Here is a 56,573-nt window from a genome sequence, read left to right as displayed (position 1 = left end):
GCGGTCGGGCTTCGGCTCGGTGCTCAGGCAGCCGGTCAGCGTCCCGGCGGCCGCGAGGGCGGCGAGCGCCGGGACGAGGGCCCGTGTCCGTGGCCGTATCGGATGTCTCATGCGCGCGAGACTATCCGGGGGTTGTCGACCTCGTGGCGGCCGGTCAGGAGAGCTTGCCGCCGTAGTCGGGCAGCTTGAAGGCGCGCTCGGCGTGGCCGCCGACGATGTCGGTGGTGTTGTTGCCGATGTTCGCGATGATCGTGTAGCCCTTGGCCTCGATCTCCGCGCGCTTCTCCGTCTTGTACGCGCTGACCTCGTGGAACAGGTCGGGCAGGGAGCGCACGTAGAGACCGTCGACCGGGTAGCCGGCCTGCTTCAGGTTCCAGTGCGTGAGCGAGTAGATGATGCCGGGCCGGGCGGTGACGAAGAAGACCGCGACACCGCGCTCGTGGGCGTCCTCGACGAGGTCGCGCACATCGGCGATGGCCGGGGTCGGCAGCTCCCAGAAGGGGTGGAAGTCCGTCTCCAGCGAGGAGTTGTCGATGTCGAGGACGATCGCCTGCTTCTCACGACCGGCGTTCTTGGAACGCTCCTCGATGTACGGACGCGCCTGCGCGACGACGGCCGCGACATCACGCCGCCAGGTCGTGTAGTCGACGTCGTCGAAGGCGGCGGCCGACGTCGAGTGGGTGTCCGGGTCGGCCGCGGAGGCGGCGGGCGCGGGCACGACGACGAGCAGCGTGGTCAGGGCGAGGGTGGCCGTGGTTCCGGCGGCGGCGCGCCTGACGAGGGGGGTGGAGGGCATGGGGGGCTCCCGAGTGGTCGACCGGCTCAGTGGTTGACATGCTCGCGGCCAATACTGACCAGTAGGAGACGGGAAAGCTACCGGTTGGTAGCGACTTTCTGAGCGGAGATCGACAACGCCCCTCGGTCCGGAGGGACCGAGGGGCGTCGAAGCGGAAGGCCGGCGGGCAGGTCAGCCGAGGCCGGGGCCGCGCACCGGGATGTGCGTGAACGTCGGCTCGGGGGCCGGGTTCTGGAAGAAGTCGTTGCCCTTGTCGTCCACCACGATGAACGCCGGGAAGTCCTCGACCTCGATCTTCCAGACCGCCTCCATGCCGAGCTCCTCGTACTCGACGACCTCGACCTTCTTGATGCAGTCCTGCGCGAGACGCGCCGCCGGGCCGCCGATCGAGCCCAGGTAGAAGCCGCCGTGGCTGCCGCACGCGTCCGTGACCTGCTTCGAGCGGTTGCCCTTGGCCAGCATGACCTTGGAGCCGCCCGCCGCCTGGAACTGCTCGACGTAGGAGTCCATCCGGCCGGCCGTGGTCGGGCCGAAGGAACCGGAGGCGTAACCCTCGGGGGTCTTCGCCGGGCCCGCGTAGTAGACCGGGTGGTCCTTCAGGTACTGCGGCATCTCCTCGCCCGCGTCCAGGCGCTCCTTGATCTTGGCGTGCGCGATGTCGCGGGCCACGACCAGCGGGCCGGTGAGCGAGAGCCGGGTCTTCACCGGGTACTTCGTCAGCTCGGCGAGGATCTCGTCCATCGGCTGGTTCAGGTCGATCTTCACGACGTCGCCCGACTCCTCCAGGTGGGAGTCCTCGGTCTCCGGCAGGAAGCGCGCCGGGTCGGTCTCCAGCTGCTCCAGGAAGACGCCCTCGGCGGTGATCTTCGCGACGGCCTGCCGGTCGGCCGAGCAGGACACGGCGATCGCGACGGGCAGCGAGGCGCCGTGGCGGGGCAGCCGGACGACGCGCACGTCGTGGCAGAAGTACTTGCCGCCGAACTGCGCGCCGATGCCGATCTTCTGCGTCAGCTCGAAGACCTTCTCCTCCAGCTCCTTGTCGCGGAAGCCGTGGCCGGTCTCGGCCGAGCCCTCGGTGGGCAGCTCGTCCAGGTAGTGCGCGGAGGCGTACTTCGCGGTCTTCAGCGCGAACTCGGCGGAGGTGCCGCCGACGACGATCGCCAGGTGGTACGGCGGGCAGGCGGCCGTACCGAGCGAGCGGATCTTCTCCTCCAGGAACTTCATCATGCTCGCCTCGTTGAGCACGGCCTTCGTCTCCTGGTAGAGGAAGGACTTGTTGGCGGAGCCGCCGCCCTTGGCCATGAAGAGGAACTTGTACGCGCCGCCGTCCGTCGCGTACAGCTCGATCTGCGCGGGCAGGTTCGAGCCGGTGTTCTTCTCCTCCCACATGGTGACCGGGGCCATCTGCGAGTACCGCAGGTTGAGCTGGGTGTACGCGTCGTAGATGCCCTTCGACAGGGCCTCCTCGTCGCGGCCCGGGGTCAGCACGTTCTGGCCGCGCTTGCCCATCACGATCGCGGTGCCGGTGTCCTGGCACATGGGCAGGACGCCCGCGGCGGCGATGTTCGCGTTCTTGAGGAGGTCGAGCGCGACGAACTTGTCGTTGCCCGACGCCTCCGGGTCGTCGATGATCCGGCGCAGCTGGGCCAGGTGGGCCGGGCGCAGGAAGTGCTGGATGTCCTTGATCGCCTCGGCGGCGAGGGTACGCAGCGCCTCCGGCTCGACCTTGAGGAACGTACGGCCGTCGGCCTCGAAGGTGGAGACACCTTCGGCGGTCACCAGGCGGTAGGGCGTGGTGTCCTCTCCCAGGGGGAGCAGATCGGAGTACGAAAACTCTGGCATGACGGCAGCCATTCCTCACTCGGCAGACGGCGGCGCCACCTCCGTTGGCGGCGCCACCTCCAGCGTAGAACGGGGGCGCGGCCCCGATCCTGTGAGGTAAGGCTCACTAGGGGGCGGGATCACGCCGAACTGGAGTGGAGCGGCCGGTTCGGGCCGGAATTGCTCGGCTCAGGGGGCCGTTCCGGCCGGAGGCGCTCGGCGCAGGGGCCTGTTCAGGCCAGCGGCGTGCGGTGGAGGGCGATCAGGAGCCGCCAGGTGCGGGCCGCGATCTCCTCCGGGGCCGCCTCGATCAGACCGTGCAGCCAGTCCGCGAGCAGCCCGGCGAAGGCCGCCGCCACCGCGGAGGCGACGAGGCCGGGCTCGGGCGCACCCGCCAGCTCGCGCTCGCGGGCGCTGTACGCGCGCAGCTCGCGGTGGAGCAGCTCGCCGAGCGGACCGCCGCCGCCGGGACGCAGGAGGCTCCGGTAGAGCGGCGCGTGCGGGGCGACCTGGGCGAAGAAGGCGGGCAGGGCGGGCGGCGGGGTGGCCGGATCGGGTGTGCCGCGCCAGGCGTGCAGGGCCTCGACCGCGTCCCGTACGACATCGGCGCAGGCGTCCACGGCGAGGGCCTGGAGGTCGGCGTAGTGCAGGTAGAACGTGGCCCGGCCGATCCCGGCCCGGCGGACGAGCGCGGCGACACCGACCTCGTCGAGGGGGCGCTCGGCGCACTCCTCGAGGAGCGCGGCGCGCAGCTTGGCGCGGGTGCGGGCGGCGCGGGGGTCGGTGGCGCGGGGGTCCGGGGTGGTCGGGCTGGTCACCCCGCCCACAGTACGGCGGCCAGGGCGAGGGCCCCGGGAAGGGCCTGGGCGAGCAGGATCCGGCGGTTGGCGGTGAGCCCGCCGTACACGCCGGCGATCACGACGCAGGACAGGAAGAAGACCTGGACCCGGTGACCGGTGGGGTCGGCGGCGATCAGGCCCCAGACCAGGCCGGCGGCCAGGAAGCCGTTGTACAGCCCCTGGTTGGCGGCGAGCGGCGCGGTCCGGCGCGCCAGGTCGGCGTCGAAGCCGGAGAGTTCACGCCCCGGGCGGCGCTCCCAGAGGAACATCTCGAGGACCAGGATGTAGACGTGCAGGGCGGCGACGAGGGCGACGGCGACGGTCGCGAGAGTATTGGACATCTGTCCAGAATACATGGACAGGTGTCTGGGAGTGGCTGGAGCCGCACCCCGTCGGTCGTGCCCCCTAGTCGCGATCTATCGCGTTTCGCTAGGCTGGCGTCGTGGACCTCGAAAAGCAGCCTCAGAGGCCGGTCGCTCCCGCCGAGCCGGCCCCCGCTCCGGCCGTTCCCGCCGCGGCTCCGGGGGATTCGCTGCGGGCCTCGGACGCCGACCGGGACCGGATCGCGGACATCCTCAGGGACGCGATGGCCGAGGGGCGGATCGATGCCGAGGAGCACTCCGAGCGGATCGACGCGGTCTATCGCGCCAAGACCGTGGGCGAGCTCGAGCCGATCGTCCGGGACCTGCCCGCCGGGCGCGGCCCACGCCCGGAGCCCGAGCCGGCCTACGCGTACGGCCCCGACGACGACTCGGCCCCGGCCGACAGCATGATCGCCGTCTTCTCCAGCTCCACCCGCAAGGGCCGCTGGCGGGTGGGTCGCAGGACGAACGCCTTCGCGCTCTTCGGCAACATCGAGATCGACCTGACCGAGGCGCTCTTCGCGCAGCGGCTGACCACGATCAACGCCACGTCGATCTTCGGCAACGTGGAGGTCCGCGTCCCGGAGAACATCAGCCTGCGCGGCAACGGCACGGGGATCTTCGGCAACTTCGAGGTCGTCACGCTGGAGGCCGCCGACCCGCAGGCCCCGGTCGTCGTGATCAACGGCTACTCGGTCTTCGGCAACGTCGAGGCCAGGCCCAAGCGCGGCAAGTGGATCACCGACCTGCAGAACGTGGTCCAGGACAAGCTGCGCAAGCACCTCGGCCACTGACGTCATCGAGGCCGGGCGGTGGCACGTCGCCCGGCCGCAGGTGTCGGCGTGCCTCCGGACGTCTCCGCGTGCCTCCGCGTGTCTCCGCCCGACTCCGCACGTGTCCGCCCGTCTCTGGGTGTCCCCGTACGTGTCTCCGCACGTCTCCGCCCTGCCTTTGGACGTCCTCGCACGTCCCCGCACGGCCCTGTACGTCTCTGACCAGGGATGACGGAGTGACCGGATTCCGCCCCTGCGAGTCCGCACTCCGGAACTCGGCGGCACCGAGTGCATAGGCGCGCGCACAGCGGGTAGGGCTGCTGCATCGTCTCTCGCTCGCGAAGCCGTCGTCAGGAGTAGACCGTGCTGCCACTGCCGCATCAGCCCCTCCAGGTCGCCGCCGTTCCGCCTCAGCGTGCCCCCGCCCGGGAGGACGAGGCCGGCCCCTGGCACACGGAGGCGGTGTGCCGCCGGGACGAAGCCGGACTCTTCTTCGCCCCCTCCAAGGAGCCGACCGCCTCGCGGCTCGCGCGCGAGGAGGCCGCCAAGCGGGTCTGCGCCCGCTGTCCCGTGATGGTCGACTGCCGGGAGCACGCGCTGCTCCAGCCCGAGCCGTACGGCGTGTGGGGCGGGCTCACCGCCGCCGAGCGCCGCGTCGTGCTGGCCCGGCGCCGCCGCCGCGAGGTGGAGCTCAAGAAGGCCGCGGCCGCGGAGCGGATCGCCGCGGCCGGCTGACCGCCCGAGCGGCGGTTGCGACGTCGGCCGTACGGAGAAGGGGCGCCCCCACCGCACATGGGGCCGCCCCTTCTCCGTTCCGTACGACGGCGTCTTCGCCGTGTCGTTACTTCGCCCGGTCGAAGTCGATCTTGCTGTAGGCGCGCAGCTTGGACAGCCGGTGCTCGGAGTCGATCTGCCGGATCGTGCCGGACTTGGAGCGCATGACCAGCGACGACGTGGTGGCGGTCTCCGAGCGGTAGCGGACACCGCGCAGCAGCTCGCCGTCCGTGATACCGGTCGCGACGAAGAACACGTTCTCGCCGCTGACCAGGTCGTTCGTGGACAGTACCCGGTCCAGGTCGTGGCCCGCGTCGATCGCCTTCTGGCGCTCGGCGTCGTCCTTCGGCCACAGCTTGCCCTGGATGACACCACCGAGGCACTTGATCGCGCAGGCCGAGATGATGCCCTCGGGCGTGCCGCCGATGCCGAGGAGCAGGTCCACGCCCGTGCCCTCGCGGACGGCCATGATCGAACCGGCGACGTCGCCGTCCGTGATGAACTTGATCCGGGCGCCGGTCTCGCGGATCTCCTTGACGATGCCCTCGTGGCGGGGGCGGTCGAGGATGACGACCGTGACGTCCTCGGGGGACATGTTCTTGGCCTTGGCGACCCGGCGGATGTTGACCGAGGCGGGCGCGTTGATGTCGACGAAGTCGGCGGCCTCGGGGCCGGTGACGAGCTTGTCCATGTAGAAGACCGCGGAGGGGTCGAACATCGTGCCGCGGTCGGCGGCGGCGAGCACGGCGATCGCGTTGGGCATGCCCTTGGCGTTCAGCGTGGTGCCGTCGATCGGGTCGACCGCGATGTCCACCTCGGCGCCGGTACCGTCGCCGATCCGCTCCCCGTTGTAGAGCATGGGCGCTTCGTCCTTCTCGCCCTCGCCGATGACGACGACGCCGTTCATCGAGACGGTGGAGACGAGCGTCCGCATGGCGTTGACCGCCGCGCGGTCGGCGCCGATCTTGTCGCCGCGGCCCACCCAGCGGCCGGCGGCCATGGCGGCTGCCTCGGTGACACGGACCAGCTCGAGGGCGAGGTTGCGATCGGGGGCCTCCGGGGAGACCTCGAGCTCGGACGGCAGGGAATGCTCGGTCATCGGAGCGCACCTTTCTGTACGGCGACGGCCGGAATGTAAGAGGGTGCTGCGACTCTATCGGTACGTCGACAAATTGAGCAGAGGGGCCCACGTATGAGCACAACACCATGATGCGACCATGGTGGGCGTGGCAGGTATGCGAGGCAGGCAGACGGTACGCGGGATGTTCCAGTCGCTCGGGGTGATCTTGGTCGCCGCGGGCGTGATGTATCTCTTCATCCCGCACGACGAGAACGCCGATCCGGTGAAGGCCAAGGACTACCGGGTCGAGCTGGTGACGGCACAGCGGGCGGCGCCCTATCCGGTGCTGGCCCCCGAGGGTCTCGGGGAGGGCTGGAAGGCGACCGTCGTCTCGTACAAGCGCGAGCAGGGCGACGCCTGGCAGCTGGGCTTCCTCGACCCGGACACCCAGTACGTGGCGCTCCACCAGTCGACGGCGGAGCCGGAGAAATTCGTGCCCAAGGTCACTCAGCAGGCCAAGGACTCCGGGAAGACCCAGACGGTCGCGGGTCAGGTCTGGCAGCGCTGGGAGGGCGAGAAGTACGACGCCCTGGTGCGCACGGACGGCGGCGCGACGACGGTCGTGACGGGGACGGCCTCGTTCGAGCGGCTGGCCGAGATGGCGGGCGCGCTGCAGTCGAAGAAGGCGTAGCCGGCGGCACAGACACGGTATGCGTATGCGTACGGGAAAGCCCCCGGACTCCTCACTTCTGGAGTCCGGGGGCTTTCCCGTACGCGGGGTGCGGCTCAGACGGTGGTGACGACGTCCTCGTAGGCGAGGCGCGGGGAGCGCGGGAACCAGGCGTCCTCGCCCGGCTTGCCGATGTTGACGACCATCAGCGGGGTGTGGTCGTCGTCCAGGAACTCCTTCTGGAGGCCGGCGAAGTCGAGACCGGTCATCGGGCCCGCGGCCAGGCCGGCGGCGCGGACGCCGACGATGAAGTACGCGGCCTGGAGGGCGGCGTTGACCAGGGCCGAGCCCTCACGGGTCGGGCGCTCGGAGAAGAAGAGGTCCTTGGCCTGCGGGAAGTGCGGCAGCAGGCTCGGGAGCTCCTCGTGGAACTCGTTGTCGGCGGAGAGGATCGCGACCAGCGGGGCGGTGGCGGTCTTCGCCTGGTTGCCCTCGGCCATGTGCTTCACCAGGCGCTCACGGGCCTCGGGGGAGCGGACCAGCGTGATGCGCAGCGGGGTCTGGTTGAAGGCGGTCGGCCCGTACTTGACCAGGTCGTAGATCGCCTGGACCTGCTCGTCGGTCACCGGCTCGTCGGTGAAGGTGTTGGCGGTGCGGGCCTCACGGAAAAGGAGGTCCTGGGCGGTGGGGTCAAGAGCGAGGGACATGCTGCGTACCTTCCGGACTGCAGGGGGTTTCAAGCGATGCCCTCACCGTACGACGGCGTTTGGTGAACTTTCAACTAATCCAAGTGGATAGTGATCCGGTTCACAGGATCATCGTACGGGACCCACCGCATGCCGGTGCACGGGACCCGACGCACGCCGGTGCGCGGGGCTCCGGAGGCGCGGTACGCGGGGCCTCCGGAGGCGCCACGGGGGGTCCTAGGCGTCCTCGGCGGGCGTTCTAGTCGTCCTCGGCGGAGGTCTCCTCGCCGTCGGCGTCATCCGCGGCGGAGGACGTCGCGGCGTCGAGGCGGGCCCGTGCGCCCTCCAGCCAACGTCGGCAGACCTTCGCCAATTCCTCCCCACGCTCCCAGAGCGCGAGCGACTCCTCCAGGGTCGTCCCGCCCGTCTCCAGGCGCCGAACGACCTCGATCAACTCGTCGCGTGCCTGCTCGTATCCGAGCGCCTCTTCCGTGGTGGCTGCCATGCGATCCACCCTATGCGCCGGGGCCGACAACGCGCCGCACCGTGAACTCCCCCGCCAGGACCCGCGCCCGCAGCTCCTCGTCCACGGCGACCTCCTCCGGAGACCGCACGACCGAGCCGTCCGCCCGCTGGAGCACCGCGTACCCGCGCTCCATCGTCGCGGCCGGCGACAGGGCCCGGACCCGGGCCCGGGTGTGCGACAGCTCCGAGTCGGCCCGGTCGAGCAGATGCCCGAGCGTCCGGCGGCTGCGGGCGAGCAGCGCGTCGAGCTCGTCCTCGCGCTGTTCCACCATCCGCTGGGGATGCTCCATGACCGGCCGCGCGAGCGCGTGCGCGAGCCCGCGCTCCTCCCGGTCGAGGAGCCCGCGCACGGTCCGCAGGGCCCGGTCGCGCAGCGCCTGCACGCGGTCCAGCTCCTCGCCGACGTCCGGTACGACCTTCTTCGCGGCGTCGGTCGGCGTGGAGGCGCGCAGGTCGGCGACGAGGTCGAGCAGCGGCGAGTCCGGTTCGTGGCCGATCGCGGAGACCACCGGCGTACGGCACTGGGCGACCGCCCGGATCAGCTGCTCGTCCGAGAACGGCAGCAGGTCCTCGACGCTGCCGCCGCCCCGGGCCACGATGATCACGTCGACGTCCTCGTGCGCGTCCAGCTCCTTCACTGCCTGGACGACCTGGGGCACGGCCTTCACGCCCTGCACGGCCACGTTCCGCACCTCGAAGCGGACGGCGGGCCAGCGGCGCCGCGCGTTCTCGAGCACGTCCCGCTCGGCGGCCGAGGCGCGGCCGCAGACGAGACCGACGAGCTGGGGCAGGAAGGGGAGCGGCTTCTTGCGGTCGAGCGTGAAGAGCCCCTCGGCGCCGAGGCTCCGCTTGAGCTGCTCGAGCCGGGCCAGCAGCTCCCCGATGCCGACCGGCTTGATCTCCACGGCCCGCAGCGAGAGCTGGCCGCGCGGCGCGTACCACTCGGGCTTGGCGTGCACGACGACACGGGCGCCCTCGGAGACGATGTCGGCCACGGCGTCGAAGACCTGGCGGTAGCAGGTGACGCCGATGGAGATGTCGTAGGAGGGATCCCGCAGCGTCAGGAACACGACCCCGGCGCCGGGCCGCCGCGACAGCTGCGTGATCTGACCCTCGACCCAGATGGCACCGAGCCGGTCGATCCACCCCCCGATGAGCCGGGAGACCTCTCCGACGGGCAGCGGCGCTTCGGCGGACGTAGTGAGACCCATGCGCAGAGCGTAGTGAACCGCACCGACAGGCGGGGCGGTGGCCGCGGATCACTCGGCCGGGCCACGGGCTCCGCGGCTCGACCGCGGTGGGGCTACGGGCTCCGCCACGACCGTCGTCCGGTCAGGCGTTCTGCTGCGCGCCCGTCGTCGGGTCACGGGCGCTTCGCCGCGCCCGTCGTGCGGTCAGGCGCTCCGCCGCGACGTCCCCTGCACGCCCAGCACCACGAGCCCCACGGCCAGCCAGATCACGCCCACCACCTGCGCCGCCGCCGACGCCTCGACGATCACCGCGATCAGGATGATCGCGCCGACCACCGGCATCACCACGTGCCGCAGCCAGTGCGGCGGCCCCTCCATCCGGCGTACCGCGAACCACCCCACCACGCTCGCGTGCAGCAGCACGAAGGCCGTCAGCGCGCCGACGTCGACCACCGAGACCAGGTGGTCGAGGCCGTCGTCCCGCTGGGCCGCCCACACGGCCGCGACCATCGTCACCGTGGCCGCGATCAGCAGCGCCACCCGGGGCACCCCCGAGTCCGTGCGGGCCAGCAGGCGGGGCAGCCGCCGTTCCCGCCCCATGGCGAAGAGCAGCCGGCCGGCCGCCGCCTGCCCCGCGAGCGCGGCGAACGCGGCCCCGATCGCCTTGGAGACCGCCACCAGGTCGTGCAGCCAGGTCCCCACCGACACGTCCACGGCGTCGTAGAAGGCGGAGCCCTGCTTCCCGGGATCGGCCGCGAGCTCGCTGGACGACAGGGGTTCGAGGAGCGCGACGAGGTAGGTCTGGGCCACGAAGAGCGCACCGGCCAGCACCAGGCAGAACAGCACCGCCCGGGCCACCTTCTCCGAGCCGCCGGTGACCTCCTCCGCGAAGGAGGCGATGGCGTCGAAGCCGAGGTACGACAGCACGGCCACCGACACCGCGCCCACCACGGCCGCGGTCGAGAAGGTCCCGTCACCGGTCAGCGGCGACCACCAGTCGCGCCGGGCCCCGTCCCGGGCGAGGACGACGATCGCCGACACGACGAAGACCAGCAGCACCACGATCTCCATCGCGAGCACCGCGAAGCCCACGCGCGCCGCGGCCCGTACGCCCCACAGGTTGAGCAGGGTCGTGACGACCACCGCGATCGCCGTCCACACCCACTGGTCCACCTCCGGGACCAGCGCCTCCATCGCGATGCCCGCGAAGAGGTACGCGACGGCCGGGATCAGGAGGTAGTCGAGCATCGCCATCCACCCGGCGATGAACCCCGGCCCCTCGCCGAGCCCCTTCCTGGCGTACGTGAAGACGGAGCCCGCGAACGGGGCGACCCGCACCATCTGGGCGTAACTGAAGGCCGTGAACGCCATCGCGACCGTGGCCACCACGTACACCAGTGCCACCGCGCCGTGCGACTTCGCGTCCAGGGTGCCGTAGACCCCCACGGGGGCCATGGGCGCGATGAAGAGCAGCCCGTAGACGACAAGGTCGCGGAACCCCAGGGTCCGCCGCAGTCCGGTGTGCGCCGCCACCTGTGACTCTGACTCCGCCTGCGCTTCCTCGGCCATGGGCCAAGTCTCGGCCACGGTACGGATCACGTCCCGTACCGACGCGGTCGTACCGGAACGGGAGGCCCTCTTCCCCGGCCGTACGATGGGACGCATGACTGCGACGCCCGCGACCAACCGCCCGAAGCGTGTCCTCCTCGCCGCTCCCCGCGGCTACTGCGCGGGCGTGGACCGTGCCGTGATCGCCGTGGAGAAGGCCCTGGAGCAGTACGGCGCGCCGATCTACGTGCGCCACGAGATCGTGCACAACAAGTACGTCGTCCAGACGCTGGAGCGGAAGGGCGCGATCTTCGTCGACCAGGCGACCGAGGTCCCGGCGGGCAACATCGTGATGTTCTCGGCGCACGGCGTGGCCCCGACCGTGCACGAGGAGGCCCGGCAGGGCCGCCTCAAGACCATCGACGCGACCTGTCCGCTGGTCACCAAGGTGCACAAGGAGGCGGTCCGGTTCGCCAAGGAGGACTTCGACATCCTCCTGATCGGCCACGAGGGCCACGAGGAGGTCATCGGCACCTCCGGCGAGGCCCCGGACCACATCCAGCTGGTGGACGGCCCCGCGGACGTCGCCAAGGTCGAGGTCCGCGACCCGGACCGGGTCGTCTGGCTGTCGCAGACCACGCTCTCCGTCGACGAGACGATGGAGACGGTGGACGCGCTGAAGGAGAAGTTCCCGAACCTCATCTCCCCGCCGTCCGACGACATCTGCTACGCCACGCAGAACCGGCAGCTGGCCATCAAGGAGCTGGCCGGCGAGGCCGAGCTCGTGATCGTCGTCGGCTCGAAGAACTCCTCGAACTCGATCCGTATGGTCGAGGTCGCCAAGCAGGCCGGCGTACCGGCCGCGTACCTGGTGGACTTCGCGAGCGAGATCGACGAGGCCTGGCTGGAGGGCGTCACCTCGGTGGGCCTGTCGTCGGGCGCGTCCGTGCCGGACGTCCTGGTGCAGGAAGTCCTCGAGTGGCTCTCCGAGCGCGGTTACGTGGACGTCGAGATCGTCAAGACGGCCGACGAGTCGCTGACCTTCTCGCTGCCGAAGGAGCTCCGCAACAAGGACCTGCGTGCCGAGGCGGCGGAGCTGATCAAGGAGTAGTACGTCGAGGAGTCACTCCGCGCTCGAGCCCTTACCGTGGGTTCATGAACGTCTTCGGAGTGGACATCGGCGGCTCGGGCATCAAGGGCGCTCCCGTGGACCTGGAGCGCGGCGAGCTGGCCGACCCCCGCCACAAGGTACTGACCCCGCATCCCGCCACGCCCGACGGTGTGGCGGGATGCGTCGTCGAGGTCGTGGAGAACTTCGGCTGGACGGGCCCGGTGGGCGTGACCTTCCCCGGCGTGGTCACCGGCTCGACGATCCGCACGGCGGCCAACGTCGACAAGGGCTGGATCGGCGTCGACGCGGGCAAGCTGCTGAGCGACCGGCTCGGCGGTCTGCCGGTGACGGTCCTGAACGACGCGGACGCGGCCGGGATCGCCGAGCTGACCTTCGGCGCGGGCCGGGGCCGCGAGGGCACGGTGATCCTGCTGACGCTCGGTACGGGCATCGGCTCGGCGCTGTTCGTGGACGGCAGGCTCGTCCCGAACACGGAGCTGGGCCACCTGGAGCTGAAGGGCCACGACGCGGAGAAGCGGGCGTCGACGAAGGCCAAGGAGGACGAGGACCTCAGCTGGGAGCACTGGGCGACGCGACGGCTGCAGAAGTACCTGGCGCACGTGGAGATGCTGTTCTCGCCGGAGCTGTTCATCATCGGCGGCGGAGTGAGCCGGAAGGCGGACAAGTTCCTGCCGCTGATCGAGGGCATCAGGGCGGAGATCGTGCCGGCCGAGCTGCAGAACAACGCGGGGATCGTGGGCGCGGCGATGGCGGCGGCGCCGCGGGGGTAGGGGGGCGGTGGCGGCCCGCTACGGTGCGGGCCGCCGGACGGCCTGGGGCGCGCCGTGCGGAGGGGCGCTCTTGGCCACGACACCGGAACCACCGGAACCACCGGAACGACCGCCGTGCCCGCCAGCCCCACCGGACCCGTTCCTGACCCCGCGGTTGGCGGCGGCGCGCTGGCGGCGCCCCATGTCGCGTACCTTGCGGACGCTGGTGATGAGACCGGCGACGAGGGTGCCGCCGTAGAGCCACCCGGCCTGGACGGCGAGGGCGGTGACGACGGCCATGGCCTGCCCGCCGAAGCCGCCGGAGCCGCCGGCGATGGGCACGACGCCGACGGCGAAGGCGATGGGCACGCTGATCGGGGCCGTCACGAGGTCGGCGGTGCGCACCCAGAGCGCGGTCAGGGCGCTGACCGGCAGGAACAGCAGCCCGTAGACGAGGGGCGAGCCGTCGAGGAGCAGCAGGTCGAGGAAGCCCAGGACCAGCATGGTGGCGGAGGCGAACAGCCCCGCGCCGAGGCCGGTCAGCCGGGGGTTGGGCAACCGGCGGAGGGCGAGGACGAAGGGCGCGACCGGCGCCGCCGGTCGTCGTACGGGAACGGTGACGGGTACGGGCTGCTGCCCGGACGGCGTCGCCCGCTCGACTCGGCCGCGGCCGGGGCGCGCGGCGACGCGATAGACGGCGGCGCCCTCGACGAGCGCGCCGGGCGGCGTGAGGGGGTTTTGCGGCCGCCGGCGGCCTTGAGGCTGACTTGTCCTGTGCTGCTCCACTACACCAACGTAGGTCGGGAGGGGGTGGGGGAGCGGCCCAGGACACGCCCTTTGGGTGACGTTGCCGTCGAGAACGGCCGAAGGTCGGCGTCGCAGGCCGGTTCGAACCCCCCGTAAACTGGGGGATCGCCCCACCCCGCCGCACCGTATCCGTACTCCAGAAGGTCGCCACCGTGTCGCTCACGATCGGAATCGTCGGTCTGCCGAATGTCGGCAAGTCGACCCTGTTCAACGCCCTGACCAAGAACGACGTCCTGGCGGCCAACTACCCGTTCGCCACGATCGAGCCGAACGTCGGCGTGGTGGGCGTTCCGGACGCCCGCCTGACGAAGCTGGCGGAGATCTTCAGCTCGCAGCGGGTCCTGCCGGCGACGGTCGACTTCGTGGACATCGCGGGCATCGTCCGCGGCGCGAGCGAGGGTGAGGGCCTGGGCAACAAGTTCCTGGCGAACATCCGTGAGTCGGACGCGATCTGCCAGGTCATCCGCGCCTTCAAGGACGAGAACGTCGTGCACGTCGACGGCAAGGTCTCGCCGAAGGACGACATCGAGACGATCAACACCGAGCTGATCCTCGCGGACCTCCAGACGATCGAGAAGGTCCTCCCGCGCCTGGCGAAGGAGGCCCGGATCAAGAAGGACGTGGCCCCGAAGGTCGCGGCGGTCGAGGCGGCGAAGGAGATCCTGGAGCGCGGCGACACGCTCTTCTCGCAGGGCATCGTGCAGGGCTCGGACAAGGCGGAGCTCCTCCACGACCTGCACCTGCTCACGACGAAGCCGTTCCTCTACGTCTTCAATGTGGACGAGGACGAGCTGACGGACGACTCGTTCAAGGACGAGCAGCGCGCGCTCGTGGCCCCGGCGGAGGCGATCTTCCTCAACGCCAAGCTGGAGCAGGACCTCGCCGAACTGGACGAGGAGGACGCCATGGAGCTCCTCCAGTCGGTCGGCGCGGAGGAGCCGGGCCTGGCGAGCCTCGCCCGCGTCGGCTTCGACACCCTCGGCCTCCAGACCTACCTGACGGCCGGCCCGAAGGAATCCCGCGCCTGGACGATCAAGAAGGGCGCCACGGCCCCGGAGGCGGCCGGCGTGATCCACACGGACTTCCAGAAGGGCTTCATCAAGGCCGAGGTCATCTCCTTCGCCGACCTCGTCGACACGGGCTCGGTAGCCGAGGCCCGCGCGGCCGGCAAGGCCCGCATGGAGGGCAAGGAGTACGTGATGCAGGACGGCGACGTCGTGGAGTTCCGCTTCAACGTGTAGCGGCTGACGTATCACCACGTCGCTGATCTGGCAAACATGCAGGTCAGAGAGGGTCCGGCTCTTCGGGGTCGGGCCCTTAGCTTTTTCCCGTGCTGGGATGGTGCTGGGATAGCTGACCCCTCGTCACCTGTCGTCATCCCTGGTCATCCGTACCGTGCTGGGATCGTGCTGGGATGGGATGAGGAGCCCGTGCTGGGTTTTGGGCAGCGATCGCCCGATGCGACAGGTAGGCGGGTGGAGCTCTATCCGCACGACTTCTTCACGACTCCGGGGCCCGTGCGGATTCGATCCGTGGCGCTTTTCCTACTCGTTTGACACACTCGGGGCTATGGGTGAGACGACGTACGGCATCGGGGAAGGCCCGGCGACGCGGGTGAGCCTGTCGCTGCCGGAGGGGACGGCGGAGGCGATCCGGGCGCGGGTGGGGAAGCGGGAGTTCTCCGCGTTCATCGCCGAGGCGGTCGAGCGCGAGCTGCGCGGGCAGATCCTGGACGAGTACTTGGCGGACTATGAGAGCCGCAAGGGGCCGGTTTCCGAGCAGGCTCGTCAGCGGGCGCGGCAGGTCTTCGATGAGGTGTTCGCTGAGGAGGGTGAGTGGCCCGCCGCAGGCTGAGTCATGAGGGCACGTTGGTCCTCGACAGCGAAGGGCTCTCGAAGGTGCTCGCCGATGATGAGCAGGTGGTTGCGCTGGTCGCTGAGGCGCGGTCGCGCGGCATGGAGGTCGTGATCAGCGCGCTCACCATCATCGAAGCCGTCCACGCCCGTACGAACAAGTCCCGCCTGAACTGGGTGCTTTCCGGGCTGCGGGTCGTCCCGGTCGGTGACGAGGAGGCGAGGGCGGCCTCGAAGTTGTTGATGAATGCCGGGTTGCACGGACACAAGTACGCGATCGATGCGGCTGTTGCCGAGGCCGCGCTGCGACAGCACCGCCCTGTGGTCATGCTGACTTCCGATATTGACGACATGGCCAAGCTGTGCGGCGAGCGCGTCCGGCTCGTGGCGGTGTGAATTCCCCCTGGTCCCGCTCAGTAGGAGCGAGGCCCGTAGGGGCTCCAGTGGCCGAGGAAGGGCTTGAGGTCGTCGCTGCTGGGCTTCGGCGGCGTGGGCAGTTTCGGCGCTGAGACCGATTCGGTGAGGATTTGGAGGTGCGCGTCCGCGAACGCCAGCCACGCCTCGATCTCGGTTCGTTCCTGCCCGGGCGGCAGTGATGTGACGTGGTTGCGTACTGCTGCGATGTATTCGGTCAGTTGGCTGGCCTGGTGCCAGGCGTCTGCCTGTTCTCCGAGGTGTTTGACGCGGTAGGCGTGGGCGTAAGCGGCGCGGGCTTCCTGCATGGCGGTTTCCCAGCGCTTTTGCTGTAGCTCTCTGGCTTTCTGGTCTGCGAGGCGTTTGCGTTCTGCAGCTTCGCCGCGGAGGCCGATCTCTTGCGCGATCTCGGCGAGTTGTTCTTCCAGAGGCCGGTCGGGGAGGTCGATCCATTCGCTGGCGCGGTGCGGGCTGCCGCCGCGGAGAATGAAGCGCAGGCGGTTGGAGGGGGTGTAGTCGAAGCGGGGGATGCGCATCCATGAGTGCTTCTTGGCGTCGGCGAGTTCTTTGTCCGTGGGGACGTGTTCGCTGCGGTCCTGTTCTTGAAGGACGAGGAAGCCGACACTTTCGCCTTGGGCGGTGATGGTGAAGTGCGGTGGCGCCTTGCGCCGCCGATGGGGCGGGGGTGCGCCTTGTGTGGTTCCGAGCGCTGCCTTGTGGCCTTGTGCTTCGGTGGCGGTGATGAGGGTGTGGATGATGCGCAGGGCTCGGCCCTGGAGGGGTTTGGTCAGGCCCATGGGCTGCGGCTGCTTTTGGAGGGCGGCCACGACGGCATGGGGTTTCGTGAGTCTGGCCGGTACGGGGAGCGGGGTGAGTTCGGCGAGGCGCCAGGCAGGGATGTCGACCAGCTTGATTTCGTAGCCGCGGTGGGTGCGGTAGCCGTGGAGTTCCTGCGTGTGGGGGATCTTGCCGGACTTGCGGGCGGCGTTGACGCGTGACGCCCAATTCACCGCGTGTGGGCCGGATTCGATGGACTTGATGAGGCAGCCATCGTTCGCGGCCAGTTCTTCGAGGAGTTGGTCCGCGTAGTTCGTGCGGGCCTTCGGCACAGCTCTGGGACGCGGCAGTGCCGGCTTTCGGGCGGGGCGTTCCGGCGGACGGGTGCTCTGCTCAACGGGGCGTATGCCGCGTTCGACGAGATGCTGCCGCCCCTTCTCGGTGAGGTGGGCGCTCCAATGGCCGCGGCGTTTGGTGATTTTGATGAGCCCCCGGTTCTGCAGGGCCTGTGCGCTGGTCTTGTACGTGCTGTCCGGCCAGACTCCGTCGGGACACCCCCGGCCTACCCAGGCGAGCACAGCCTGCTGCCGCTCATTGAGAGCCTGGTCCATGTAGCCTCCTGCCGTTCCCTGGGTGCGCTGCCCTGGAACCCAATGCCCGCTGCCCCTGCGGGAATTCGGGGCAGCTGACAGGACCCCCCCTTCGGATGAGAGGTACTGGAAGTCGCGCCAAGGGCGAGGCAAGTTCTCGGTGTTGATCGGAAACGGCTTGGGTTCGGAGTCGTTGATCGGGGCCTGAGTGAACGCACATCGCGATGTGGACCGACAGGCACCTGGGCGATCAGTGCCGGGACCAGGTGACGCTCTCGTCCTTGCTGTCGAGGTGTTGATACAGCGTCGCCGTTCCAGAGTTGAGTGTGTCCGGGAGCAAGCGCGAGCGGGGCGGGATGGGGCAGCCCCAGCAGGGCGTACTAAATGCCTGAATCGATCGTCTAAGGTGCGAACCTGGCGCAAATATGGTTACAGTGTATCCGTAATCAGGTGTGCCGCACGGCGCCCTGTGCTTCGCGCCGAGGAGGTCAGATGAAAGCGGCAGTTGTGCCCCAGGCGGGCGCCGCCCCCCAGTACCAGGATTTCCCTGACCCGGAGTCCGCGCCCGGATTCGAGGTCGTCGAGCTCGTGGCCGCCGCGATCCACCCGGTCGTGCGAGCCAAGGCCGACGGTGTGCACTACAGCAGCGCCGATCAGTACCCGATGGTCCCGGGCGTGGACGCCGTGGCCCGGAAAGCGGACGGCACGCTCGTCTATGCCGGCGAGGCCCGGCTGCCGTGGGGCACCTTCGCCGAGCGGATGGCTGTCCCGATGGCGGCTCCGCTGCCGCCGGGTGCCGACCCGGTCACGGTTGCCGCGGCCATGAACCCCGGGATGTCCTCGTGGATGCCGCTGACCGCACACGTGGACGAGCGTGGCCTGCCCGGCACCGTGCTGATCCTCGGTCCGACCGGCGCCGCCGGCGGACTCGCCGTACAGAATGCCCGTGCCCTGGGCGTGCAGAGGATCATCGGCGTCGGCAGGGGCGCCGCGGACCTGGTGCGAGTCGCCAGCATGGGAGCCGAGCCCGTCGAGCTGACCGGCGACAAGACCCAGGATACGAAGGCGATCGCTGCCGCCTTGGACGGCCGCAGTCCCGAGCTGGTGCTCGACTATTTGTGGGGCACGCCCGCCGAATCGGCCTTCGAGGCCCTGCACAGCATCCCCGGCGCGGCACCCACCGACTATATCGAGATCGGCTCCGTGGCCGGAGAGGGCGCTGCTGTACCCGCGTCCCTTCTGCGCAGCCGCCCGTTCCGGCTGTCCGGCAGCGGCATCGGCTCCTTCCCGATTGACCGCTATCTCGTCCAGGGCATGGCCTACCTCCAGGTCCTCGCGGACGGAAAGATCACCGTGGACGCCACCACCTACCCGCTGGAGCAGTGCACCGACGCCTGGAACGCCGGGCCTGGACCTCGCGCCGTCCTGACCGCCGGCTAACCGGCCGCATCCTGCCCGGTTCGTCTGCCTCCGTCGTGACCGCCCCGGCTGGAGCCGGGGTAGTCGCTCGTTGTGGGCAACCGGTGATTTCCATAGTGGATACGGTGTTGTTGTTATGGTGCTGGCCGAGGAGGTGGACGTTCAGTGGCAGCACATGGTCCTACGCGGGCGACCACGGCATCGGGTCGGGGCCCGGGGCGTCCGCCCGTACCGCTGGAGCGCATCGTCTCCACCGCGCTGCAGATCGTGGACGACGAAGGGGCCGACGCTCTCTCGATGCGGACTCTGGCCCAGCGCTTGGGCTCGGGCACGGCGACCCTGTACCGGCATTTCGACAACCGGGCAGCGCTGGTCGCCCATGTCGTGGACCGCATGTTCGGCGCCGTGGAACTGAAGGGCGACGAACTCCTCGCGATGGGCTGGCAGCAAGCGCTGCGGACGGTCGCGCACACCATGTTCGAGGCCCTGGCCCGGCACCGGAACGCGGCGCGCCTCATGGTCGAAGAGATTCCCCTGGGGCCGAACGCGATGGCGCTGCGGGAGCACTGTGTCGCGGTGCTGCTCGACAGCGGCTTCGCGCCGCGACTGGCCGCGCATGCCTATGCCACCCTCGCCCGCTACGTCCTCGGATTCGCCATACAGGTCAACGGGCATGGCGGTGGGCAACTCGACGACGCGCACGTGTCCGCCGTCTTTGAGAGTGCAGATCCGGCCTTGTTCCCGGCCACGGTCACCGTCGCCGGGTCGTTGCCCGTTCCGCTCGAAGAGGAGTTCTCCTTCGGCCTCGACCTTCTTCTCAACGGGCTTGCCCACCTGCGCGACGACGCCTGACCGGGCAGGACGCTGCGAACCTGAGGCGGCCCGGCTCCGAAGTCATCTCGGTCGGCACGGGGTGTTGCCACCGCTGCTGGTGAGCGCGTGATCTCGCAAGGCCGGCGGCGGCTCAGCCCAGCGCAATAACGGAAACGACGTAACCGTTATGGTGGTTGGTGAAGCGGACCGCATCGCGGTGCCAAGAAGGAGAGCCGGACATGAGCAGTCCCCAGATGCACGTAGTCGCCGCGTTCATGCGATTGGCCCTCAAAGGCAAGGCGGCCCCGGACCCCGTGGCCGCGTCGAAGGAGGCACCTCGTCCGCCCGCCAACCTGGTACAGCGGCACGACGTGAACTCGCGCCGCATCGACGGTTACGAATGCCACACCGTCAGTCCGCGCGGGTGCCGCGCGGAGCGAACGGTCCTCTATCTGCACGGCGGCGCCTACATCAGACACCTCTCGCCCCGGCACTGGCAGTTGATCTCGCAGCTCGTGGACGCCGGTGTACGAGTCGAGGTGGCCCACTACGGGCTGGCGCCGAAGTACACCTACCGTGACGCCTATCCCTTCGTCACTGCCGTCTACCGCGACCTGCTCGGCGACCTGGACGCCGGCCAGGTCACGATCATGGGCGACTCCGCCGGCGCGGGCTTGGCTCTGGGCGTGGCGCAGAGCCTGGTCGGCTCGGGTCTGCCCCAGCCGGCCCGTGTAGTACTGATCTCCCCCTGGCTTGATCTGACTCTGACCAACCCCGCGATTCCCGAGGTCGAAGCCCGAGATCCGTTCCTCACCACCAGCAGCCTGCTCGCGGCTGCACGTGACTGGGCCGGCGGGGACGACCCCGCCCAACCCCGGCTCAGTCCCGTCAATGGCCCGCTCGCCCCCCTGGCACCCATCGACGTCTACATCGGCACGCGCGACTTGTGCTACCCGGACGTCCGGCGCCTGGAGGAACGGGCTGCCGCGGAAGGGGCGTCCGTGAATGTCATCGTGTGCGACGGTGCGGTCCATGCCTACCCGCTCGTTCCCGCTCCCGAGGGGCGTGCTGCGGCCCGCGCCATCGTGCGGTCCGCAGCCTCCTGAGCAGGTTGAGAGGCGATCCTCAGAGGCAGGCGGTCGAGCCGAGCGTCTGCCTCTTCTGCTGTGGCGGGTCAGGTACGGGCGGCAAGCCTGGCTTCGACGCCATCGAGAAGTGACTGCAGTCCGAAGGACACATACGGGCGAGGGGTGCCTGCCAGGGCGGCCCCGATCGCGAACGTGACGACGCTCTGGGCGGCGCGCTCGGCCTCCCGCCTGGTGAGGCCGGACGCCTCGCAGACCGCGAGCAGGTGCTCGTCATGGCGGTCCCTGGCCGGGCCGTCGAGCGGCTGGATGGTCATGGCGGCCAGCAGCCAGGGGTGCCTGAGCAGCATCGAACGCAGGTTGTCGGCCATGACCAGGAGGGCCGGACGCCATTCGAGGCCGTCGAGAGCGGGGAGAGGTGTCTGCCCCCAGACGGTGTCGGCGGCCAGCAGGAGCAGATCGTGTCGGCTCTTGACGTGCCAGTAGAGTGCCGCCGCGGTGATGCCGAGACGGCTGCCGAGTCTTCGCATGATGAGACTCTCGATGCCGCCCTCGTCCAGAAGGGCGATGGCCGCCTGGGTGATCTGCTCCTGGTGCAGGGCGTCGCGGGGCATGCCCGCGGTAGTCGGCATGGGGCTGCTCACGGGACCTTCTTGCTGTGGGAACGAGGCCGCGGTGTGCGGCTCTGGGGGCGCGTGGCCGTCACGCCGACGAGGACGGGGTGTCGTGCGCGTCGGCGCGCGGTTCATGCGTGGGGCCGCCCGCGGTGTGTCAGGCGGGAGAGTCCGCGGGCCTGATGCTGTGCAGCAGCCGTTCTCCGGACTCGCGTAGCTGGTCCTTGACCTCGTCGAGGCCGGATGCGAGCAGGACGTGATCGCGTTTGCGCCAGGTACCGGCGACCATTACGGCTTCGATGTTGGCGATGTCGGCGTGCAGGACCGTGGCGACCGGGTCGTGCGCCGGCCACAGATTGAGCGCCCGGGCGTCGACGGCGACCAGGTCGGCCTGCATGCCCGCCTCGATCCGGCCCACCTTGTCCGCCAGGCCCAGTGCCTTCGCTCCTTCGACCGTGGCCCAGGCAAGCGCCTGTTTGCTGGTGACGGACGGTGTGTCGGCGTGCATGCCGGTCGTGTGCCGGTGGTGGGCGTGGTCCAGGCTGCGCTGGTGGGCCAGGGCGATCCGTGCGGCGGTGAGGACCGATCCGGGTACGGCGGTTTCGATGTCGGTGCCCAGGGAGGGTGCCGCGTGCAGGCTCAGCAGGGATCCGGTGATGGGTGTGCCGTGTCCCTGGCCCAGTTCGTTCTCTGGGGTGGTGGTGAAGGTGACGCCCGCCTCGACCAGTGTCTTCAGCCAGTCCGCGGGCAGGTCAACTCCGTGCGCGACGTTGGTCAGGGGGCTCAACAGTCCGGCGTCGCGCACGGCTTCCCAGCCGGGTGAGGGTTCTCCGCCGCTCTGGTGCATCGAGACGACGAGGCCGCGTTCCGCGCCGGCCTGGAAGTCGGCCACCGCGGTCTCGGCGGAGGAGTACTGCGGCCCCTGGAGGGCCATGCCCAGGGTGAGGAGGGCGTGGCTGCGGACGGGGCCGTCGAGCAGCCGGTCGATCTCGGCGAGCGGGTGGGGTGTGTCCGGGGAGCGGTAGGGCGTGCCGTGCAGGAAGGCGGCCCGGATCCCGGCCTGGGCCAAGCCCTCGACGGCTGCGTCGGCGTGCTCGGGCGACAGGGCGTTGTGGCACCAGTCGCCCACGGTGGTCGTACCGCAGTTGAGCTGGTTCAGGGCGCCGGCGAGATTGCCGATGTGCATGTCGGCCGGGGTGTAGTGCCCGACGCACTTGCCGTGCAGGTGGGTGAGGTACTGCATCAGCGTCCAGTCGGCGCCCGCAGAGCGCAGCGCGGTCTGCCAGGTGTGCAGATGGGCGTTGACCAGGCCGGGGATGAGGATGCGGCCGGAGAAGTCGACGACTTCGGCGTCGGGCGCCTCGATGTCCTCGCCGACGGCGGCGATGGTGTCGCCGTCGACGAGGATGTCGACCTGCTCGGCGTCCGGCCGGTCCGGCGTCATCGTGATGACCTGTGCCCCGCGCAGCAGTGTGCGGCTCATTCAGTGGCCCCCGAACCGGAGGAGGTGTGGCTCGGCTGGGACATGGTGCGGCTCCTTGCCTGCGGCGTCATTGCCTGCACCGCGGCTTGTGTGGTGGTGAGGAAACCCTGAGTGGCGATGTGCCCGATGTAGCCGTCGGGACGGATCAGCAGCAGCGTGTCGCCGGTCAGGCCGTAGGCACTGCGCAGCGTGTTCCTGGGGTCGGAGAAGGCGCGGCCGTCGCCCGCGGCCGATCCAACGGTCAGCCGCTTCAGTTGGGCGCCCGTCGTCGGCCAGTCGAGGAGTTCGAGGTCCCGGGCGGCGCCGGGACCGTAGGCGATGGCGGTGAAGTGCGGTCCCTGGAAGAGGCTGAACAGGCGGATCTCGGCGCCGTCGGCGCCGAGCAGTCGGGCGTCCGGGGCGCGGTCGCCCACGTGCAGCGTGCTGGTGTCGCTACTGTCGCCGTCGGCGGGGGCGAGCGGGCCGCCGTAGTAGGTCAGGGAGAGCTGCTGCTCGTCCTTGCCGCGCTTCATGCTGGAGGGGTCCAGCTTGGCGATGCCGCCCCACTTCTCCGTGGACAGGCCCAGGACCCCGGCGGCGATCGGCTGCCGCTCGGCCTCGTAGGTGGCAAGGAGGGCCGGGTCGGCTCCGGCGAGGACCTGGCCGAGCTTCCAGCCGAGGTTGTAGCCGTCCTGCATACCGGTGTTCAGGCCCTGCGCACCGGCCGGGGTGTGGACGTGCGCCGCGTCGCCGACGAGGAAGACACGTCCGCGGCCGTAGTGCTCCGCAAGACGGATGTTGGGCCGGAACACGGACGTCCAGTGGATCTCGTGCAGCTGGATGCGCCGGTTGCGGGTGTGGGAGTGGATCCGGTCGATGAGGGCGCCGATCTCCTGGGGCGGCTTCTCGTCGGGCGTGAGCCGGATCATCCACTGGAACATGTCGCTGTGGGGCAGCGGGCAGGCGGCGATGAGCTTGCCGCCGAGGCCGGGCCACATGTGCCACCGGTTGCGGGCCAGGCCGCTGACGGAGGCATCCACGATCAGCATGCGGTCGGATTCGTCCGTCGTCCCCACGAAACCGATGTCGAGCTGCTTGCGCACCGCACTGGAGCCGCCGTCGGCTCCCACGGCATAGCGGGTGACGATCTCCTCGATCCCGTCCGGGCCCACCACCGTGGCGACCACCGTGTCCTCGTTCTGCGTCAGCTCGGTCAGTTCCTTGCCGAACTCGACCTCGTGGCCGAGCTCACTGAGCCGGGCGTGCAGGGCGCGGTCCGTGCGGAACTGCGGGATCAGCCAGGTGTTCGGGTACGGGACGTCCGGGGTTACCTCTTTGTGGGGGAACATCTTCCACGGCACACCGATGGGTCCTGCATGCAGCCCGAGCTTGGGATAGTCGCCGCCGCCGGCCAGCACGTCGTCGAGAGCGCCGAGGTCCTCGAGGACTTCGAGGCTGCGGGGCTGGATGCCCTTGGCGCGCGAGCCGTCGAAAGCGTGGGGGGACCTGTCGATGATCCGGACGTCGAGTCCGCGGCGTACGAGGTCGATCGCCAAGGCGGAGCCCGAGGGGCCGGCACCGATGATCAGTACGTCGATGGCCTGCGGGTTGTTCATGAGTCGAGCCTTTCGGTGCGTGCGGACACGAACGGGACGAGCTGATCGGCGACGTCGCGAGGCCGTTCGAATGGGGCCATATGCCCGCATTTGGTAATGACATGATGGTGATGGGGCTTCAGCAGGGCGCGCGCTGTGTCGAAGTGCGTCAGTGGCGTGACGTTGTCCTCGTCGCCCCACAGCAGCAGCGTCGGAATGCCCAGGGCCCCCGCCTGCCGGAAGAGGTCGTCACGGCCGGTGAAAGGAAGGTGCTGCAGGGTGTCGAAGATCGCGTAGAGCGAGCCCTCGAAGCGGAAGGTGTCGAGGACCATCTCGGTCATCTTCGCGCCGAGCTCGGGGTCGCGGACGTTGTGTCCAAGGTGTCCTTGAAGGATCTGCGGGCCGCGCCGCCGGGCGATGAGGCCGGCCAGCCGGTCGTTGCGCAGCAGCCGGTCGGGGGAGGTCAACTGCGGTTTCGCGAGACCGGCGGGCCCGACGATGGTGAGGGTGGAGACGGACGCGGGGTACTGGGCGGCGTACGTCATGCTGACCAGCGCGCCCATGGACGTACCGACCAGGTGCAGGGGCCGCGCCGTCAGGCCGAGCCGGTCCGTCAGCTCGGCCAGCTGCCGCGTGAACAGCGTCTCGTCGTATCGCGCCTGTACCCGGTCGGAGTAGCCGCGGCCGTAGGCACTGCAGGTCAGCGTGCGCAGCCCGCGGGCGTGCAGCTCGCTGACGAGGCCGTCCCAGTAGAACAGCGGGATGGTCAGACCGCCCGCCATCAGGACCACATCCCCGTCCTCGGGCCCCGTCAACTCGTAGTGGGTGACGCCGTCGGACAGCTCGACGAAACTGCCGCGCAGCGCTCCCCGCGAGTCGGCGGTGAGCTTGCGGTCCTCGCCCGAGGCGACGAAGTACTTCATGGAACGGGCCTCCTTGCCCTCAGTGCGTGGGGGTATCGGCGCAGGAGCCGAGGAACTTCGCGATCGCGTCCGCGACCCACTGCGGTTCCTCCTCCGGCAGCAGATGTCCGCCGTGGGGGTGGACGAGTTCCTGGGCGCCGGGGATGTCGCGGGTGAAGTACTGACCGTCGATGCTCGCGCTGCGCAGCACCAGCGTGGGCACCGTGATGCAGGGGATCTGCGCGCTGCGGTCAGGCTGGTCGGTGTTGCAGAAGTCGACGAAGGCCGAGCGGTTACCGGGGCGGCTCATGAGCTGGTAGGCGCGGTCCACCATGGCGTCGTCCACGATCTGCGAATGCGGCCCGACGGCCTCGCGCAGGTTGCGCTCGATCGCCCCGCGCGGCATCACCCGCCTCAGCAGGGGCCGCACCAGCGGGTTGCGGGTCAGGCGCATCCCCGCGGGCACCGTCTTCTCCGGGTAGCCGGTGGCATTGACCAGCACCAGGCCGGTCAGCCGCTCCGGATGATCCAGCGCGACGTTCCAGGCGATGTTGCCGCCCAGGGAATTGCCGGCCAACGCGTAGCGCGGCACGCCCAGCGCCTCCGCGAAGCCCGCCATCGTCGCGGCGTACGCCGGGACGCGGTAGTCGCGGTCCGTGCGCGGGCCCGTCAGCCCGAACGCCGGCAGGTCGGGACGGATGACATCGAACGAATCCGACAGCAGATCCGTCGCGCGGTCGAAGTGCTGCAGGGATGAGGCACTGCCGTGCAGCAGCACGAGTGCCGGGCCGTGCCCAGCACGCTTGTAGTGGATCCGCAGGCCGTCCACCTCGACGAACCGGGAGTCGGGCTGGGGCTCAGACCAGGTACTCATAATGGCTACACTGTTACCGATAAGGGGTCGTGTCAAGAGGAAGCCCCCGCGTGTTACGACCGCGGTGCTCTTGAGCGGAGAGATGGATCAGTTGGTGCGCCGCGCTGCCGGTCGTCCGCCGGGTGTGCGGGATCTGTGGACGCTCGCGCGGGCCCCGAGGTCTGGACGTGCATTTTGGACGGTGGCCAGGCGGCGGAGCTGGCCGTCGGCGGCCTGGAAGGCCGTGAGTGAGCGCGGACGCTGTGCCGCCCTGCGAGGTTCGACGCGGTGGCGCGAGCCCGATGTGGCGTGCGTAGAAGTTCCTCGGACTTCAGGCGCGTGCGGGTGCTGCCGGGTAGGTTGGCGACCTTCGGTCTTCTTGTACTTTGTCGCGCATCCCGTGCTGGGATGGTGCTGGGATGCGCCCATATTTCCGCAGGTCAGAGCGTTGTGGGGTAGTTCCGCTTCAACGTGTAGTCGGCTCGTTGCTTCACGTTGGCTCGTCTCGTCGATTCGTTGAACGTGCAGGCCAGAAGGGGTCGGGCTCCAGTGAGTCCGACCCCTTCTGCATTCACGTGCTGACGTGGTGCCGGCTTTTCAGCTGCTTCGGGGTGGTGTGAGCTTGTCGAGGTCCAGGTTGATGTCGAAGGGCACCGGGCGCTCGAGAGTGCCCCGGAAGATGCCGGCGGGGGCATAGGCGCCGGTGGGTTCGTCGAGTTCGTAGACGTGGACGACGGGTGCTCCGTCCACGTCCTCGATGCACCAGTAGTGCGGGATGCCGGCCTCCGCGTACTTGCGGAGCTTTACGGTGCGATCGCGATGGGCGGACTCGGGGGAGACGACCTCGACGACGAGCTTCACGGCCTCCGGGCCGTACCAGGTGCGGTCGGGGTCATAGGGGAGGTTTGTCAGCAAGAGGTCCGGCTCAGGACGGTTGCGTGCATCCAGGCGGATCGTCATCTCGCGCTCGACCTCGAAGCCGGCCGGCGCCTGCGCCATGAGAGTGGTGGTCAAGGCTGTGACGAGGCGGCCGTGCCAGGCCCGCTGGGGCGACATCATGAAGACGAGGGATCCGTCGATCAACTCGGTGTGGCGGGGTGCCTCGGGGAGGCGGTCGAGGTCCTCCGCGAACCAGCCTTCCGCGCGCGGCGGGCGCATCCAGTCGGGCAGTGCGGTCATGGCTTCACCGTAGCGGCTGCGGTCACCTCGGTCGCCGGATTCAGGGCGGTGGTGATCGCGGGGGTGAGTGGGTGCCCGGCGAGTACGTGGCGGATGGCTTCCAGGGGGATGGAGCGCTCGTAGTAGTCCTCGAAGTGGGCCTGGGCGGCCTCCGGTGAGCGGTCGGTCAGGAGGTGGAAGAGGAAGCCGGAGCCGTCCGGATCCTCGCGGTCGGCGGGGAAGAGGATGGCTGCGCCGGTCTGCCATGCGGTGTCGCCGGGTTCCCGCCACAGGCAGGCCGTGACGCCAGGGACGTCGATTCCCTCGTCGAAGAACGAGGGCTCGTCCAGGAGCGGGCGCAGTGCCTCGGGTACGTCGTCGATGACACCGGGCCAGACCTGCGCGTCGTCCGTCCCGTACGGGCTCATCTCCGACTCGTGGTCGAAGCCGCGTATGAGCACGCCGGCCGGGGTGAAGAGGACGGAGAAATCGTCGCCCGAGCCGTTGTCCATCAGGCCCGCCTCCACGCCCGGACCCCAGTCGGCGTCGTAGGTGTAGGTGCAGAACCGCGGATCACCGGCGATCGTCGAGTCCAGGACCGCCAGTGCGCGCAGATGGGCGCGGAGCCGGTCGGGGTCCGGCAGAAGGGCGGCGGTCTCGCGCACGGTGCTCATGGTGCAAGGGAAGCAGGTCCCACTGACAGTCCGGAGCGCCTGCCCCATGACAGTCGGTCACGCATCGAGCGCCCGCCCACCCACCGTCAGAGCGACTTCAGGGCCGCCAGGAAGTCCAGTTTGGTTTCCAGGCGGGTCAGGTCGCGGCCCGTGATCTCTTCGATGCGGGTGATGCGGTGGCGCAGGGAGTTCACGTGCAGGTGGAGTCGGGCCGCGCAGGTGGTCCAGGAGGCGTCGCAGGCCAGGAAGGTCTCCAGGGTGGTCAGGAGGTCGGTGCGGTGGCGGCGGTCGTGGTCGCGGAGGGGGGTCAGGAGGCGGGAGGCGAAGGCCTGACGGGTCGCGGGCGGGATGAGGGGGAGGAGCGACAGGACGTGCTCGGTGAGGTCGTCGGGGCCGTGCACGGTCACGCGTTCCGGGCCGTCCTGGGCGACGCGTAGCGCCGTACGGGCCTCGTCCAGGGTGCGTTGGGCGTTGCCGGGCTCCGCCACCGGAGTGCCCGCTCCGATCGAGACGCTGTCCGTCGGGCCCAGCCAGCGGGACAGCGCCGTGGCGAGTCGGCGCTGGAGGGCCGGCAGGTCGAGGGAGTCCGTGGGGACCAGGGCGAGCAGGACCGCCTGGTCGGCCTCGGTGGTGGAGGCGATGTCCTGTGGTGTGACCTGGACCGGGCCGTTCGGCTGGAGCAGGGCCTCCTCCAGGAGTACGCGGAGTGCCTCGGCCGGGATGGGCCGGCCCTCGTGCCATGTGCCCTCGGCCACCACGAACTGGCAGCGCGGCCATGTGTCGACCTGGCTGACCACGCCCTGCGCGGTGCTGCGCAGCCGGACCGGGATCTCCTCCGGCGGGATCCGACGGCGCATCAGGTCCAGAAGCCGGACGGCCAGGTCGTGGAGGGCCGCCTTCGACCGCTCGTGCGCCGCCCGCGCGTCGGTGACCAACTCGACTGCTCGGAGGAGGAGTTCGGTGTTCGGTGTGGGCTGGGGTGTCGGGGTCGGAGTCGGCCCGTGTGTCGTGGTTGGAGTCGGTCGGGGTGCCGGGTCTGGGGTCGGCCCGGGTGCCGTGGCCGACGTCGGTCGGGGTGCCGTGGCGGGAGGCGGTCCGGGTGCCGGGGCCGCCGTCGTGACCAGGAGCCAGTCGCCCAGCTCCGAGGCCGGGCTTCCGGCGGCGGAGGAACGTACCGGCGAGAGCAGGTAGCGGCCCTTCCCCACCGTGAACCGGTACGGAGCCTCCTGCCGCGCTCGGCGCGCCGCCAGGTAGCGCGCTGCCAGAGCCGCCGCCGTCCTGCGGCGCAGCGGGGGCTGGACGCCCGCGATCTGGCGGCCCGTCGGCGACAGGACGCGCAGGTCGAGGCCGAGGCCGTGACGCAGGAGCTCGAGGCCCGAGCCAGGGGCGTCCTCGTCGGCGAGGAGCTGCCGGTGGCGTTCGACCAGGGCGGCGAGGCCGTCGAAGTCCTGGCCCCGGAGGCGGCGGAGGCGGCGCAGGACGTACTCGGTGATCGTGGCGAACGAGGTCTCCGGCCGCACGGCGAAGAGCGGGAGGCCGTACCGGCGGCAGGCGCGGACGAGGTCGTCCGGGACGCCCCCGTGCTCGACCTCCCCGGCGGCCAGCGCCGCCACGCCTGCCCCGACCAGGACCCGTACGTACTCGTCCGCGTCTCCGTCCCCGTGCCACCAGGCGAGTCCGGTGAGGACCAGCTCGCCGCCGCTGAGGAACCGGCCGGGGTCGGCCAGGTCGATGGTCGGAACAGCGGTCACGCCGCGGTCGAGCGGCCCGCTGCCGGTGTCGGTGCCATTGCCAGTGCCGCTCGCGGTGTCCGTGCCGGTGCCGGTGCTGGTGCTGGTGTCGACATCCCCCGTGTCCCCGTCCCCCTCCCCGGCCCTTTCCACGCCGCCGGCCCCCACGACCAGGCACAGCCCCAGTTCGTCGACGTCCAGGAGTTCGCGTAGCCGTAGGTGCATGATCAGCAGCTTCGCACGGTCCGTCGTGAGATGGCGGGGAATCAGTGCAGTTCAGCGGCGTGAGACGAGTGGAACGCACTGTTGTCCACAGTCGGCCGCGCAGGCTCTTCTGAGCGATCGGTGACTGCCTCCGGCCCGCCGCCCCGCTGTCTACTTCTGCGCAGCGCGCCGCGCACGGGGGTCGCGTCTCCGCCAGGAACAGCGCGCACGAACAGCGAGACATCAAGAAGAGGCGGTCTGATCATGGCTGGTGTCCCTACCGGTGCTCCCACCGACGTCACCCAGGGTTCCCGGACCAAGGGCGGCATCGGCGAGTCCACGCTCCGCCCCGACGGCACCCTGAAGGTGACCGGTGAGTTCGCGTACTCCTCGGACATGTGGCACGAGGACATGCTCTGGGGCCAGACGCTCCGCTCGACCGTCGCGCACGCCGAGATCCTGTACATCGACACCGCCGAGGCGCTGGCGATGTCGGGCGTGTACGCCGTCCTCACGTACGACGACCTGCCCGCCCCGATGAAGTACTACGGCATGGAGTTCAACGACACCCCGGTCCTCGCCCACGGCAAGGTCCGGCACCACGGCGAGCCGGTCGCCCTGGTGGCCGCCGATCACCCGGAGACCGCGCGCCGGGCCGCCGCGAAGATCAGGATCGAGTACAGGGAGCTGCCCGTCGTCACGGACGAGGCCTCCGCCCTCGCCCCCGACGCGCCGCTCGTCCACGAGAACCGCGACGACCACCACGCCGGCCACGTTCCGCACCCGAACATCGTGCACCGCCAGCCGATCATCCGCGGCAACGTGGAAGAGGCCTGCAAGCGCGCCGACGTGATCGTCGAGGGCGAGTACGTCTTCGGCATGCAGGACCAGGCCTTCCTCGGCCCCGAGTCCGGTCTCGCCGTGCCCACCGAGGACGGCGGTGTCGACCTCTACGTGGCCACGCAGTGGCTGCACTCGGACCTCAAGCAGATCGCCCCCGTCCTCGGGCTGCCCGAGGAGAAGGTCCGGATGACGATGGCGGGCGTCGGCGGCGCGTTCGGCGGCCGCGAGGACATCTCGATGCAGATCCTGGCCTCCGTCCTCGCGCTGCGCACCGGCAAGCCGGTCAAGATGGTCTACAACCGCTACGAGTCCTTCTTCGGCCACGTCCACCGCCACCCCGCGAAGCTCTGGTACGAGCACGGCGCCACCAAGGACGGCAAGCTCACGCACATGAGGTGCAGGATCGTGCTCGACGGCGGCGCGTACGCGTCCTCCACGGCCTCGGTCGTCGGCAACGCGGCCTCCCTCTCGGCCGGCCCGTACGTCGTCGACGACGTCGAGATCGAGGCGGTCGGCCTCTACACGAACAACCCGCCGTGCGGCGCGATGCGCGGCTTCGGCGCGGTCCAGGCGTGCTTCGCGTACGAGGCGCAGATGGACAGGCTCGCGGCCAAGCTCGGCATGGACCCGGTGGAGTTGCGGCAGATCAACGCCATGGAGCAGGGCACGATCATGCCGACCGGCCAGGTCGTGGACTCCCCGGCCCCGGTCGCCGAACTGCTGCGCATGGTCAAGGACCGCCCGCTGCCGCCCGGGCACCAGTGGGAGGTCGCCGACGGCGAGGCCGATGTCCGCGCGCTGCCGGGCGGTCTGTCGAACACCACCCACGGAGAGGGCATCGTCCGCGGTGTCGGCTACGCCGTCGGCGTCAAGAACGTCGGCTTCTCCGAGGGGTTCGACGACTACTCGACCGCGAAGGTACGACTGCAGGTCATCAACGGCGAGCCCGTCGCCATGGTCCACACGGCCATGGCGGAGGTCGGCCAGGGCGGTGTCACCATCCACGCGCAGATCGCCCGCACGGAGCTCGGCGTCCAGCAGGTCACCATCCACCCCGCCGACACCCAGGTGGGATCGGCCGGTTCGACCTCGGCGGCCCGGCAGACGTACATGACCGGCGGGTCCGTCAAGAACTCCTGCGGGCTCGTACGCGAGCGGGTGATCGAGCTCGGCCGGCGCAAGTTCGGCGCCTACGTGCCGGAGTGGGCCGCGGACGGGCTGCTGCTCGAGGGCGGCAAGGTCGTCACCGACCGCGGCGAGGTCCTGGCCACCCTCGCGGACGTCCTGGAGGACGAGGTCGTGGAGATCGAGGCGGAGTGGCGGCACCGCCCCACCCAGCCCTTCGACCTGGTCACCGGGCAGGGCGACGGACACGTCCAGTACTCGTTCGCCGCGCACCGCGCCGTGGTCGAGGTCGACACCGAGCTAGGCCTGGTCAAGGTCGTCGAACTCGCCTGCGCCCAGGACGTCGGCAAGGCGCTCAACCCGCTGTCGGTGGTCGGCCAGATCCAGGGCGGTACGGTCCAGGGCCTGGGCGTCGCGGTGATGGAGGAGATCATCGTGGACCCGAAGACGGCGAAGGTGCGCAACCCTTCGTTCACGGACTACCTGCTTCCGACGATCCTCGACACGCCGACGATCCCGGTCGACTACCTCGAACTGGCCGACCCCAACGCGCCGTACGGAGTCCGCGGCATCGGCGAGGCACCGACCCTGTCGTCCACCCCGGCCGTCGTGGCCGCGATCCGGAACGCGACGGGCCTGGAGCTCACGAAGACACCGGTCAGGCCGGAACACCTGCTGGGGCTCTGAGGCACAGGGGGTCTGAGCCCCAGGGCTCTGAGGCACAGGGGGTCTGAGGCACAGGGGGTCCGCGCTTCCCGCCCCCCGCTGTCGTCGATGATGCTGTCTGTAGGCATCCGATGACAGCGGGGGGACCTTCGTGACGGAGACGCACGTGTCGTGGCGGGCGATGAGGAAGAGCGAGCAGGCCTGGCTCGAGGGCGTCACGCAGTTGAGGATGCGCAACTGGTCCGCCGCCGCCGACGCCTTCAGTACCGCCATCGACTACAACCCCCTGGCCGCCGACGCCTGGCTGGGCCTCCACGCCACCGGCCACAGCCAGGGCCAGGCCCTGGAGGCGATGCACGACAACGCCCGCGCCTTCGGGGCCCTGCGTACGAAGCTGCAGCGGAGGCTGCTGTCCCGGTTCCGGATCGGGCGTTACGTGACCTTCCGGCTGGAGACGTCCCGCGACCTGTGGCTCGCGCGGGCCACGAAGCACCTGGAGGACGGTCAGCTCGACGCGGCCGGGCACATGCTCTCCCACGCCGTCCTCGACTGCGACGAGACCCGCTTCGTCTGCGCGCGGTACGCCCTGCTGGCCAAGCGGTGGTCGGTGCTCCTGTCGTCCGCCGAGGGCATCCGTGACGCGCAACTGCGGGACGAGTCGCAGCTCTACGTCGCGGCCGGGCTCATCGCCCAGGGCGTCTGCCACGAGGCGCTCAACGTCCTGAACCCGCTACCTCGGGCGCTGGGGAACGACGCCGCCTTCCTCGGCGAACTTGCCTACCTGCGGGGGCGGGCGTACGAGGAGCTGGGGCGCGCGGAGGAAGCGCTGAAGCAGTTCCAGACGGCGTTCCGGTACAGCCCCGGCCTGGCCGATGTGGCCGAGCGGGCGAACGCGGCGGTTCCGCGGGGCGAGCGGGTACCGGCCGAGGGCGCCGGCCCCGCGCAGGCGGCGCGGCGCTCGCCCTCCTCCGACGGCGCCTCCGGAGGCGGCGGCCTGAGCGACGAGGAGCGGGCCGCTCTGCTGGACGAGGCGATGGCCGAGCTGGAGGCGATGATCGGCCTCGCGCCCGTGAAGCGCCAGGTGCGGGCGTTGTCGGCGCAGCTGCGGATGGCGGTGGTCCGCAGGGGCCAGGGTCTCGCCGCCTCGCCGGCGCCGTTGCACCTGGTCTTCGCGGGTCCGCCCGGGACGGGCAAGACGACGGTCGCCCGCGTCGTCGGCAAGATCTTCGCCGGCCTGGGCCTGCTGGACCGCGGCCACGTGATCGAGGCCCAGCGCGTCGACCTCGTGGGGCAGCACCTCGGGGAGACGGCGCTCAAGACGTCCGGGGTCATCGACCGGGCCCTGGACGGGGTCCTCTTCATCGACGAGGCGTACGGCCTGTCCAACACCGGCTACACGGGCGGTGACGCCTTCGGCAAGGAGGCGATGCAGGTCCTCCTCAAGCGGGCGGAGGACGACCGGAACCGGCTCATCGTGGTCCTTGCCGGGTACCCGGGCGAGATGAACGACCTGCTCTCCAGCAACCCGGGCCTGGCCTCCCGCTTCAGTACGCGGGTCGATTTCCCGTCGTACTCCGCCGAGGAGCTGGTCCTGATCGCGAAGTCCTTCGTCGCCGGCCAGGGAGACGTACTCACCCAGGACGCGGAGACCGCCCTCCGTACGTCGTGCCACCTCGCTGTCGACCGGGACCTCGTCGACCCCCTCGGCAACGGCCGCTTCGCGCGCGAACTCGCCCGCAAGGCGTCCGTCGCCCGGGACCTGCGCGTCTACGATCTCCACGGCAGCACGGGAACCCCGTCGCCGGAGGAGGTCACGACACTCCTGATGGCCGACATCACGACCGCGTACCGCGAACTCACGGAGAGCCTCCCGCCGTCGACCACCTGACCGGCTGATGGCGCTCAATCACCCATCCCCGGCCCCCTGTTCGGCCCGGGGCGCTGCTGGTCCGGGGGCGCCTGCTGCGGCTGGGTGGGCGCGGTGGCACTCCGCCGGCCGGTCACCTGTACCCCCGGCAAGAACTGCTGCCCGGGTCGGGGGGGCTGGGGGGCGGGGGTGGGCGCCGGGGCGGGGGCTTGCGTGGGTGCCGGGGGTGTGGGCGGCCTCTGCTGCGGGACGGCGGCGGTGGGCTTGGGCTGCGGCGGGGGTGCGGCTCCTTCCTGCGCGGTCCCCTGACGCGCGGTCTGCTGAGGCTGCTGGGGAACTGCTCCCTCCTTCACGGTCTCCTGCCGCTGGGGCGTCACGCCCTGCTCCGTGGTCGCTTCCTGCTGCTGGGTCGGCGTCGCCGGGCTCGGGGAGTTCGAGGGCCCGTCCGCGTCCTTGGTCGGCGCAGAGAGCTCCGGCGGCCGCCATCGGAGCGGGATGTCCTGTATCCGCTGCACGGCGTTCTCGTCTCCGGCCTGCTCCGCGGCCACGGCCCGTGCCCGGAGCGCGCTCTGCCGGGCGATGGGGGAGAACCCGGGCGAGGCGTTGCCGGTCTCGGCGGGCAGGGCGCGGGCGCCCATCGCGTTCAGCCGCTGCTGGATGCCCGACTCGGGCGTGAACACTTCGCGCGGAAGCTGCCAGGAGGCGGCTCCGTCCACGTCGACCCGATGCTCCTTGCCGTCCTCGGTACGGAAGGTCAACCCGTAGCCGATGTACTGGTCGTCCTGGTCGAACATCAGGTCGCCGGTGACCTGCCCGCGGTTGTCCCGCACCTGGTTCGCCAATGTCTGCAGGGCGGGGGGAAGGGGGTTGGTACGGCCGAGGCTGGCGACGTAACCGTCGCCTTCGAGCACCCTCTTCGGATCGCCCTCGTTCTCGCCCGGGTATTCCAGCCTGAACGAAGTCCTGCCATCCTCGCCCTGGAAGGTTTCGATGGCGCCCACGCGCGCGGTGACGAAGTTCAGGCGGCCCTTGAACTCCTCCCGCATCTCCGGGAACTGCACTTGGTGCTCCAGCGCCGGCGGCGGTGCCGCACCAATGATGGTTACCTTCGCGTTGGGGTTCTCCCGCAGGATGATCTCCGCGTTGGCGACCCCCGTCCCGCCGGAACCGGCGACGATCCAGTGCTCGGCGTCCGCCGGGTTGAAGCGGTTCTCGGCCACCTCGTCGCCCATCAGCACGCGCCCAGGGGCTGCCTCCCTCGCCGTCTCCCACTTCTCGGTGGCATCCAGCGTCGTGAAGCAGCCTTGCAGGCGCCGCTTGACGGGCCCATCACCCAGCCCGTCGACCAGGGCCCCACGAAGGTTGGAGGAGTTGACCGCGGCGAGGACCGTCGCGGCGTCGGCTCCGGTCCGCTCGGCATCGGTGAGCTGCCCTCGAAGCTCGCTCGCTCCGGCGACATTCTGCCCTTCGAGTTCCTGGAGCCGCTCGCTGATCAGCCGTACGGCTTCGCTGCGGCTCTCCACACCCGGCCCGAGTTCGCCGTTGTCGCGTGCGATTCCGGGCACCACTTCGGGGGTCAGGCCCGTCGCGACATTGGGAGTACCGTCGACCCGCACCAGCAGAGGTGCCCCACCACGCTCGCTGCCGTCCCTGTTGAAGGCCTGCGCCTCGGCGAGCAGCGTGCCGTTCTCGTCGAGCCTCAGGTGGGCTCGACCGTTCACCACATCGCCCTGGGTGGCCAGCTGGTCCTCCCAGAGGCGTACCGCGTCAATGGAGATACGGTCGCCGGGCTCGTCGACGGCCTGGTACGGATCGACGCCCATCCATTGCGCCAGGTCCCGGTCCTGGTCCGCCGACTGGACGATCCCCTTGCCGGGATCCAGGTGCCAGCGGCCCACGGCGTCGATGAGCAGGGCCTCATCGTCACGCCCGGACAGGCTCGCGCCTCCGCCGATCGTCACCTTGCGCAGCGGGATCTCGCCCGCCGCGTTCTGGTTCTCCACCGTCTGCGCGGCAAGCTCACCCATCTGACCGCGGTAGTCCGCCCACTGCACCGAGGCCGGCCCCACCTGCTCACGGGGGAGCGGCACGCCGTTCTGGTCGTAGCCCGGCATGGGCATGGTGATGTCGCGCCGCCCGATGAACGCCTCGACCTGCCGCTGCGCGACGACGGCCGCCTCTCGTGAGGCTTGGAGGGCTGAGGCGTCGGCGGGGTCGAGTTGCTCGATGGGGAGGGCGAGCTCGCGTACGAGGCGTTCGGATTCGAGCGACAAGAAGTCCTTTGAGGCGAATCGCCGGACTCGGGCCGCTCGTTCTTCGGGGGCATATGTCTCGATATCGGAAACGGCTGCCATGGGTCTGAGGCCGCACTGATCGAGGTATGCGGAGAATTCGAATCGCGCCTCGGACCGCGACTGTTCAGCGAGATTCGCGTCGACCGCGCGGCTCGCCAGCCAGTTCAGCTCTCCGATGCGTCCGTGATCCCGACTGGACAACTCCGGGTGCTCACCGAATTCCGTACCTTGTTCCAGGAGGTTCTCGCGCACCGGCGTCAGGCCTTGGCTGGACCGCTCATGCACGGCCGCGAGTTCACCGACCTCGTGAGCCAGAACCCGCCTCAGGAGTTCCTGCGGCAGACGGTCGGATACCTGGACGATGTACTGGTTTGACGTCGTGTTGGTCGAGGTTGTGGCGATCGTGCCAGTCGGCATCGGAATGGCGTCCAGCCAGAGCGCCGCCGGCTCTACCTGTGCAGCCCGTAGCGCGAGATATTCGCGAGGTGGGGATTCCCCCTTCGTCAGGGCGCGTTCGAGCGATCCGAACCGCTCTCCAAGGACCGCCGACGCGATGCTCTCCATCTCGGCCTCGGCCACTGCGACGAGCGCCGCCTGCCGGACGCTCAGCTGCCTAGCCCTGGTCTCTTCGGCCTCCGATGCCAGAACATCCGCCAGCACGCGGGGATCGGTAAACCTGTCCATGTGATGCTCCCCCGGGACTCTTTCCGCCGCATTGTCGAACAGCCCTTAGAATCATGCCATGTTGACAGCGCGCTCATCGTTCGAAGCACACCTGTACATGGACCTGCACGGCTGCAGCGAGTGCGGTTCCAGCGACTTCGACCGGCAGCACCGGCTGGAGCGGCATGGCGACGCCATCGTGGCGGTGTACGAGGGCGCCTGCCGGCAGTGTGGGACGACTCGTCGTTTCGAGTTCCAGATGGCCGAGGAGATTCCCCCGCCGCCGCCTGCTTTCGGTGGAGCGCAGCCCTCGCAGATCATCGACCCGGGGGAGTTCGCGGAGGTCGCCTTCCGGATCTCCGAGTCCGTCGGTGTCCGGTTGCTCAACACCCCCGAGTCCGAGCACTACAAGTTCCGCGACTCGGTGGCCTACACGGTTGCGGCCTTTGAAGAGATCCTGAAGTTTCTCCCGCCGGGGCAGGATTCCGTGCCGGCGAGTGCCTTCACCTCGGAAGTGGGCAAGGCCCGCTACAGGCGTGCTCCAGGCAAGTTCGACCGCGACATCCTTGAGGGCAATGTCGAGGACGCCCAAGCCGTCCTCGACGACATCGACGAGGTCAGCCGTCCCCCGCGCGCCCCCCAATAGTCGCCAGGGCGGAGCGTTCGAAGCGAACTACTGCTCGCTCCTGATCGGACAGATGATGCGCGGCAGTACGATTGGCAGCCTGGTTCAGTTCGCCGATACGGCCGTGGTCCCGACTCGACAGTTCAAGCCGATGGCTGATGTCGGCCTCACGCCTCAGAAGGCTCTCGCGTACCGGCGTCAAGCTCTGGCTCGACCGCTCCCGTGCGGTGACGAGTTCAGCCACTTCGCAGACGAATAGTCCCGTCATGCGCTCCCGAGGCGACCTTCGGAAACGCAACGATGTACTGGTCGCTCGTCCTGTACATCGCCAACTGGGCGATCAGGGGCGTCGGCATCGGTGCGGCGTCCAGCCAGAGGGCCAAGGCGTTGCCTAGGAGTCCTGGATGGCCAAGTACTCCTGGGGCGTTCGTTCCTCTGTCCAGGCCGGGCCTAGCGGACCGAAACGATCACCGTAGCCCCCGAAGCCCATCACGCAACTTGCTTCGGGTCGCCGCCACCAGTGTTGCCCGATGTGCCCGCCGCGGTCCGCCAGCAGGCGTGGATCGATCGAACCGTCCACGTGATGTCCCTCCCACGGGCTCTTCACGTCAGAATGATCGAACAACCCTTAGAATCTAGCTATGTTGGCTGCTCGTTCATCGTTCGAGGCGCATCTGTACATGGATCTGCACCGCTGTGCGGAGTGCGGTGCCGGCGACTGCGATCGTCAGCACCGGCTGGAGCAGTACGGAGATGACCTGGTGGCCGTGTACGAGGGCGCGTGTCGGCAGTGCGGAGCCCTTCGCCGCTTCGAATTCCGCATGGCTGAGGAGATTCCGCCGCCTCCGCCCGCCTTCGGCGGTCCCGAACCCTCGCAGATCATCGACCCCGGGGAATTCCTCGATGTCGCGTTTCGGATCTCTGAGTCCACAGGACTTCAACTCCTCAACTCTCCTGAGTCCGAACATCACAAGCTGCGCGATTCAATGGTCTACTGCATCGCGGCGTACGAAGAAGTTCTGAAGTTCATTCCGCTTGGTCAGGATGCGGTTCCGGTCACTTCCTTCACCTCGGAGGCGGGGCTGGGCCGATACAGGCAGGACCCGGGGAAGTTCAGCCGCCGGCTGATCGACATCTACCTCAAGAACGCCCGTGCGGTCCTGGCCGACATCGACCACGTCAGCTCACCGTAGGGTTCCCATGTTGACAGCGCGCTCATCGTTCGAAGCACATCTGTACATGGATCTGCATCCCTGCGCCTGCGGTTCCGGCGACTTCGACCGTCAGCACCGGCTGGAGCAGCACGGCGACGACATCGTGGCCGTGTACGAGGGCGCCTGCCGGCAGTGTGGGACGACTCGTCGTTTCGAGTTCAGGATGGCCGAGGAGATTCCTCCGCCACCGCCTGCATTCGGCGGTGCTCAGCCCTCCCAGATCATCGATCCTGGGGAGTTCGCGGAGGTCGCGGGTCGTATTTCCGAGTCGGTCGGGATCCAGCTGCTCAACTCTCCCGAGTCCGAGCACTACAAGCTGCGTGACGCGGTGGCCTATACCGTCGCGGCCTATGAGGAGATGCTGAAGTTTCTGCCGTCGGGCGCTGATTCCATTCCTGCGAGTGCGTTCACTTCAGAGGTCGGCAAGGCGCGGTATCGACGTGAACCGGGGAATTTCGACCGCGACATCCTCGAAGGCAACGTCGAGCTCGCCCGAGCCGTCCTCGACGAGGTCAGCCGTCCCCCGCGCACGCCCCAGCAGTGACCGCGTGTGGGCGGGGCCGTCGGCCCCGCCCACACGGATGTGACGGTCTTGTCAGCGCTTCGCGCCCGGGTCGTACGTGGCCAAGGAGGCCTGGACCGACTGGGCGTAGGGGCCCTCCCACCACGGGATCGTCTCGACCAGGACCGGCTTCGTGCCGGAGGCCAGGACCAGGGCTCGGCCGGGGGGCATGGAGCCCAGGTCCGAGACGTGGAGGACGCGTTCGCGGCGGACGGACTCGTTGACCGTGCGGTTGCCCGACCAGTGGCCGTGCTCCGACTCGCGGGTCGTCGAGTAGTCGCGGTGCTCGTACTCGCCCGCCAGGTCCGAGAGGTCGCCGAGGAAGCGGGTGTCGGAGACACCGCCGCCGTAGACGCGGATGTTCGCGGCCGACCACAGCTTCTCCATGCCGCGGTCGCCCCACACCTCGACGCCCTGTGCCCAGGACTGGAGGATCGTCATGAGGATGATGCCGCGCGAGCCGTAGTGCGAGTACAGGTCGGGCAGGGCCCGCCAGCGGCAGACGTTGGCCGCCTCGTCGAGGACGCCGACCAGGGGCTGCGGGAGACGGCCGCCGCGCTGGGTGGTCGCGTACTCCTCGGCCGCCTCGACCGTCGCCACCGTCAGGGCCGTCACCAGGGGGCCCGCCGAGTCCGTGCCCTCGCGGGACAGGGAGTAGAGGGTGCCCCGGCTGCGCACGAACTCGTGGGGGTTGAACTGCGGGCGCGTGTCCGTCTGGTCGAGCGGCGTGACCCACTTGTTGATCTCGGGGTTGATCAGGCACGAAGCCATCTGCTGGGCCACGCCGTAGATACCGCTGCGCTGCTTGTCGGGCGCGGTGAGGACGCCGTTCAGCGCGTCCGCAGGCATCGTGTGCCCGGCCTTGCGCAGGATGCGCTCCGGGGTGTCGTCCTTGGGGTTGGCCAGCCAGGTGTAGACCTGGGTGATCGGCGCGTTCGCGGTGGCCGCCGAGAGGAGCAGGTTGGCCAGGAGGTCCTGGCCGGCCGGGTCGAAGTACGCGTCCGTGGAGGCGTTCGGGTCGCGCGAGCCGGACGCGAAGTGGTCGGCCAGCTTACGGGCCTTGGCGACATCGGTGACGTACGAGAGCGGGTTCCACCACCACGACGGCGGCTCCGTCGCCACCTGCTGCGGGTCGAACACCCAGACCGGGCCGACCGCCTGGCGCGGGCCGCGCGTGGCGTCGACGATGTCCCGCTTGTTGGACGTCACGAGGACCGCGCCGGGGCCGTCCAGGATCGCCGGGATGGCGCGGCGGGTCGTCTTGCCCGTACGCGGGCCCCAGATGTCCACGTGCATGTCCTCGAAGGAGCCGAACAGCGGCTGCTTGCCCTTGACGGAACGGCCGATGAACACGCCGGGGACCTGGCTCATGACGCCGAGGCGCTCCGCGGTCGCCGCCGCGCCCTTCATCGTCAGCTTGCCGAGCTGCTCGCCCTTCGCCAGGTGCTGGGCGGCCGAGTCGACCCCGGGCTTCCGCTTCGAGCGCTGACGCAGGCGGTACGCCCAGAGGACGAGGACGAGGAGCAGGACCGCCTCGCCCGCGGCCACCGCGCTCGCCGCACTGCCCGGCCAGGCGTAGTCGCCCTTCGCGAGCTCCACCGCGAACGAGAAGGGGTTGCCGGCCGGGGTCGGCGCGTCGTCGAAGGACGCGCCGAGGTACGCGGCGCCCCAGGCGCCGCAGAGCACCACCAGGAGGACGGCGACGAGACCGACGATCTCGTACGTCCAGTCGTCCTCCGCACGTGGTCTCTTCTTCTGCTCAGCGGACATGTCTTGGACCTTTCTTACGCATGCTCGTCGCCGTTGCCGCCGGCCTCGGCCGGGTTGGTGCCGGCCGGGATCGGGACCCGGTAGACGCCGTAGATCTGGCCCTGCACGTCCCAGGTGCTGAACTCGACGTTCTTGCCGGCGCGCGGCGCGTGCAGGACCTTCTTGCCCTTCGGGTCCCAGACGAGCCCGACGTGCTCCGGGCCCCTGGGGCCGGGTCGCCAGAAGATCACGTCGCCGGGCTGTGCCTTGTCGAGATCGACCTTGTACGCCGCGAGCTTGTCCTCCTGGTCGTACGTCACCGCCCCGATGTTGATCTTGCCGCCGCTGGCCTGGTAGTACGCCCACTGCGTGAAGCTGGAGCAGTCGAACGACGTCGGGTTGTTGCCCTGGAGGCGCGGCGCGCCCCACACGTACGGCTTGCCGATGCCGCGCTGCGCCCAGCCGAGCGCCGCCCGGACCACCGGGTCGTCGGAGTCGGGCAGGACGCCCGTGATTCCGGCGCCGTCGGGAGCGACCGGCGTGCCGCCGCCGCCCTCGGCGCAGTTGGCGTACTCGGCGTCACGGCCGTCGCCGCCGCCGGGCGCGGTGCCGTAGTCGGGGTTGGCGGTGATCTTGCCGTTCAGCCAGTCCTCGGGGTCGACCATGCCGGGGCCGTTGTCCTGGCCACCGACGAACGGGTTGTCGACGCCCGGGACGCGGACCTCCCAGTGCAGGTGCGGGCCGCTGGTGTTGCCGGTCATGCCGACGGCGCCGATCTGGTCGCCGCGCTTGACCTGGTCCCCGACCTTGACGTTCCGCGTGGACTGGTGCGCGTACTGCGTGATGACGCCGTTCGCGTGCTCGATGTGCGTCTCGTTGCCGTACGCGCCGCCGGATCCGGCCTTGACGATCTTGCCGTCGGCCGGCGCGTAGATGGCGGTGCCGACGGGAGCGATCAGGTCGAGGCCGGTGTGGTAGCCGAGGCTCCACATGCCGCCGCGCTGCTTGTACTTGGAGCCGATCTGGTACGTGCCCTGCTTCAGCGGCCACTGCCAGTCCTTGCCGCTCGCGGTCGCGTCCGGGTCGGGGGCGGGGGCCGCGGGGACGGCTGCGAGGGACATCGGCACGGCCTCGGTTATGCCGCCCTGGGGCGCGAGTGCCATGGCCTGCGTGGTCGTGGAGCCGTCCCCGTCCAGGGGCGGGGTGGACCAGGAACGGGGCGGCGAGGACGCGACGCTCAGCGCGCTCGACGGGTCGGCGTTGTTGCCGACCGGCTCCGGGATGTCCGACTGCTGGCCGAGCGTCGGGAAGTTCGGGTTCTTCTCGACGGTGCGCTTCAGGTGCGCGTACCAGTCGGTGATGAGGTCCTTCTCGCCGGTCAGGTTGCCGCGGTAGCGGGCGGCCTGGGTCAACACGACGCGCATGTAGATGGTGTTGCTGGGGCGGGAGCCCGAGTACCGCATCAGCGCGTTCCAGGCGTTGGTCTCCGCCTTCATCGCGTGCAGGAAGTTGGCGGCGGCGAAGGCCGCGTCGTCGATGTTGTAGAGGTCCTTCTTGCCGTCGCCGTTGCCGTCGGCGCCGTAGTCGGTCCACGCGGGCGTGCCGAACTGGAGGATGCCCATGTAACCGGCGCTGTTCTTGCCGCCGGGCGCCGCCGACGGGTCCTGCCCGTACTTGGTCTCCTGGTACATCTGCCCCGCGATGAGCGTCCAGTCGAGCCCGTCGTAGCGGGCGGCCGCGCGCATGGCGGCGAGGATCATCTTCGGGGGTATCTCGTTCCGGGCGGTCGCGCTCGGCAGGTACATCTTGCCCGCGGGCACGATGGGGGACGTGGCGGCCGCGTCACCGGTGTTGCCGGCCTCGGCGTTCTCGCCGTAGTCGCCGCAGGCTGCCGCCGCCGTACCGCCGCCGATGCCACCCACAAGGCCGGCGATCATGATGAGGATGACGAAGCCGATGCCACCGATCGGCAACAGACCGCCCGCGCCCAGGAGCAGCCACAGCTTGAGGTTGCCCTTCTTCTGACCGCCGGGGCCGCCCTGTCCTCCTCCGCCGCCTTGGCGTGCGGTCTGGGCGACGTCCTTGGCGGCTTTCGCCGCCTTGGCGACCTTGGCCGCCTTGGCGGCGGCCGCGAGCACGGCAGGAGCCACCATCGGCGCTTACCCTCCCGCCTGGTCGGACGCGCCGACGTTGCCGAGCCCGTAGATCGACACGTTGGACACCAGCCAGGAGCCACCGCGGGTGCCCTGGACGGTCACGAGCCAGGAGTTGGTCTCCGTACCGGTGTTGCGGCCGTCCTCGCTGCGGGTCGCGGTCACTTCGACCAGGCTGGAGAGCGTGATGCCGCTGCCGTTGACGAGATCGTCGGCGACCATCGCGTCGCGGAGAACGGTCGCCTTGCCGCGCGAGGCGCATTTGGCGGCCACGCAGGTGTCCCAGGCCTTGCCGGTGGGGAGCGCGGTGTCCTGCCGCAACTGCCGGTCATCGGTGGTCAACACGAGGAGCGGCGCCGCCCAGGAGGCGTTCTTGTCGGTGTGCGCGTAGGTGTTGAGGCCGACCATGTAGTCGGACATCACCTTGTGCGCGGCGGCGGCCTCGGCCGGCGCGAGGATCGGCTTGACGGCGCCCGCGTCGGAGACACCGCCCTTGTTGTCGGAGGATCCGGACCCGGAACCCCCCTCAGCGGGTGCGGAGGGCGCGGACGAGCCCTCGGACGTCTCGCCGGAGGTGTCTTCGTCTCCGTTGAAGAGGGTCAGCACCACGAGGGCGCCGACCATCAGGAGCCCCAGTACCGCCAGGGCGAGTGCCGCGTTTCGCTTGTTGTCGGCGGGTGACTCCACCGTCCCGGGCCTCCCTCAGTCAGGTTGCCGAGCCACGGTAGGGGGAGAGACGGGGAGGGGACGGCATGTTTTCCCCGCCGGGGAAAGCAGGGGACGGGGTGAGGAAAGAAGGGAAAACGACGGCGTGTGGGGAAGTCGTGGAGGCGGCGGTGACGGATCCTCACGGGTGAGGTGGGGAGCCACCCGCCGGCTCAGGGCGTAGGGCCCGGTTCGCGTCGCCGGACGGGCGGAACCGGTACGGTCGGCGGCTCTCGAGCCCTAAGGGCGCCTCTGTCGGCATCCAGGTTCCCCCACTCGATCCGGCCACCTGCCGCGCCGGCCCGGCGGCCCGCGTCGTCATCGGGCCCGCAGTCCATCAGGGCCTCAGGCCAGGAAGATCCCGAGAATCAGCAGTACCGCCACCACGCCGCCCATGATGTAGCGGGCCCTCGGGTCCTCGCGTTCCCAGAGGTCGTGGACGACCGCCCAGCCTGTCAGGCGGGCGGCGCGGCCGTCGTGGAGGCCGGTGGCGTCGGCGGGCGGTGAGGCCTCGTCCTCGCCGTCGGCGTCAGTTTCCTCGCCGGTCAGGTCGCCCGCGATGCCCTGCTGCTCCTGGGCCACGATGACCAGGCCTTCCAGGAGTTCGGGCATCGTGTTCGGCGTGAGGGGGTACGCGACCGTGCCGAACTCGGTCTGGAGGACGAGGCTCGACTGCCAGGGATTGCCGGGCTCGTAACCGTCGATCCAGGCGTGCTTGGCGTCGTACCTCGGTGCCGCCGGAACCGCCGCGGGCACCGGCTGTTCGGCCGACGCGGCCTCCGCTGCGGGCTGCTGGGGCAGCGCCACTGCCGGAGGGGCGGCAGATGCGGGGTACTCAGGTCCTGCGGTCTGGTCGCTCAACTCTCGTCCTTGGGAAGGTCGGGGACGCTTCGGTGCGCCCTGCGGCGCGTGGGCACCCGCATTGTGCCGAGCCCGCCCGAGGGAAAGGGCGTTCTCGAGTCCCGGAGGGGTCGCACGATCACATCCACTTTCCTCGTCTTTCCTCGCGGGCGCTCCTCCGTTTCCTCGATGGGGAAAACGAGGCGTCGCCGCTCCCTCTGTTTGCCACACTGCCCTCCGCACCTGGCTCACCAGGGCCCGCCGCGCCCGACCGGCGGCCGGGATCAGACGCGGGGGGAGATCGAGCCGATGACGGACCACAACAGCCCTGCCGGCGGTACTGGCGGGACTCAACCACCCGCACAGCCCGGGCAGTTCGGGCCGCCGAGCACGGCCGCCGGACAGCAGCAGCCGCATCAGCAGCAGCCTGCCCCCCAGCAGCCTCAGCAAGCCCAGCAGGTACCTCAGCAGGCCCCCGCGCCCTACGGCTACCCCGCCCCCGCCCAGCAGCAGCCGCAGCCCCAGCCGCCGATGGCCTCCGACGCCGCGCGCGCCCAGGTGGCCGCTGCCTGGACGCGGCGTGCCCCGCAGGCCGCCGTGCCGCCGGGCGAGGCCGCCGTGCCGGCCCTGCCGCCGCGCCAGAACCCGGCCCCGGGCCCTGCCGGACCGAGCAAGAAGGACCGCCGCGAGCAGGCGCGCGCCGAGCGGAAGGCCGCGTACGAGGCGAAGAAGGCCGAGCGGGAGAGCCGCAAGCGCGGTGGCGCCCCGGCGTCCGCCGCCACGCCCGTCGGCGCCCCTGCGGGCGCTCCCACGCCCGTCGGCGCCTCCACCGCGCCCGCCCCGGCAGGTGCCGCCGCGAGCACCGCGGCCGGTACCTCCTTCGTCGTCCCGCGCCCCGGTGGCCGCCTGCCGGCCACGGGCCGTGGCACGCACGTCGCCCTCCGCGCCACCCTGCTCTTCACCGCCTGCGCCTTCGCGCTCGGTTCGTGCGGGGTCGTCGGCCTGGCCATCGGCAAGTCCTCCTCCGCGCCGACGGCCGCGCTCGGCAAGAAGGACCTTCAGAAGTACCGACTCACCGAGTTCCCGACCCGGGCTGCCGCGACCTTCGCGGAGAAGTACGCGACGCTCTGCCTGACGTACGACGCCAAGGCCGCCGAGCAGCGGCGTGACGAACTCGCCCGCTACGCGACCTCCGGCGTCGACCGCGACTGCGGCTGGAACGGCCAGGGCACGCAGAGCGTCACGAGTGCCGTCTGGGACGGCACCATCGAGGACCTGCCCGAGTACGGGAAGAACGGCCGCTACCTCGGCGTCCAGGTCACGCTGTCGACAGGCCGCGTCACCGCCGTCTCCGTACCCGTGTACGTCGCGAACCCGGCGTCCGGCTCAGGGCTGCGGGTGGTCGGTGACGTCGGTGAGATGCCGCTGCCCGGCCGGGGCACCGCGCCGGAGATCGACCGTGACTCCGAGGTCGTGGACAACACGCTCTCCGACCAGCTCAAGGCGCAGGTGCTGCCCGGCTACTTCACGGCCTGGGGCTCCTCCGACACGACTGCCATGTCCCGGTTCACGTCGCCCGACGCCACCGTCGCCGCGACGTCCGGGCTTGCCGGAGCGCTGGCGGCCCCCCTGGTCCAGGAGGTCGTGGCGCTGGCCCCGGCCGGCACGGGCGACAGCGGTGCCGTCACGTACAAGTACGGGCAGTCCGTGCCGGTGCGGGTGACGGTCGTCTGGGGCGGGGCCGGTGCGGAATCCGCACCCGGTCAGGAGACCACCCCGCAGGTCAAGCGCTCCTACCGACTGACGGTCGTGAACACGGCGCAGGGCTGGTTCATCAAGGACATCCGCGGCGCCCTCCTCGACCCGGCAGGCGGACAGGGGGACGCCGACCCCGAGGCTCCGAGCGCCACGCCTTCGCCCGGACAGCAGACCCCGCCGGCCGGCGGTACCGCCACTCCGCCTCCCGCGACCGGCGCGGCCAAGCCGCCGGCCACGAAGCCGGCCACCGGCCAGCCCAAGCCGCCCAAGCCCTGACGGGGCACCGCTCGCCGGTCGATCCGTCCTCTCGGCGCCGGCGCGCCCTTCCCCGATCCCTTCACATCGCTTTCCGCTCTTCACTCACGATCCCCAGAATCGAAAGGACACATCATGTACCTGGCAGCGACCTCGCTGGAGGGCATGTTCGGCGAGATCCAGGAGATCCTCACGACCATCGGAACGATGGTCGCCGTGATCGCCCTGCTCATCCTCGGTATCCGCATGCTGATGTCCATGAAGCGCGGCGACGGCATGCGTGAGGCCTTCCAGGGCTTCGGCATGATCGCCATTGCCGCCCTGATCATCGGTGGCGCCACCGGTCTCGCCGGTGTGCTGATCGACCTCGGCAAGCAGGTCGGCGGCGAAGGCAACTGAGCCACCCGGCCGGGGCCGCGCGGTCCCGGCCCTCGGAGGAGCACCGGCCGTCGAGAGAGAGGGGGATTGACCGATGGCGCAGGAAGTGTCCGGAGAGCCGGAGCCGATGGTCGCGTACGACCATACGGACCTGCTCAACCGGCCCAAGCGCATCTGGAACTGGGGCAACATCCCGCTCCCCGGCCTGCTGCTGCCCGCGCTGGGCGCGGCGTTCGGCTTCGGGGTGGTGTGGATGATCGCTCTCTTCTCGCTCTCCGCTTTCGTGCCCTTCCTGGGCATGTCGATGCTGACGTCGGTGCTCTACTTCGGCCCTCCCTTCGGCGTCTACTTCATCTGGGGCCGGCCGCTGCCCTCCGCCCTCACCCTCAGCCAGCAGCTGGTGGTCTGGGCCGACTACTGGTGGCAGCCGAAGCGGCTGCAGGGCCTGGCCGCCGACCGTGAACCGCAGGAACTGCACTGGCAGGTGATCCTGTGGCAGCCGGGTTCGCCGCGCTGGCAGCAGAGTTACGAGCAGGCGCTCGGCGAGGCCGCGCGCCACGGTTCGTCGTACGGGGGTACCGAACCTCCGATTCCGGCTCCCGGCGCGTCAGCCCGTTCCGCCGCCGCACCCTCCTCCTCCGAGACCGCAGGATGACTCCTCCATGTTCATGATGATCCTTCTGGGCGGGGCGGTCGCCTTCTTCGTGATCGCCATGATCATGGCCGCCTCCTCCTCCAAGACCAAGGGCGCCAACGGCGGTCAGGGCAACGGAAAGTCCGGGAACCAGGGCGGCTCCGGCAACCGCGGGAAGTCGCAGGGCGACCGGGCGCAGGCCCGGCGCGAGGAGATGCGGCTGCCGTACCGCTACGCCGACGACATGATCTTCGTGCACGGCGACTCGGTGTGGACCGGCATCGTCCTGCCGACCTCGATCGACGAGTACCTCAACGCCACCGAGCTGCAGGCCATGGCCGAGGCCCCGGCCCGCGCGCTGCTCAACCTCGCGCGCGGTGACCGGAACGTCGAGTGCCACTACCGCAAGGTGTACCGGCCGATCACCGCCATGGGCTGGGCCGAGGAGCTCAACGCCGTCGCCTGGGACCCGACCGAGAACTACAAGGCGTACAACTTCCGCAAGGCGGAGTACCAGGAGCGCATCGGGGCGATGCGCGAGCGGAACATCCTGCTGGTCAAGCTGGGTTCGCTGAAGCGCGGCTCCGGTGACGGCAGCGGTGTGCTGCCCGGCGGCGACGACCCGGTCGAGGACCTGGCCCTGACCCGGGGCCTGACCGGCGCGGCCGACAAGGCGACGGCCGCCGCCACCGGTGTGCACGGCGAGTACCTGTCGCCGGCGCTGCTGGCCCAGTGGACGCAGGTCGCGCGCGAGGTGCACGAGAGTCTGGAGAGCCTCGGCGGTGCGCCGTTGGCCCGCGAGGAGCTGGTCTGGCTGATCCGCAAGCCGCTCCACGGCGACCTGCCGGTGCCGCCCGAGCCGGTGCTCGGCTCGCGCTCGTGGGGGCCGGACCAGTTCGACCTGGTGGTCGACTTCTCCGGCGAGAACCGCAAGACGCACATCGTGCTGCACCAGTACGACGAGGTCACCGGCGAGCAGCACACCAGCTACACGACGACGCTGGTCGCCGCCAACTGGCCGACGGAGACCCGGTTCCGCCAGTCGACGGCGTGGGCGCGGTACGCGGCCCAGAACGTCGAGTTCCCGGTCGAGATCGACATGCGCTTCACCCTCATCCCGTACATGAGGTTCAAGGACCGCGCCGGAAAGATCAGCGGCAACCTCGTCGACGAGATGAACGACATGGCCAACTCGGGCCGTTCGCCGGACACCAAGCTCGCCCACCAGGTCACCCGCGCCCAGCACCTCGTCGACGACATCGAGGAGCACAAGATGCCGGGCATGGAGGCGCAGATCCGTTTCACGATCTCCGCGGCCGACCCGGCGGAGCTGGAGCGGCGCCGCCGCATCCTGGAGATGCAGTTCAAGCAGGACCTGAAGGTGACGCTGCTGCGTCCGACGCGTCAGCAGTGGCGGCTGCTCCAGTCGCAGCTGCCGGGCAACGCGCCGAAGCTGCCGATCGCACCGTACCTGCGGCTGCAGGAGGTGGAGCAGCTCGGCGCCGGGCTGCCGACGGCCGGCACCGAGCTGGGCGACAACCCCGAGCAGCGGTCGGGCAAGAAGCTCGGCTGGGTGGGCAACCTGGTCGGCTGGGCCGGCAAGATGCCCGTCCACTACTCCCTCCACGTCGGCCCCGCCCGTAACGACGGCGGTGGCCTGGCCATCGTCGGCGCGTCCGGTGGTGGAAAGTCCTCGCTGGCGCTGCAGAAGTTCTACGAGGAGTCCGAGGCGGGCGTCCGCTGCCTGGTCATCGACCCGAAGACCGACTTCGCGCAGCTCTGCTACTACCTGGGCTACGGCGCCCAGGTGAACGATCCGGAGTTCGCGGCGGACGCGGAGCGCGGTGTGCTCGGCACGCCGGAGAGCCGGTTCCAGCCGGTGAACCCGGAGTTCTGGGCCGAGACCGAGGTCGTCGACCTCCTCAAGGGCCAGGCGGGCGTCCTCGACCCGTGGGTGATCGCGCGCGACGTCCCGTCGGGCCGACTGCTCGCCGAGTCGATGCTGCGCGGCTTCCTCGGCGACGAGGACTACCAGCGCGTACGCCTCCCCGTCATCGAGGCGATGGCGACGGTCGTCGGCTGGTACAACTCGGCGATCCGGCAGGCGACCGAGCAGGGCCTGAGCGCCCGCGACGCGGAGCAGCAGGTGCCGCGCCCGACGTTGTGGCAGGTCGTCGACGAAGTCGTCCGGGCGTACGAGCACGCGCTCGCGACCAACGACCGCGAGGCGGCGAAGGACCTGAAGCTCGCGCAGATGCTGCTGACGGAGCTGCGGACGCTGCCGTACGCGCGACTGGCGTTCGCGGAGAAGCCGCAGACCCTGTCGGCGATGCGCAAGCGCCGCACGGTGATCACACTCCGCGGCTTCCAGTCGCCGGCGGCCTCCGACCCGCGCAACTGGAACCCGGCCGAGCGGCTCGCGGCGACCGCGCTGATGGCGGTCGTCGAGCTCGGCAGCCAGATGCTCGACGTCGGCTACGAGAAGAATCCGGTGACGGGCGAGATCGGCCTGCGCCCGAAGGCGCTGTTCGTCGACGAGGCGTACGTCGTCACGGCGACGGAGAGCGGCCGTGACCTGATGCGGCGGGCGCTGAAGCAGGGCCGTTCGTACCTGGCGGTGACGGTACTGATCACCCAGCAGGCGATCGACCTGGTCCAGATCGAGGACTCCGAGGCGCGCAGCGGTGGCGCGAACCAGATCCACACGGTGTTCGCGTTCAAGCAGAAGTCCGCGCAGGAGGCCTCGCTGGTGGCGCCGCTGCTCGGCCGCCCGGAGACGGACGCGAAGGTCGTCTCCGCACTGCAGGAACTCCGCACGGGTGTCTGCCTCCAGCGGGACGCGGACAAGCGGGTCGGGACGGTGGCGGTGGACCTGGTCTTCAGGGAGATCCTCGCGGCCACGGACACGAACGGCACGACCCGCCCGTCGCGCCAGGGCGTGAACCCTCCGCTGAGCGTCTGGGACTGGACGTTCCTCCAGGAGACCAACGACCTGGACCCGACCCCCACGTCCCCGCAGGAAACCGCGGCCGCGGTCTGACCCGCCCCGGCCCACCCCGAACCGACCAAGGAGAAACCCATGCGCCTGACCAGGACTCTTGCCACCGGCGCGGTCGCGCTGGCCGCTCTCGTGACGCTGACGGGGTGCGGGAGCGACGAGAGCGGCGGCGGGAGTGGCGGCAGCGGCAGCTCGGCGGGCGCGGAAGGTCCGCTGAGCAAGCTTCCCCAGGCGAACACGATGGCCGAGGTGCAGAAGGCCCTCGTGGAGCGCGGCATCGAGTGCAACGAGCTCAGCGCGAGCCGCGAGGGAATGACCTACATGGCGAGCGAGGCCAAGGACCCCGCCTGGGGCATCAAGGAGCGCGCCGCCTGCCATGACGGCGGCGGCAGTCCCGTCACCCTGCTCCTCATCGGTGACATGGCCAAGTTCCAGACGTCGCTGGCCAACACCAGCGACACCTTCACGATCGGCCAGAACTTCGCCGTCGCCGCCGAGAGTGACTCCACGGACCAGAGCCTGGTGCAGAACGGTCTGCTCGTCCTGTCCTGCGACCAGAGCATCCGTGACAGCGTGCCCAGCGGCTTCGAGACCCACGAGGGTCTGGTCAAGGGCTGCTTCACCACGAACCACAAGGCGTAGTCACGCCCCCGTCCCGGCACCCCGGACCCCGGAAGGAAATCGATACCCGTGCGCCCTAGGGCCATGTCACGCGGAACCCGTACAGTTCCCCGTTCGCCGGGCAACCTGGTGCGCGGTGCCGGGCGGATCGTCAGAGCAGGCCTGTTCCTGGTTCTCGCGCTGGTCGCGCTGACGTTGTCCGTCCCGAACACGGCGCAAGCCATCGACCTGAATCTCAGCTGCAAGGTCACCGGCGACGACATGTACAGCCATGACAACCCGGGCGCGAACGGCGAGTCCATCATCCCCGCGGTCAACCAGTGGGAGGACACGGGCCAGAAGGGTGAGGACGTCAACGACACCCGGGGGCTGATCACCGGCGCCGTCGACATGCCCGGCGGCCCCGCCGAGTACACGTTCTACGAGATCAACGGCATGCGGGGGCTGAACTGGACGGGGACGTTCAAGGGGCGTGGTGACGCCTCGCGCAACAACGGTCCGTCCGGTACCGGCGCCGACAGCTGCTCGGTGATGGACTTCGTCAACAACGGCGTGGCCAACATGGTCTTCAACGGGACGAAGATCCTCTCGCGTACGGCGATCTCCATCAAGGAGCTCGCCTCCAACCCGAGCCCTCTCCGGGGCCTGTACACCGGTCGCGACAATGCCGTGACGACGTTGAAGGACCACGTCCTCACTCCGGCTGTGCCCGTCATGATCGCGCTGACCGGCCTCTGGGTGTTCACCAGGTGGCGTCAGCAGCAGATGCGCGAGGTCTGGTCCGGTGTCGCGTGGGCCTCTCTGACGACCATCGCCGTCATCGCCCTTCTCGCCGGTGGCGGTCAGAACAGCAACTACCACAAGGTCATCGAAACAGCCGATGCCGGCATCGCCGAGTTCAACGCGGCGGTGGCCGAGGTCGCCTTGGCGGGCGTGTCCGGGAAGCCGCAGTCGCCCTGCGACATGGAGGGCGGCAACAACCGCAACCGTGGGCTCCGCGCGTCGAGTTGCGCCATGTACGACACCCTGGTCTTCCGGCCCTGGGCTCTGGGGCAGTTCGGCGTGGGCGGCACGAACTGCATATTCCGGAAGGACAGCGGCGGCAAGATCGAGAACGGTGCCTGTGTGGTGCCGGGCGCCGGCGAGTGCGAGTTCGGCAAGGGGCCACGTTGCGTGGACCTTCGGGTCAAGCAAGCCGTGTCCCAGTCGACGACCAACTTCGACCGGTATCCGGCCGACGGGAAGAAGCCGCAGGACATCGACAAGGAGAACGCGCAGTGGGTGCCCATCCGCAAGGACATCGCCGGGGGTGAGGGGAGGGGCTACCCGGACCGGTCCAACTCCGTTCCTGACCAGGAGATCTACCCGGTCGCCTTCAACGAGTGGGCGGGTCACAACGCCGGCGGACGAGTTGGCCTCGCGTTCTACTCGCTGGTGGCCGGACTCATCGTCGGCATCATGGTCATCGTGCTCAGCGCCCTCACCCTGCTCTGGCACGCCGTGACACTGATCCTGATCATCCTGCTGCCGCTGGTTGCCACGCTCGGCATCCATCCGTCTCAGCAGAAGTTGCTCAAGGGCTGGCTGCAGACGTTCATCCACAGTTTCGTCCTGAGGGCAGGCTTCGGCGTCATCCTGACCATCCTGCTCGTGCTGTACCAGATGATCCTGCCCGCCCGGATTCCCCTGGGCATGCAGCTCCTCATGCTCCTCCTGGTCACCGTCGCCGTCGTGATGATGCTGAAGAAGCTCATCGCGGGGAACTTCAGCCCCCAGATCGCCGGCGCGGCAGATCTGGGTGTGGGCGACATGCCGGGGGCCGTCGCGGGGAAGGCCGTACCCGTGCTGGGAGCGGCCGGCCGCATGGGCGTCGGCGCCACCAAGGCCTCGGGCCGGGTCGCGGGGAAGGCGGCCTCGAAGGGGGCGGGGGCCATCGCCCGCGGTGCGGACAGCAAGTGGAACCAGGGCCGCCTCCAGAAGGGCGGCTGGATCGCGGCGAACAACTCCAAGCGCCAGCAGCGGAAGAACGCCCACAAGGCGGCGACGATCCAAGAGGACTCGTACCAGAAGGTCGTGAACGGGCCGAACGGCGGCGACGATTCCGGGGGCGCCGAGAAGACTTCCCGTGGCCGCCGGGTGAGCCAGACCAGTACCACTCCGCCGCCGCCGGCCACGCCGGCACCGGCGCCCGCGCCCCAGCAGCCCGCGCCTCAGCCTGCGCAGCAGCCCGTACCGCAGCAGCGGCCCCGGACCCAGCCGCCGCAGCAGCCCGTGGTGCAGCCGCCCGCTCAGACGCAGCCGCCCCAGCTGCCGCCGGAGCAGCGTAGAAGCAACCGGATGCCCGAGTAGGAGTTCCGCTCATGTCACGATCCCGATCCCGATCCGCGAGTGTCGCCGATCATCTGAAGCGGTTTCTCCGGCAGGACAAGAGTGACGCGTGGGCAGTGAAGCTGCTGCCCCGCGTCGTCCTCGGACTCGCGGGGGCGTACACGCTCTTCATCCTGGCCTCGTCCAGCGCGAGCTCGTTCATCACCATCTGCGCGCTGCTCGCGCTCGGGCTGCTCGTGTTCCTGCTCCGCAGGCGCGGTCAGTTGCTGCTGGCGCTCGGGTCGACGGTCGTGACCGCCGCGTTCGCCGGGTACCTGGCGGCCGTGGGGGACATCGCGAGAGGGACGGCGTCCGGGTTGCTCAGTGGGCAGGCCGTGTTCGGGCACTGGGCGCTCGCCGGGATGGCGCTGCTCGGGGCCTGGATCGTGAAGGAGCATCCCGGGCGGCGTGGGATCACCGTCGTGCTGGCCGATGCCGTGCTGCTGGTGGCGGCCGGGGTGGGCACGGTCCTGCCCGCGGCCGCCGTGCCGCTCGGGTTCGTCGGGATCGTGGCCGTGCTCATGTTCAGGGGCGGCGGGGGCGCCGCCGCGGGGCGGTTCGTGCGGCGCGTGCTGCGGCGGGCCGCGCCGGACACCGAGGCCAAGAGCAAGCGGGCCTGATGTCACGTCAAGAAGTAATGGTGCAACTCGGTTACAGTTTGGAACAGCTTTGCGGTCGCCATTTGCACTGCTCTAGAGTCCCCAGGTATCAAAAATTGCCACGGGGGGCACTTTCATGGTCACAACCGCTCGCAGGACCCTTCCCTCACCACCCATATCCACCGGGGCCGGCACCGCATCCGCATCCCTGCCCTGCCGGCGCCGACCGGACATTTTCCGCCACCCTCTTCTGGAGAACCCGCCCGTCGCAGCCGCCGAGCTGCCCCTGCAGGGCCGTCGCGTCCAGGCCCTCGCGCACGCGGCACGGCAGCTCTGTGCCTCCTGCCCGCTCCGTCAGGAGTGCCTGCGCGACGTCGTACTCCGCCCCGATCCGGGCGGGTACTTCGCCGGGACCACCGAGCAGGACCGGCGGCTCATCCGCCGACAGCTCGGCATCGGTACGCCGCACGGTGACCTGACCGCGCCCGTCGACCTCCGGCACCGGGCAGCCGAACTCGCTGCCGTACTCGACGCTTTCGCACCACTCGGTCACCGGCCCGTGCGCAGGCCCGCCCGGTCAGGCGCCCGGTCCGTGATTCCACCCCAGAAGACCCACCACGTAGCAGAGGTATCCATGGCGGATCCGGCAGACGAACGGATCACCTTCGCTCTCGACGATCCCGTTCTCGCCGTGCAGAAGGCCGTCCTCACGCCCCTGCTGCACGCCGCCCTCCCCGCGGTCGAAGCCACCGAGCAACTCGCCGGGATGCTGGCGCACGCCCCGTCCGCGGGACTGACGCCCGAGCTGGCGGAGGCGTGCCGCCGCGTGCGGCGCTGCCTGGAGGCCTGGCGCGCCGAGTGCGGCGACGACGCGCCCCGTCGGCCGGCGGACACCGGGCTCGTCGGCTCGGTCAGCGTCGAGCTGGCGACGAGCGACCCGATAGCCGCCCTGCGCCAGGACCTCTTCGAGCCCCTGCTGCGACGGGTGTCGGAGTCGATCGTCCGCATCGAGGCGGTCATGTCGGTCCTCGACATCGGCCAGGGCGCGGCGGACACGGTCGGCGGTACGGGCGCGAGCACGAGCGCGAGCACGAATCTGACCGATCTCCGGGCCGCCCTGCGGGAACTCGGCGCGCGCATACAGGCGTACGAGGGTGTGGCGACTGCCGCCGCCTCCGTCACCCGTCCACGCCTGCGCGCCGTCCACACCTCCGACGCGGTGGTACGTCCCTTCCCGGCCACCACGAGCCTGCGCCAGGCCGTCGACCGCGCCGTCGCGGCGTTCCCCGGTCCGTTCACGGCCCGCGACGTGCTGCTGGCGCTGCCCCCCGAGGTCTTCCAGGAATCGGCGAAGTCGATCAGCAACGTCCTGTCCGCCATGGTCAAGTCCGGGCGGCTGCGGCGCGTGTCCCGGGGTACATACACCATGGACCCCGAACACCCCCTCGCCGCGCACTCCTGAGCGCACCACTGAGCACACTCATGAAAGGACCCCTGTCGTGCAGCCCACGCCCCCGGCGGCCGAAGTCCGCATCTTCTCTCCCAACGCGGGCCTGATCGACGGAGTTCCCGTCACCGCGCCGCCGTACGGCGACATCCAGGAGGTCGTCATCTCGATCCTCCAGCAGCGCGCCCAGCAGTTCGGCGCCCCGGCCCCGGCCTCCATCACCGACGACCGGTACGGCGGCGCGATCCGCCTCCTCATCCACCCGGACGGGACGACCGAAGCGTTGGACTGAGCAGCCCGATCACGAGCTGTTTCCGCACCGACCAGGAACAGAG

Annotated in this window: 50 protein-coding genes and 1 pseudogene (1 of these 51 cut by a window edge); 26 read left to right on the top strand and 25 right to left on the bottom strand. The window is 70.0% G+C overall.

Features of this window, described 5'->3' with window-relative positions; translation table 11 throughout:
* From ACF09C_RS23935 to ACF09C_RS23915, 5 genes are all read right to left on the bottom strand, one after another.
* Nucleotides 1-111: the 5' end (the start) of a lipoprotein gene (locus tag ACF09C_RS23935; protein WP_392094089.1), read on the bottom strand. It extends 531 nt beyond the left edge of the window; the window shows 111 of its 642 coding nt (coding positions 1-111); its start codon is at nucleotides 109-111; its stop codon lies beyond the left edge, outside the window.
* Nucleotides 112-154: 43 nt separating this feature from the next.
* Nucleotides 155-796, bottom strand: coding sequence for an HAD family acid phosphatase (locus ACF09C_RS23930; RefSeq protein WP_392094087.1), 642 nt, complete (start codon nucleotides 794-796; stop codon nucleotides 155-157).
* Nucleotides 797-967: 171 nt separating this feature from the next.
* Nucleotides 968-2,638, bottom strand: a complete 1,671-nt coding sequence (locus tag ACF09C_RS23925) for a fumarate hydratase (protein ID WP_392094086.1) — start codon at nucleotides 2,636-2,638, stop codon at nucleotides 968-970.
* A gap of 212 nt (nucleotides 2,639-2,850) precedes the next feature.
* The gene (locus ACF09C_RS23920) at nucleotides 2,851-3,435 is read right to left on the bottom strand and encodes a TetR/AcrR family transcriptional regulator (RefSeq protein ID WP_392094084.1); all 585 of its coding nucleotides are present in this window, start codon (nucleotides 3,433-3,435) and stop codon (nucleotides 2,851-2,853) included.
* Complete coding sequence (locus tag ACF09C_RS23915; protein WP_392094082.1) at nucleotides 3,432-3,797, bottom strand: DUF1304 domain-containing protein; 366 nt, start codon at nucleotides 3,795-3,797, stop codon at nucleotides 3,432-3,434. The genes ACF09C_RS23920 and ACF09C_RS23915 overlap by 4 nt, the downstream gene beginning before the upstream one ends.
* Before the next feature lie 101 nt (nucleotides 3,798-3,898).
* On the opposite strand from ACF09C_RS23915, the gene ACF09C_RS23910 reads away from it, so the two are divergent.
* Together ACF09C_RS23910 and ACF09C_RS23905 are read left to right on the top strand one after the other, a co-directional pair.
* Entirely contained in the window at nucleotides 3,899-4,612 is a 714-nt protein-coding gene (locus ACF09C_RS23910) for a DUF1707 domain-containing protein (protein WP_392094080.1), read from the top strand.
* A gap of 342 nt (nucleotides 4,613-4,954) precedes the next feature.
* Complete coding sequence (locus ACF09C_RS23905; RefSeq protein WP_362417979.1) at nucleotides 4,955-5,326, top strand: WhiB family transcriptional regulator; 372 nt, start codon at nucleotides 4,955-4,957, stop codon at nucleotides 5,324-5,326.
* A 106-nt stretch (nucleotides 5,327-5,432) separates the two neighbouring features.
* Here ACF09C_RS23905 and glpX read toward each other — a convergent pair whose 3' ends face one another.
* Nucleotides 5,433-6,464 carry a class II fructose-bisphosphatase gene (gene glpX, locus ACF09C_RS23900; protein WP_392094077.1) on the bottom strand — a complete coding sequence of 344 codons (1,032 nt, stop codon included), beginning with the start codon at nucleotides 6,462-6,464 and terminating at the stop codon, nucleotides 5,433-5,435.
* A 118-nt stretch (nucleotides 6,465-6,582) separates the two neighbouring features.
* Here glpX and ACF09C_RS23895 point away from each other — a divergent pair, with 118 nt between their 5' ends.
* Nucleotides 6,583-7,116: a DUF4245 domain-containing protein gene (locus tag ACF09C_RS23895; RefSeq protein ID WP_392094076.1), complete on the top strand. Its 534-nt coding sequence runs from the start codon at nucleotides 6,583-6,585 to the stop codon at nucleotides 7,114-7,116.
* Nucleotides 7,117-7,211: 95 nt separating this feature from the next.
* Here the strand turns inward: ACF09C_RS23895 and ACF09C_RS23890 are convergent, their stop codons facing one another.
* From ACF09C_RS23890 to ACF09C_RS23875, 4 genes are all read right to left on the bottom strand, one after another.
* Complete coding sequence (locus ACF09C_RS23890) at nucleotides 7,212-7,802, bottom strand: malonic semialdehyde reductase (protein WP_392094074.1); 591 nt, start codon at nucleotides 7,800-7,802, stop codon at nucleotides 7,212-7,214.
* 238 nt (nucleotides 7,803-8,040) lie between these two features.
* Nucleotides 8,041-8,286 (bottom strand): exodeoxyribonuclease VII small subunit, encoded by a 246-nt coding sequence (locus ACF09C_RS23885; RefSeq protein ID WP_392094073.1) that lies wholly within the window; start codon nucleotides 8,284-8,286, stop codon nucleotides 8,041-8,043.
* A 10-nt stretch (nucleotides 8,287-8,296) separates the two neighbouring features.
* Entirely contained in the window at nucleotides 8,297-9,517 is a 1,221-nt protein-coding gene (gene xseA / locus ACF09C_RS23880; protein ID WP_392094071.1) for an exodeoxyribonuclease VII large subunit, read from the bottom strand.
* A 183-nt stretch (nucleotides 9,518-9,700) separates the two neighbouring features.
* Complete coding sequence (locus tag ACF09C_RS23875) at nucleotides 9,701-11,065, bottom strand: APC family permease (protein WP_392094069.1); 1,365 nt, start codon at nucleotides 11,063-11,065, stop codon at nucleotides 9,701-9,703.
* A gap of 85 nt (nucleotides 11,066-11,150) precedes the next feature.
* On the opposite strand from ACF09C_RS23875, the gene ACF09C_RS23870 reads away from it, so the two are divergent.
* A complete protein-coding gene (locus tag ACF09C_RS23870) occupies nucleotides 11,151-12,155 on the top strand; it encodes a 4-hydroxy-3-methylbut-2-enyl diphosphate reductase (protein ID WP_392094360.1) in 1,005 nt (334 codons plus the stop codon).
* Nucleotides 12,156-12,199: 44 nt separating this feature from the next.
* Nucleotides 12,200-12,946, top strand: coding sequence for a polyphosphate--glucose phosphotransferase (gene ppgK / locus ACF09C_RS23865; protein ID WP_392094067.1), 747 nt, complete (start codon nucleotides 12,200-12,202; stop codon nucleotides 12,944-12,946).
* 18 nt (nucleotides 12,947-12,964) lie between these two features.
* On the opposite strand, the gene ACF09C_RS23860 is transcribed toward ppgK, so the two are convergent.
* On the bottom strand, nucleotides 12,965-13,483 hold the full coding sequence (locus ACF09C_RS23860; RefSeq protein ID WP_392094358.1) for a DUF6542 domain-containing protein: 519 nt from the start codon (nucleotides 13,481-13,483) through the stop codon (nucleotides 12,965-12,967).
* Nucleotides 13,484-13,884: 401 nt separating this feature from the next.
* On the opposite strand from ACF09C_RS23860, the gene ychF reads away from it, so the two are divergent.
* The 3 genes from ychF to ACF09C_RS23845 all read left to right on the top strand — a co-directional run bounded on the left by ychF (nucleotide 13,885) and on the right by ACF09C_RS23845 (nucleotide 15,981).
* Entirely contained in the window at nucleotides 13,885-14,973 is a 1,089-nt protein-coding gene (gene ychF / locus ACF09C_RS23855; protein WP_392094065.1) for a redox-regulated ATPase YchF, read from the top strand.
* 328 nt (nucleotides 14,974-15,301) lie between these two features.
* Complete coding sequence (locus ACF09C_RS23850; RefSeq protein ID WP_392094063.1) at nucleotides 15,302-15,586, top strand: hypothetical protein; 285 nt, start codon at nucleotides 15,302-15,304, stop codon at nucleotides 15,584-15,586.
* Nucleotides 15,568-15,981: a DNA-binding protein gene (locus ACF09C_RS23845; protein WP_392094061.1), complete on the top strand. Its 414-nt coding sequence runs from the start codon at nucleotides 15,568-15,570 to the stop codon at nucleotides 15,979-15,981. The genes ACF09C_RS23850 and ACF09C_RS23845 overlap by 19 nt, the downstream gene beginning before the upstream one ends.
* A 17-nt stretch (nucleotides 15,982-15,998) precedes the next feature.
* Here ACF09C_RS23845 and ACF09C_RS23840 read toward each other — a convergent pair whose 3' ends face one another.
* Nucleotides 15,999-17,387 (bottom strand): hypothetical protein, encoded by a 1,389-nt coding sequence (locus ACF09C_RS23840; RefSeq protein ID WP_392094059.1) that lies wholly within the window; start codon nucleotides 17,385-17,387, stop codon nucleotides 15,999-16,001.
* A 471-nt stretch (nucleotides 17,388-17,858) separates the two neighbouring features.
* Between ACF09C_RS23840 and ACF09C_RS23835 the strand changes: the two genes are divergently transcribed.
* The 3 genes from ACF09C_RS23835 to ACF09C_RS23825 all read left to right on the top strand — a co-directional run bounded on the left by ACF09C_RS23835 (nucleotide 17,859) and on the right by ACF09C_RS23825 (nucleotide 20,704).
* Nucleotides 17,859-18,806, top strand: a complete 948-nt coding sequence (locus ACF09C_RS23835; protein WP_392094057.1) for a zinc-binding alcohol dehydrogenase family protein — start codon at nucleotides 17,859-17,861, stop codon at nucleotides 18,804-18,806.
* A 213-nt stretch (nucleotides 18,807-19,019) separates the two neighbouring features.
* On the top strand, nucleotides 19,020-19,637 hold the full coding sequence (locus ACF09C_RS23830) for a TetR/AcrR family transcriptional regulator (protein WP_392094357.1): 618 nt from the start codon (nucleotides 19,020-19,022) through the stop codon (nucleotides 19,635-19,637).
* 200 nt (nucleotides 19,638-19,837) lie between these two features.
* A complete protein-coding gene (locus tag ACF09C_RS23825; protein WP_392094056.1) occupies nucleotides 19,838-20,704 on the top strand; it encodes an alpha/beta hydrolase fold domain-containing protein in 867 nt (288 codons plus the stop codon).
* A 68-nt stretch (nucleotides 20,705-20,772) separates the two neighbouring features.
* On the opposite strand, the gene ACF09C_RS23820 is transcribed toward ACF09C_RS23825, so the two are convergent.
* The 8 genes from ACF09C_RS23820 to ACF09C_RS23785 all read right to left on the bottom strand — a co-directional run bounded on the left by ACF09C_RS23820 (nucleotide 20,773) and on the right by ACF09C_RS23785 (nucleotide 29,896).
* On the bottom strand, nucleotides 20,773-21,327 hold the full coding sequence (locus tag ACF09C_RS23820; protein WP_392094054.1) for a TetR/AcrR family transcriptional regulator C-terminal domain-containing protein: 555 nt from the start codon (nucleotides 21,325-21,327) through the stop codon (nucleotides 20,773-20,775).
* A 127-nt stretch (nucleotides 21,328-21,454) separates the two neighbouring features.
* Nucleotides 21,455-22,780: an amidohydrolase family protein gene (locus ACF09C_RS23815; RefSeq protein WP_392094053.1), complete on the bottom strand. Its 1,326-nt coding sequence runs from the start codon at nucleotides 22,778-22,780 to the stop codon at nucleotides 21,455-21,457.
* The gene (locus ACF09C_RS23810; protein WP_392094051.1) at nucleotides 22,777-24,375 is read right to left on the bottom strand and encodes an FAD-dependent oxidoreductase; all 1,599 of its coding nucleotides are present in this window, start codon (nucleotides 24,373-24,375) and stop codon (nucleotides 22,777-22,779) included. Before ACF09C_RS23810 ends, ACF09C_RS23815 begins: the two co-directional genes overlap by 4 nt.
* The gene (locus ACF09C_RS23805) at nucleotides 24,372-25,277 is read right to left on the bottom strand and encodes an alpha/beta fold hydrolase (RefSeq protein WP_392094050.1); all 906 of its coding nucleotides are present in this window, start codon (nucleotides 25,275-25,277) and stop codon (nucleotides 24,372-24,374) included. The genes ACF09C_RS23810 and ACF09C_RS23805 overlap by 4 nt, the downstream gene beginning before the upstream one ends.
* Before the next feature lie 19 nt (nucleotides 25,278-25,296).
* Nucleotides 25,297-26,130 carry an alpha/beta fold hydrolase gene (locus ACF09C_RS23800; protein ID WP_392094049.1) on the bottom strand — a complete coding sequence of 278 codons (834 nt, stop codon included), beginning with the start codon at nucleotides 26,128-26,130 and terminating at the stop codon, nucleotides 25,297-25,299.
* 576 nt (nucleotides 26,131-26,706) lie between these two features.
* A complete protein-coding gene (locus ACF09C_RS23795) occupies nucleotides 26,707-27,288 on the bottom strand; it encodes a Uma2 family endonuclease (protein WP_392094047.1) in 582 nt (193 codons plus the stop codon).
* Complete coding sequence (locus ACF09C_RS23790) at nucleotides 27,285-27,941, bottom strand: hypothetical protein (RefSeq protein WP_392094045.1); 657 nt, start codon at nucleotides 27,939-27,941, stop codon at nucleotides 27,285-27,287. Before ACF09C_RS23790 ends, ACF09C_RS23795 begins: the two co-directional genes overlap by 4 nt.
* 86 nt (nucleotides 27,942-28,027) lie before the next feature.
* A complete protein-coding gene (locus ACF09C_RS23785; RefSeq protein WP_392094043.1) occupies nucleotides 28,028-29,896 on the bottom strand; it encodes a PucR family transcriptional regulator ligand-binding domain-containing protein in 1,869 nt (622 codons plus the stop codon).
* 243 nt (nucleotides 29,897-30,139) lie between these two features.
* Here ACF09C_RS23785 and pucD point away from each other — a divergent pair, with 243 nt between their 5' ends.
* Nucleotides 30,140-32,530, top strand: a complete 2,391-nt coding sequence (gene pucD, locus ACF09C_RS23780) for a xanthine dehydrogenase subunit D (protein WP_392094042.1) — start codon at nucleotides 30,140-30,142, stop codon at nucleotides 32,528-32,530.
* A gap of 130 nt (nucleotides 32,531-32,660) precedes the next feature.
* Nucleotides 32,661-34,397 (top strand): AAA family ATPase, encoded by a 1,737-nt coding sequence (locus ACF09C_RS23775; RefSeq protein WP_392094040.1) that lies wholly within the window; start codon nucleotides 32,661-32,663, stop codon nucleotides 34,395-34,397.
* 14 nt (nucleotides 34,398-34,411) lie between these two features.
* Here the strand turns inward: ACF09C_RS23775 and ACF09C_RS23770 are convergent, their stop codons facing one another.
* Nucleotides 34,412-37,354 carry a hypothetical protein gene (locus ACF09C_RS23770; RefSeq protein WP_392094038.1) on the bottom strand — a complete coding sequence of 981 codons (2,943 nt, stop codon included), beginning with the start codon at nucleotides 37,352-37,354 and terminating at the stop codon, nucleotides 34,412-34,414.
* Nucleotides 37,355-37,451: 97 nt separating this feature from the next.
* Between ACF09C_RS23770 and ACF09C_RS23765 the strand changes: the two genes are divergently transcribed.
* From ACF09C_RS23765 to ACF09C_RS23755, 3 genes are all read left to right on the top strand, one after another.
* Nucleotides 37,452-37,979, top strand: a complete 528-nt coding sequence (locus ACF09C_RS23765; protein WP_392094036.1) for a hypothetical protein — start codon at nucleotides 37,452-37,454, stop codon at nucleotides 37,977-37,979.
* A gap of 620 nt (nucleotides 37,980-38,599) precedes the next feature.
* The gene (locus ACF09C_RS23760) at nucleotides 38,600-39,151 is read left to right on the top strand and encodes a hypothetical protein (RefSeq protein ID WP_392094035.1); all 552 of its coding nucleotides are present in this window, start codon (nucleotides 38,600-38,602) and stop codon (nucleotides 39,149-39,151) included.
* Nucleotides 39,152-39,197: 46 nt separating this feature from the next.
* Entirely contained in the window at nucleotides 39,198-39,716 is a 519-nt protein-coding gene (locus ACF09C_RS23755) for a hypothetical protein (protein ID WP_392094033.1), read from the top strand.
* Nucleotides 39,717-39,767: 51 nt separating this feature from the next.
* Here the strand turns inward: ACF09C_RS23755 and ACF09C_RS23750 are convergent, their stop codons facing one another.
* The 4 genes from ACF09C_RS23750 to ACF09C_RS23735 form a co-directional block, all read right to left on the bottom strand.
* Complete coding sequence (locus ACF09C_RS23750; protein ID WP_392094032.1) at nucleotides 39,768-41,504, bottom strand: type IV secretory system conjugative DNA transfer family protein; 1,737 nt, start codon at nucleotides 41,502-41,504, stop codon at nucleotides 39,768-39,770.
* Nucleotides 41,505-41,518: 14 nt separating this feature from the next.
* Nucleotides 41,519-43,636, bottom strand: coding sequence for a peptidoglycan DD-metalloendopeptidase family protein (locus ACF09C_RS23745; protein WP_392094030.1), 2,118 nt, complete (start codon nucleotides 43,634-43,636; stop codon nucleotides 41,519-41,521).
* Between the two features lie 6 nt (nucleotides 43,637-43,642).
* Entirely contained in the window at nucleotides 43,643-44,323 is a 681-nt protein-coding gene (locus ACF09C_RS23740) for a hypothetical protein (protein ID WP_392094028.1), read from the bottom strand.
* A 363-nt stretch (nucleotides 44,324-44,686) separates the two neighbouring features.
* Nucleotides 44,687-45,202: a hypothetical protein gene (locus ACF09C_RS23735; RefSeq protein WP_392094027.1), complete on the bottom strand. Its 516-nt coding sequence runs from the start codon at nucleotides 45,200-45,202 to the stop codon at nucleotides 44,687-44,689.
* 288 nt (nucleotides 45,203-45,490) lie between these two features.
* Here ACF09C_RS23735 and ACF09C_RS23730 point away from each other — a divergent pair, with 288 nt between their 5' ends.
* From ACF09C_RS23730 to ACF09C_RS23685, 10 genes and pseudogenes are all read left to right on the top strand, one after another.
* Nucleotides 45,491-47,215, top strand: a complete 1,725-nt coding sequence (locus tag ACF09C_RS23730; protein WP_392094025.1) for a conjugal transfer protein — start codon at nucleotides 45,491-45,493, stop codon at nucleotides 47,213-47,215.
* A gap of 114 nt (nucleotides 47,216-47,329) precedes the next feature.
* Nucleotides 47,330-47,593, top strand: a complete 264-nt coding sequence (locus tag ACF09C_RS23725) for a TrbC/VirB2 family protein (RefSeq protein WP_362010995.1) — start codon at nucleotides 47,330-47,332, stop codon at nucleotides 47,591-47,593.
* A 73-nt stretch (nucleotides 47,594-47,666) separates the two neighbouring features.
* Nucleotides 47,667-48,227: a hypothetical protein gene (locus tag ACF09C_RS23720; protein WP_392094022.1), complete on the top strand. Its 561-nt coding sequence runs from the start codon at nucleotides 47,667-47,669 to the stop codon at nucleotides 48,225-48,227.
* Between the two features lie 7 nt (nucleotides 48,228-48,234).
* A complete protein-coding gene (locus ACF09C_RS23715; protein WP_392094021.1) occupies nucleotides 48,235-51,246 on the top strand; it encodes an ATP-binding protein in 3,012 nt (1,003 codons plus the stop codon).
* Nucleotides 51,247-51,285: 39 nt separating this feature from the next.
* Nucleotides 51,286-51,846 carry a hypothetical protein gene (locus ACF09C_RS23710; RefSeq protein ID WP_392094020.1) on the top strand — a complete coding sequence of 187 codons (561 nt, stop codon included), beginning with the start codon at nucleotides 51,286-51,288 and terminating at the stop codon, nucleotides 51,844-51,846.
* A 63-nt stretch (nucleotides 51,847-51,909) separates the two neighbouring features.
* Nucleotides 51,910-54,174, top strand: a complete 2,265-nt coding sequence (locus tag ACF09C_RS23705) for a hypothetical protein (RefSeq protein WP_392094019.1) — start codon at nucleotides 51,910-51,912, stop codon at nucleotides 54,172-54,174.
* A gap of 95 nt (nucleotides 54,175-54,269) precedes the next feature.
* A complete protein-coding gene (locus ACF09C_RS23700; protein ID WP_392094018.1) occupies nucleotides 54,270-54,812 on the top strand; it encodes a hypothetical protein in 543 nt (180 codons plus the stop codon).
* Nucleotides 54,813-54,927: 115 nt separating this feature from the next.
* A pseudogene (locus ACF09C_RS23695) lies at nucleotides 54,928-55,164 on the top strand (hypothetical protein); the annotation flags it as partial.
* 261 nt (nucleotides 55,165-55,425) lie between these two features.
* A complete protein-coding gene (locus ACF09C_RS23690; protein WP_392094372.1) occupies nucleotides 55,426-56,253 on the top strand; it encodes a hypothetical protein in 828 nt (275 codons plus the stop codon).
* A 37-nt stretch (nucleotides 56,254-56,290) separates the two neighbouring features.
* Nucleotides 56,291-56,530, top strand: a complete 240-nt coding sequence (locus ACF09C_RS23685; RefSeq protein ID WP_315891379.1) for a hypothetical protein — start codon at nucleotides 56,291-56,293, stop codon at nucleotides 56,528-56,530.
* Nucleotides 56,531-56,573 lie beyond the last annotated feature (43 nt).

Source organism: Streptomyces sp. NPDC014870 (assembly GCF_043081505.1).
Taxonomy (GTDB): Bacteria; Actinomycetota; Actinomycetes; order Streptomycetales; family Streptomycetaceae; genus Streptomyces.
This window is presented reverse-complemented; position numbering and strand designations above follow the sequence as displayed.

Bases quoted from the DNA above. Each gene is read 5' to 3' on its own strand.
- ACF09C_RS23930 (WP_392094087.1), bottom strand. From the start codon at position 796: ATGCCCTCCACCCCCCTCGTCAGGCGCGCCGCCGCCGGAACCACGGCC.
- ACF09C_RS23925 (WP_392094086.1), bottom strand. From the start codon at position 2,638: ATGCCAGAGTTTTCGTACTCCGATCTGCTCCCCCTGGGAGAGGACACC.
- ACF09C_RS23915 (WP_392094082.1), bottom strand. From the start codon at position 3,797: ATGTCCAATACTCTCGCGACCGTCGCCGTCGCCCTCGTCGCCGCCCTG.
- glpX (WP_392094077.1), bottom strand. From the start codon at position 6,464: ATGACCGAGCATTCCCTGCCGTCCGAGCTCGAGGTCTCCCCGGAGGCC.
- ACF09C_RS23895 (WP_392094076.1), top strand. From the start codon at position 6,583: ATGGTGGGCGTGGCAGGTATGCGAGGCAGGCAGACGGTACGCGGGATG.
- ACF09C_RS23890 (WP_392094074.1), bottom strand. From the start codon at position 7,802: ATGTCCCTCGCTCTTGACCCCACCGCCCAGGACCTCCTTTTCCGTGAG.
- ACF09C_RS23885 (WP_392094073.1), bottom strand. From the start codon at position 8,286: ATGGCAGCCACCACGGAAGAGGCGCTCGGATACGAGCAGGCACGCGAC.
- xseA (WP_392094071.1), bottom strand. From the start codon at position 9,517: ATGGGTCTCACTACGTCCGCCGAAGCGCCGCTGCCCGTCGGAGAGGTC.
- ACF09C_RS23875 (WP_392094069.1), bottom strand. From the start codon at position 11,065: ATGGCCGAGGAAGCGCAGGCGGAGTCAGAGTCACAGGTGGCGGCGCAC.
- ACF09C_RS23870 (WP_392094360.1), top strand. From the start codon at position 11,151: ATGGGACGCATGACTGCGACGCCCGCGACCAACCGCCCGAAGCGTGTC.
- ppgK (WP_392094067.1), top strand. From the start codon at position 12,200: ATGAACGTCTTCGGAGTGGACATCGGCGGCTCGGGCATCAAGGGCGCT.
- ACF09C_RS23850 (WP_392094063.1), top strand. From the start codon at position 15,302: ATGGGTGAGACGACGTACGGCATCGGGGAAGGCCCGGCGACGCGGGTG.
- ACF09C_RS23840 (WP_392094059.1), bottom strand. From the start codon at position 17,387: ATGGACCAGGCTCTCAATGAGCGGCAGCAGGCTGTGCTCGCCTGGGTA.
- ACF09C_RS23835 (WP_392094057.1), top strand. From the start codon at position 17,859: ATGAAAGCGGCAGTTGTGCCCCAGGCGGGCGCCGCCCCCCAGTACCAG.
- ACF09C_RS23825 (WP_392094056.1), top strand. From the start codon at position 19,838: ATGAGCAGTCCCCAGATGCACGTAGTCGCCGCGTTCATGCGATTGGCC.
- ACF09C_RS23815 (WP_392094053.1), bottom strand. From the start codon at position 22,780: ATGAGCCGCACACTGCTGCGCGGGGCACAGGTCATCACGATGACGCCG.
- ACF09C_RS23810 (WP_392094051.1), bottom strand. From the start codon at position 24,375: ATGAACAACCCGCAGGCCATCGACGTACTGATCATCGGTGCCGGCCCC.
- ACF09C_RS23805 (WP_392094050.1), bottom strand. From the start codon at position 25,277: ATGAAGTACTTCGTCGCCTCGGGCGAGGACCGCAAGCTCACCGCCGAC.
- ACF09C_RS23800 (WP_392094049.1), bottom strand. From the start codon at position 26,130: ATGAGTACCTGGTCTGAGCCCCAGCCCGACTCCCGGTTCGTCGAGGTG.
- ACF09C_RS23795 (WP_392094047.1), bottom strand. From the start codon at position 27,288: ATGACCGCACTGCCCGACTGGATGCGCCCGCCGCGCGCGGAAGGCTGG.
- ACF09C_RS23790 (WP_392094045.1), bottom strand. From the start codon at position 27,941: ATGAGCACCGTGCGCGAGACCGCCGCCCTTCTGCCGGACCCCGACCGG.
- ACF09C_RS23785 (WP_392094043.1), bottom strand. From the start codon at position 29,896: ATGCACCTACGGCTACGCGAACTCCTGGACGTCGACGAACTGGGGCTG.
- pucD (WP_392094042.1), top strand. From the start codon at position 30,140: ATGGCTGGTGTCCCTACCGGTGCTCCCACCGACGTCACCCAGGGTTCC.
- ACF09C_RS23770 (WP_392094038.1), bottom strand. From the start codon at position 37,354: ATGGACAGGTTTACCGATCCCCGCGTGCTGGCGGATGTTCTGGCATCG.
- ACF09C_RS23765 (WP_392094036.1), top strand. From the start codon at position 37,452: ATGGACCTGCACGGCTGCAGCGAGTGCGGTTCCAGCGACTTCGACCGG.
- ACF09C_RS23760 (WP_392094035.1), top strand. From the start codon at position 38,600: ATGTTGGCTGCTCGTTCATCGTTCGAGGCGCATCTGTACATGGATCTG.
- ACF09C_RS23755 (WP_392094033.1), top strand. From the start codon at position 39,198: ATGGATCTGCATCCCTGCGCCTGCGGTTCCGGCGACTTCGACCGTCAG.
- ACF09C_RS23750 (WP_392094032.1), bottom strand. From the start codon at position 41,504: ATGTCCGCTGAGCAGAAGAAGAGACCACGTGCGGAGGACGACTGGACG.
- ACF09C_RS23745 (WP_392094030.1), bottom strand. From the start codon at position 43,636: ATGGTGGCTCCTGCCGTGCTCGCGGCCGCCGCCAAGGCGGCCAAGGTC.
- ACF09C_RS23730 (WP_392094025.1), top strand. From the start codon at position 45,491: ATGACGGACCACAACAGCCCTGCCGGCGGTACTGGCGGGACTCAACCA.
- ACF09C_RS23725 (WP_362010995.1), top strand. From the start codon at position 47,330: ATGTACCTGGCAGCGACCTCGCTGGAGGGCATGTTCGGCGAGATCCAG.
- ACF09C_RS23720 (WP_392094022.1), top strand. From the start codon at position 47,667: ATGGCGCAGGAAGTGTCCGGAGAGCCGGAGCCGATGGTCGCGTACGAC.
- ACF09C_RS23715 (WP_392094021.1), top strand. From the start codon at position 48,235: ATGTTCATGATGATCCTTCTGGGCGGGGCGGTCGCCTTCTTCGTGATC.
- ACF09C_RS23710 (WP_392094020.1), top strand. From the start codon at position 51,286: ATGCGCCTGACCAGGACTCTTGCCACCGGCGCGGTCGCGCTGGCCGCT.
- ACF09C_RS23705 (WP_392094019.1), top strand. From the start codon at position 51,910: ATGTCACGCGGAACCCGTACAGTTCCCCGTTCGCCGGGCAACCTGGTG.
- ACF09C_RS23690 (WP_392094372.1), top strand. From the start codon at position 55,426: ATGGCGGATCCGGCAGACGAACGGATCACCTTCGCTCTCGACGATCCC.